This window comes from Gordonia ajococcus, assembly GCF_012974285.1.
GTDB classification, from domain to species: Bacteria; Actinomycetota; Actinomycetes; order Mycobacteriales; family Mycobacteriaceae; genus Gordonia; species Gordonia amicalis.
On record NZ_CP052884.1, the window covers coordinates 230,687 to 288,357 of the forward strand.

43 protein-coding genes, 1 tRNA gene and 1 pseudogene (2 of these 45 running past the window's edge) are annotated in these 57,671 nt (G+C 67.7%); 15 read left to right on the forward strand and 30 right to left on the reverse strand.

Annotation, left to right across the window (positions count from 1 at the left end):
* The 7 genes from GAA2_RS00955 to GAA2_RS00985 all read right to left on the reverse strand — a co-directional run.
* Positions 1–597: the 5' end (the start) of an arabinosyltransferase domain-containing protein gene (locus GAA2_RS00955; RefSeq protein WP_006438288.1), read on the reverse strand. 2,769 nt of this gene lie to the left of the window's left edge; only the first 597 of its 3,366 coding nucleotides appear in the window; it begins with the start codon at positions 595–597; the stop codon falls past the left edge of the window.
* Positions 590–3,847: an arabinosyltransferase domain-containing protein gene (locus GAA2_RS00960; protein ID WP_191834963.1), complete on the reverse strand. Its 3,258-nt coding sequence runs from the start codon at positions 3,845–3,847 to the stop codon at positions 590–592. Before GAA2_RS00960 ends, GAA2_RS00955 begins: the two co-directional genes overlap by 8 nt.
* 225 nt (positions 3,848–4,072) lie before the next feature.
* Entirely contained in the window at positions 4,073–5,281 is a 1,209-nt protein-coding gene (locus GAA2_RS00965) for a DICT sensory domain-containing protein (protein ID WP_024498793.1), read from the reverse strand.
* Positions 5,282–5,555: 274 nt separating this feature from the next.
* The gene (locus tag GAA2_RS00970; RefSeq protein WP_024498792.1) at positions 5,556–6,095 is read right to left on the reverse strand and encodes a Dps family protein; all 540 of its coding nucleotides are present in this window, start codon (positions 6,093–6,095) and stop codon (positions 5,556–5,558) included.
* A gap of 166 nt (positions 6,096–6,261) precedes the next feature.
* Positions 6,262–9,540 (reverse strand): arabinosyltransferase domain-containing protein, encoded by a 3,279-nt coding sequence (locus tag GAA2_RS00975; protein WP_006438292.1) that lies wholly within the window; start codon positions 9,538–9,540, stop codon positions 6,262–6,264.
* On the reverse strand, positions 9,533–12,856 hold the full coding sequence (locus tag GAA2_RS00980) for an arabinosyltransferase domain-containing protein (RefSeq protein ID WP_394855163.1): 3,324 nt from the start codon (positions 12,854–12,856) through the stop codon (positions 9,533–9,535). The genes GAA2_RS00975 and GAA2_RS00980 overlap by 8 nt, the downstream gene beginning before the upstream one ends.
* Positions 12,857–12,932: 76 nt before the next feature.
* Positions 12,933–16,310, reverse strand: a complete 3,378-nt coding sequence (locus tag GAA2_RS00985; RefSeq protein WP_006438294.1) for an arabinosyltransferase domain-containing protein — start codon at positions 16,308–16,310, stop codon at positions 12,933–12,935.
* A 68-nt stretch (positions 16,311–16,378) separates the two neighbouring features.
* Between GAA2_RS00985 and aroQ the strand changes: the two genes are divergently transcribed.
* The 3 genes from aroQ to GAA2_RS01000 all read left to right on the forward strand — a co-directional run bounded on the left by aroQ (position 16,379) and on the right by GAA2_RS01000 (position 17,740).
* A complete protein-coding gene (gene aroQ, locus GAA2_RS00990) occupies positions 16,379–16,849 on the forward strand; it encodes a type II 3-dehydroquinate dehydratase (protein ID WP_006438295.1) in 471 nt (156 codons plus the stop codon).
* An 86-nt stretch (positions 16,850–16,935) separates the two neighbouring features.
* A complete protein-coding gene (locus GAA2_RS00995) occupies positions 16,936–17,430 on the forward strand; it encodes a hypothetical protein (RefSeq protein ID WP_006438296.1) in 495 nt (164 codons plus the stop codon).
* Complete coding sequence (locus GAA2_RS01000) at positions 17,423–17,740, forward strand: ArsR/SmtB family transcription factor (protein WP_006438297.1); 318 nt, start codon at positions 17,423–17,425, stop codon at positions 17,738–17,740. The genes GAA2_RS00995 and GAA2_RS01000 overlap by 8 nt, the downstream gene beginning before the upstream one ends.
* A 4-nt stretch (positions 17,741–17,744) precedes the next feature.
* On the opposite strand, the gene GAA2_RS01005 is transcribed toward GAA2_RS01000, so the two are convergent.
* Positions 17,745–19,418 (reverse strand): DUF222 domain-containing protein, encoded by a 1,674-nt coding sequence (locus GAA2_RS01005; protein WP_006438298.1) that lies wholly within the window; start codon positions 19,416–19,418, stop codon positions 17,745–17,747.
* Positions 19,419–19,575: 157 nt separating this feature from the next.
* A complete protein-coding gene (locus GAA2_RS01010) occupies positions 19,576–22,164 on the reverse strand; it encodes an alpha/beta fold hydrolase (protein WP_159406041.1) in 2,589 nt (862 codons plus the stop codon).
* 176 nt (positions 22,165–22,340) lie between these two features.
* Between GAA2_RS01010 and GAA2_RS01015 the strand changes: the two genes are divergently transcribed.
* The gene (locus tag GAA2_RS01015; RefSeq protein WP_159406040.1) at positions 22,341–23,021 is read left to right on the forward strand and encodes a nitroreductase; all 681 of its coding nucleotides are present in this window, start codon (positions 22,341–22,343) and stop codon (positions 23,019–23,021) included.
* Between the two features lie 26 nt (positions 23,022–23,047).
* Here GAA2_RS01015 and GAA2_RS01020 read toward each other — a convergent pair whose 3' ends face one another.
* The 6 genes from GAA2_RS01020 to GAA2_RS01045 form a co-directional block, all read right to left on the reverse strand.
* A complete protein-coding gene (locus tag GAA2_RS01020) occupies positions 23,048–23,812 on the reverse strand; it encodes an MBL fold metallo-hydrolase (RefSeq protein ID WP_159406039.1) in 765 nt (254 codons plus the stop codon).
* Positions 23,813–23,815: 3 nt separating this feature from the next.
* Positions 23,816–25,816: a galactan 5-O-arabinofuranosyltransferase gene (locus GAA2_RS01025; protein WP_236577728.1), complete on the reverse strand. Its 2,001-nt coding sequence runs from the start codon at positions 25,814–25,816 to the stop codon at positions 23,816–23,818.
* A 30-nt stretch (positions 25,817–25,846) separates the two neighbouring features.
* Positions 25,847–26,608 carry a decaprenylphospho-beta-D-erythro-pentofuranosid-2-ulose 2-reductase gene (locus tag GAA2_RS01030; RefSeq protein ID WP_006438303.1) on the reverse strand — a complete coding sequence of 254 codons (762 nt, stop codon included), beginning with the start codon at positions 26,606–26,608 and terminating at the stop codon, positions 25,847–25,849.
* 69 nt (positions 26,609–26,677) lie between these two features.
* Entirely contained in the window at positions 26,678–28,102 is a 1,425-nt protein-coding gene (locus tag GAA2_RS01035; protein WP_006438304.1) for an FAD-binding oxidoreductase, read from the reverse strand.
* Positions 28,103–28,191: 89 nt separating this feature from the next.
* On the reverse strand, positions 28,192–29,811 hold the full coding sequence (locus GAA2_RS01040; protein ID WP_191834965.1) for a phytoene desaturase family protein: 1,620 nt from the start codon (positions 29,809–29,811) through the stop codon (positions 28,192–28,194).
* A gap of 64 nt (positions 29,812–29,875) precedes the next feature.
* Positions 29,876–31,108, reverse strand: a complete 1,233-nt coding sequence (locus tag GAA2_RS01045; RefSeq protein WP_236577727.1) for an alpha/beta hydrolase family protein — start codon at positions 31,106–31,108, stop codon at positions 29,876–29,878.
* Positions 31,109–31,256: 148 nt separating this feature from the next.
* On the opposite strand from GAA2_RS01045, the gene GAA2_RS01050 reads away from it, so the two are divergent.
* Both GAA2_RS01050 and GAA2_RS01055 read left to right on the forward strand, forming a co-directional pair.
* Positions 31,257–32,087 (forward strand): aldo/keto reductase, encoded by an 831-nt coding sequence (locus GAA2_RS01050; RefSeq protein ID WP_159406035.1) that lies wholly within the window; start codon positions 31,257–31,259, stop codon positions 32,085–32,087.
* Between the two features lie 1,107 nt (positions 32,088–33,194).
* On the forward strand, positions 33,195–33,713 hold the full coding sequence (locus GAA2_RS01055) for a GtrA family protein (RefSeq protein WP_006438641.1): 519 nt from the start codon (positions 33,195–33,197) through the stop codon (positions 33,711–33,713).
* A gap of 454 nt (positions 33,714–34,167) precedes the next feature.
* Here GAA2_RS01055 and GAA2_RS01060 read toward each other — a convergent pair whose 3' ends face one another.
* From GAA2_RS01060 to GAA2_RS01080, 5 genes and pseudogenes are all read right to left on the reverse strand, one after another.
* Complete coding sequence (locus GAA2_RS01060; protein WP_191834659.1) at positions 34,168–36,789, reverse strand: dipeptide ABC transporter ATP-binding protein; 2,622 nt, start codon at positions 36,787–36,789, stop codon at positions 34,168–34,170.
* Positions 36,786–37,751, reverse strand: coding sequence for an ABC transporter permease (locus GAA2_RS01065; protein ID WP_159406268.1), 966 nt, complete (start codon positions 37,749–37,751; stop codon positions 36,786–36,788). Before GAA2_RS01065 ends, GAA2_RS01060 begins: the two co-directional genes overlap by 4 nt.
* 1 nt (position 37,752) lies before the next feature.
* Positions 37,753–39,360 (reverse strand): ABC transporter substrate-binding protein, encoded by a 1,608-nt coding sequence (locus GAA2_RS01070; RefSeq protein ID WP_236577754.1) that lies wholly within the window; start codon positions 39,358–39,360, stop codon positions 37,753–37,755.
* Between the two features lie 168 nt (positions 39,361–39,528).
* Positions 39,529–40,406: pseudogene (locus GAA2_RS01075) on the reverse strand (TIGR03619 family F420-dependent LLM class oxidoreductase).
* Positions 40,407–40,492: 86 nt separating this feature from the next.
* Entirely contained in the window at positions 40,493–40,987 is a 495-nt protein-coding gene (locus GAA2_RS01080) for a winged helix-turn-helix transcriptional regulator (protein ID WP_159406267.1), read from the reverse strand.
* A 54-nt stretch (positions 40,988–41,041) separates the two neighbouring features.
* Between GAA2_RS01080 and GAA2_RS01085 the strand changes: the two genes are divergently transcribed.
* Both GAA2_RS01085 and GAA2_RS01090 read left to right on the forward strand, forming a co-directional pair.
* The gene (locus tag GAA2_RS01085) at positions 41,042–41,869 is read left to right on the forward strand and encodes an acyl-CoA thioesterase (protein WP_159406271.1); all 828 of its coding nucleotides are present in this window, start codon (positions 41,042–41,044) and stop codon (positions 41,867–41,869) included.
* Entirely contained in the window at positions 41,866–43,275 is a 1,410-nt protein-coding gene (locus GAA2_RS01090) for a DHA2 family efflux MFS transporter permease subunit (protein ID WP_096274884.1), read from the forward strand. Before GAA2_RS01085 ends, GAA2_RS01090 begins: the two co-directional genes overlap by 4 nt.
* A gap of 62 nt (positions 43,276–43,337) precedes the next feature.
* On the opposite strand, the gene GAA2_RS01095 is transcribed toward GAA2_RS01090, so the two are convergent.
* From GAA2_RS01095 to GAA2_RS01110, 4 genes are read right to left on the reverse strand one after another with little or no spacing between them, the layout of a single operon-like run.
* The gene (locus GAA2_RS01095) at positions 43,338–44,291 is read right to left on the reverse strand and encodes a glycosyltransferase (protein ID WP_006438632.1); all 954 of its coding nucleotides are present in this window, start codon (positions 44,289–44,291) and stop codon (positions 43,338–43,340) included.
* Positions 44,288–45,124, reverse strand: a complete 837-nt coding sequence (locus GAA2_RS01100) for an ABC transporter ATP-binding protein (RefSeq protein ID WP_006438631.1) — start codon at positions 45,122–45,124, stop codon at positions 44,288–44,290. Before GAA2_RS01100 ends, GAA2_RS01095 begins: the two co-directional genes overlap by 4 nt.
* Before the next feature lie 11 nt (positions 45,125–45,135).
* The gene (locus GAA2_RS01105) at positions 45,136–45,999 is read right to left on the reverse strand and encodes an ABC transporter permease (protein WP_191834660.1); all 864 of its coding nucleotides are present in this window, start codon (positions 45,997–45,999) and stop codon (positions 45,136–45,138) included.
* Positions 46,000–46,050: 51 nt separating this feature from the next.
* Entirely contained in the window at positions 46,051–46,608 is a 558-nt protein-coding gene (locus GAA2_RS01110) for a bacterial proteasome activator family protein (protein ID WP_024498773.1), read from the reverse strand.
* Between the two features lie 116 nt (positions 46,609–46,724).
* Here GAA2_RS01110 and GAA2_RS01115 point away from each other — a divergent pair, with 116 nt between their 5' ends.
* Positions 46,725–47,921, forward strand: a complete 1,197-nt coding sequence (locus tag GAA2_RS01115) for a cysteine desulfurase-like protein (protein ID WP_006438628.1) — start codon at positions 46,725–46,727, stop codon at positions 47,919–47,921.
* Between the two features lie 74 nt (positions 47,922–47,995).
* Positions 47,996–48,499, forward strand: a complete 504-nt coding sequence (locus tag GAA2_RS01120) for a MarR family winged helix-turn-helix transcriptional regulator (protein WP_006438627.1) — start codon at positions 47,996–47,998, stop codon at positions 48,497–48,499.
* 1 nt (position 48,500) lies between these two features.
* On the opposite strand, the gene GAA2_RS01125 is transcribed toward GAA2_RS01120, so the two are convergent.
* Positions 48,501–49,469: an NAD(P)H-quinone oxidoreductase gene (locus GAA2_RS01125; protein WP_191834661.1), complete on the reverse strand. Its 969-nt coding sequence runs from the start codon at positions 49,467–49,469 to the stop codon at positions 48,501–48,503.
* 95 nt (positions 49,470–49,564) lie between these two features.
* Between GAA2_RS01125 and GAA2_RS01130 the strand changes: the two genes are divergently transcribed.
* From GAA2_RS01130 to GAA2_RS01140, 3 genes are all read left to right on the forward strand, one after another.
* Positions 49,565–49,652, forward strand: a tRNA-Ser gene (locus tag GAA2_RS01130).
* A 9-nt stretch (positions 49,653–49,661) separates the two neighbouring features.
* Complete coding sequence (locus tag GAA2_RS01135; protein ID WP_191834662.1) at positions 49,662–50,462, forward strand: SGNH/GDSL hydrolase family protein; 801 nt, start codon at positions 49,662–49,664, stop codon at positions 50,460–50,462.
* Positions 50,455–51,342, forward strand: coding sequence for an exodeoxyribonuclease III (locus GAA2_RS01140; protein WP_191834663.1), 888 nt, complete (start codon positions 50,455–50,457; stop codon positions 51,340–51,342). Before GAA2_RS01135 ends, GAA2_RS01140 begins: the two co-directional genes overlap by 8 nt.
* 16 nt (positions 51,343–51,358) lie before the next feature.
* Here GAA2_RS01140 and GAA2_RS01145 read toward each other — a convergent pair whose 3' ends face one another.
* Positions 51,359–52,174, reverse strand: coding sequence for a class I SAM-dependent methyltransferase (locus tag GAA2_RS01145; RefSeq protein ID WP_006438747.1), 816 nt, complete (start codon positions 52,172–52,174; stop codon positions 51,359–51,361).
* A 173-nt stretch (positions 52,175–52,347) separates the two neighbouring features.
* On the opposite strand from GAA2_RS01145, the gene GAA2_RS01150 reads away from it, so the two are divergent.
* Positions 52,348–53,022: a winged helix-turn-helix transcriptional regulator gene (locus GAA2_RS01150; RefSeq protein WP_006438748.1), complete on the forward strand. Its 675-nt coding sequence runs from the start codon at positions 52,348–52,350 to the stop codon at positions 53,020–53,022.
* On the opposite strand, the gene GAA2_RS01155 is transcribed toward GAA2_RS01150, so the two are convergent.
* The 4 genes from GAA2_RS01155 to GAA2_RS01170 form a co-directional block, all read right to left on the reverse strand.
* Positions 52,940–54,058 carry an alpha/beta hydrolase gene (locus tag GAA2_RS01155; protein ID WP_248664685.1) on the reverse strand — a complete coding sequence of 373 codons (1,119 nt, stop codon included), beginning with the start codon at positions 54,056–54,058 and terminating at the stop codon, positions 52,940–52,942. The genes GAA2_RS01150 and GAA2_RS01155 overlap by 83 nt on opposite strands.
* 115 nt (positions 54,059–54,173) lie before the next feature.
* A complete protein-coding gene (locus GAA2_RS01160; RefSeq protein ID WP_006438750.1) occupies positions 54,174–54,974 on the reverse strand; it encodes an ABC transporter permease subunit in 801 nt (266 codons plus the stop codon).
* A complete protein-coding gene (locus GAA2_RS01165; RefSeq protein WP_006438751.1) occupies positions 54,971–55,885 on the reverse strand; it encodes an ABC transporter ATP-binding protein in 915 nt (304 codons plus the stop codon). The genes GAA2_RS01160 and GAA2_RS01165 overlap by 4 nt, the downstream gene beginning before the upstream one ends.
* Before the next feature lie 7 nt (positions 55,886–55,892).
* Positions 55,893–57,017: a magnesium transporter CorA family protein gene (locus GAA2_RS01170; protein WP_024498769.1), complete on the reverse strand. Its 1,125-nt coding sequence runs from the start codon at positions 57,015–57,017 to the stop codon at positions 55,893–55,895.
* 145 nt (positions 57,018–57,162) lie between these two features.
* Here GAA2_RS01170 and GAA2_RS01175 point away from each other — a divergent pair, with 145 nt between their 5' ends.
* Positions 57,163–57,671: the beginning of a hypothetical protein gene (locus GAA2_RS01175; RefSeq protein WP_024498768.1), read on the forward strand. Its footprint extends 739 nt past the window's final position; 509 of the gene's 1,248 nt are visible here — the first part of the coding sequence; the start codon lies at positions 57,163–57,165; its stop codon lies beyond the right edge, outside the window.

Genomic DNA, 57,671 nt, shown 5'->3' on the forward strand with positions numbered 1-57,671 from the left:
GAGCCCCGAGTAGACGCCGATGATCTGGGGCCGTGCGTTCGGGTCCTTGAGGTCGAACTCGTGGATCGCACCCTCGGCCTCGGGCACGCCCTGGATGGAGCCGCGACTGCCGTCGGTGTCGGCGTCGACGACGATGCGGCAGCCGGGGGCGTTCTGAGCCGCGGCACGAGGAGTGTTGAGCAGGACCACATTTCGTTGAACGACCTGCAGGTTGTCGGCGGTGGCCCGGATGAACAGGCCGACCTTTCCGGCTTCCGCACCCCCCTCGGGCACCGTGGACAGCAGGACGCCGCCGTCGCGCGGGAGCGACGCACCCAGCGCACAGGGGACGGAGACCTCCATCGACACCGGCACGAACGACACGCTCGGTGCCGCGACGTTGGCGACCGAACCCTGTTGCGGCCAGGCGAGCTCGGACTTCGTGTAGTCGACGGGCAGGAACGGGCTCAGCAGCGCCAGCAGGATGCCGAGTGCACCCGCCGCCATCGCGACGATGCGGGCCTTCCCGGCGTGACGCTCGGAGAAACTGTCCCGGCGTTCGGTCACAGGTGGGTCGTCGTGTTCCGTCTCGACGGGAACGTCAACGCGGTCAGTCATCTTCGGGCACCACCCTGATCGGGCCGGGTCGTGACCAACCCCAGTTGGTCGACGAACCGGTCATCACGTCCGCGGGCCGCGCCTGCGGCACCAGCGGGTTGAGTCGCTGCAGGTTGCCCCACTCGCGATACCAGTCGTTGTCGAGATATGTCGCCACCGTCGACGGCCGGGTCAGCGCCTCGACCGTCGTCAGCAGGCCGCCGTCCTCGGTGGCCATCCAGGTCTTGGACTGCGAGTTGGCAATCCACGACTCCGGCAGGATTCGCCAGTCGGGGATGTCGAACACACCCTCGTGGGCGGTCATCGGCCGCTGACACGGGAACCAGGCGCCGGCGGCGAAGTCGATGAGAACCGGATCGGTCGATCCGACCACCTGTTGCAGGGTCTCGAGGACCGGTGCACGCGGAGGCGTGATCGCCAGCCACTGGTCGGCGTCGAGGTTGTTGTCCTTGGCGACGATCCGCATCGCGGACGCGTCGGCGGGCACGCGGTCCATCGGGATGCGGAGGTTGCGCCACGGCCGGTTCGAACGTTCCGCGTCGATCGGGACCGCCGGTGCGCCGACCTGGACGAACTCGCCGTCGACCTCGCGACCGAACTCGACCTGGAGTGACTGTCCGAAGATCGGCACGCCGTCGCGATCGTAGGTGAACACGGCACCCGCGGCGGTGATGACGATCAGCGGCGAGGCAGCGCGGTCCGTCAGGCGGTACCACCCGGTGGTCAACGTGGCCTGTCCGTCGCTGGTCTCGTGACTGCCCATGACCGGGGTGGTCGCGGGGTCGAGGCCGTACGGGAGCGCGGCGGTGCTGCCGTTGACCCCGCGCGGGCCGACGCCGCCCGCGGTGCCGGGATTGGAGCCGTAGACGATGAAGGTCTTGGACAGGTCCGCCGAGGTGTTCATCGCGCCGGGCTTCTGGGCACCGGCCTGCGGTGTCAGATCGGGTTTCACGCCGTTCGGGCTGAAGCCGTGCGAGTCGCCCGCCAGCGTCTTGGACGCCGACTGGCCGGACGCCGGGGCGAGCGTCCCCTTGTTGGGGTCGGGTTCGACGAGAACGGCGTCGGCCATCGCACAGGTGTTGCCGCGCAGGGAGTCCAGGTTGGCCGACAGCACGGTGAACGTGTCGGCCCGGCTGACCGCGGCCTTGGCGAAGACCGCGAGTTCACAGGCGACGATGAGGACGGCGATCGCCGCGATCGGTGCCGAGGCGACCCCGATACGCCAGCCCGCGGGTGCGGCTCCCTTCTCGTGCGCCAGACCGGTCTCGTCGACGAAGTCCATGCGCAGGTGCTGCCAGATCGCGAACACCAGCGCGACGACGGCCAGCGCGAGCAGCACTGTGGAGACCTGCATGCCCGCGACGACCGGCGCCTTGTCGAACCAGGCGATGCCGAAGTCGTACGGCCAGGGCCACGCGTTCTTGCCGGCTGTCGCGGCGGCGCACGCCACCAGCAGTCCGGCGATCAGGATCGACAGGTTGCGCAGCGTTCGACGCGCGGCCTGGCCGATCGCGACACAGGCGACGGCGGCCAGTGCCGCGCCCAGACCGGCGAAGATGCCGAACTGGATCGTCCACTTGGTCGGGGTGAACGACAGCAGCAGGATCGTCAGCAGCGACGCACCCAGGACGCGCCACACCGCGCCGGGATCGATGCCATCGATTCGCTTGCGGCGCAACATGATCGCCAGCACGAGGAACATCGACACGGCGAACAGCAGCACCGGGATACGTCGTGCGAGCGCACCGTCGGTGTGGTTGACGGCCAGGAAGTAGTAGCGCAGCAGCTCCTGGTACCAGGCCAGCGTCGGCCCGACCGAATAGCGGATGCGGATCGCCTCGAACACCGTCGCGAGGGTCTGGTCGCGGAACACGACGATGACGACGAGCGCGCCGGCGCCGAGGACTGGTGCGAGTAGCGGCAGCAGGCCGTCCTCACGGCGTCGGCGGACGAGGATGCGCAGCATGGGTCGTGCGCTGGCGATCAACAGTGCCAGCGCGACCAGACCGTGCGGAGCCAGCGCCAGGGTCAGCAGCGCGGTGAGCGCGGCGAGTGCCGCGGGGAGTATGCGGCGCGTGGAGACCGTGACCTCCACCGCCCACCAGGTGAGCAGCGTGCCGAGCACGATGATGCCCTCGCTGCGCAGGCCCGAACACATCGGCAACCAGAACGCCAGGAACACCGCGGCGCCGGTCAGCATCGCCCACTGCGACCGCCGGACGGCGCGACCGAGACGAGGCAGCAGCACCCGGCTGAGGATGAACCACGCGGCGAGGCCGGCGATCAGCGACGGCAGGCGCATCCACAGGCCCGTGGTCGAGATCGTCGACCAGTAGGCGAGGAAGCTGTAGTACCAGTCGAACGGGGCTTCGGGAATGCCGTAGAAGCGGTAGTAGTCGGACAGGTAGCCCGCGTCCGCCGCGTTGCGGCCCATGTTGAGGATGTAGCCGTCATCGGGTGAGCCCGCGCCCAGGAAATGCCACACGACGAGCGTCAGGGTGACGCCGATGTCGGTGGGGGTGGGGCGGAGCGCCGAACGCAGACTCAGCCCGCGCCCGACTCGACGGTGATAGCCGTGGATTCGGTCCAGCCGGCCCACGGCGACCAGCGCGACGATCGCCGCGACGATCCCGACGATCATGACCAGCCACTTGATCACCGAGGGCGACGAGTCGAAGCGGTCGTCGATCTCGATCCGCACGTCGATGCCCGACGCCCGGACCTGCTCGGCGGTGAGGTCGGTGAAGACGCCGGCGATCTGCGGGTTCGACGAGGGTTCGGCCAGTCCGACGTCGCCGCCGCCGGCGGTCGCCGCACCCGGCGGCAGACCGACGAACTGGGCGCCCGTCGTGGTCGCGTCGGAGAAGATGCGCAGCTCGCTGCACGCGGACAGCGCGGAGCGTGGCGCCGATGCGAGGGTCTTGTTGCGGACCGTGACCGTGACGTTCGCGGCGTCGGCCACGACGAAGAGACCGTTCTCACGGGCCTTGGTGGCGTTCGCCGGCATCGTCGAGAGGACGTTGGTGGAGGCGTCGCCGGGGGTGGACGCGAGCACCGGGCACCCGACGGTGATCTGCAGATCACGCGCGGTCTGCGCGACCAGAGGTGCGGCGACCGATGCCGACTCCGGCTTCAGCTCCTGGCCCTGCGGCCATGTGATCGACGCCGTCGACGTGCTGACCGGCAGAAACGGGGTCAGGACACCGGCGACGACCGCGACCAGCCCGGCGACCGCGGCCACGATCGCCACAGTGCGGGAGGAGCGGTCGGAAGGATGCGCTGCAGGGGTATCGGCGCCGACGGCGGGCTCGTCTGTTTCGGACACTCCAGGCGACTTTGGCACAGGCGCATCGTAGTCAGCGATGCTGTGACAAACCCAAATCGTCCCGCTCCCTGAGTGGCCCCGGAGCTTGCGGAGCGGCGGCGTGGTGCTCCCTGAGTAGCCCCGGAGCTTGCGGAGGGGCGTATCGAAGGGTCAGGCGAACCGCGCGAGAATCGAGTGAACGGCCTGGGTGACGGTCATCCGGTCATAGGTCTGGACGAACTCGAAGGTGCGCTCCAGGTCGGGTCCGGCGTCGTGCTGGTCGCGAGCGGAGAGCAGGGCCGCGAAGTGCGGACCGAGAACCGCGACGTTCCATTCGTTGATCAGGTCGTCCTCGGGATCGAGGGGCGCGCGATGCACGTTGCCGTCGCGGACGTCGGGCAGTCCGACCCCGTAGACACCGGCCAGGCCGGTCTTCTCCGACATCTCCCGCCACCGCTTGGCGGTGCGTGGGGTGAAGTGTTCGGCGTACTGGAAGGTGCCCAGGACGATGGCGGCGCCGCCGATCGCAGCCTGGTGTTCCAGCGCCTTGCTCATCTCGATGAGCAGCCGCTTGTTGCCCATCCGCGGTTCGATCGAGCTCGAGGCGATCCGATACGGGGTCGACTTGTCCGGGTCTGGGGTCGTCCACACCGGCATCTCGGGCAGCGGCACGATGGTCCGCGACGCCAGTACGGACGGGTCGGACACCGGCGGGTACAGATCGCCGATACCGAACGCAGCACCCATCGTCTGAGCGGTCACGCGGGACTGCTCGTCGTCGACGCCCTCGGCGATCACCACGGCATGACTGCGCTCGGTGTGCGCGGCCAGCGCGTGCGCGAGTTGGGCGGAATCGGCGGTCGCCTGCTTGGCGAGCAGTTCGGCGCCGGTCACGATGATGTCGGGTTCGACGAGCGAGAGCAGGGTGGCGGCGTGCTCGCTGCGGACCAGGCCGTCGACGCAGATGATCTTGCCGGCGTCCCGCGCCCGGGCGACCCGGGCGAGGGTGCGTTGTGGGCTGCGCTCGACGGCATCCGGCAAGACCACCATCACATGGCGCTCGAGCGTGCGCGTCGTCTCGTCGTCGAGATTGTCGATCAGTTCGAGGTCGAGATTGACCAGCAGCGGGAGGATCTTCGCCAGCGACTGTGCGCGCGGGTCGGCAGCCATCTTGCGTTTGCGTTCGTCCAGGACCGGATGTTCCTCGACGAGTCGCGCGGCCCGCTTGAGGGCGGCGGCGGTGGCGAGTCGGGTCCCGGCGGGGCCACGAAGCTGCAGTTCGACGGCGGCCAACGCTCCGTCCGACAGCCGGCAGACCGGCGCGAACTGCATGTGGAGCTCCAGATCGTTGAACAGCGTGAATGATCGTGTATCAGCCACACGTACCTCCCCGTCAGAGCGAGGACGCCCCGATTGATCCGGTCGGACGCGCTGTCTTCACATCCTGTTCACGGCAAAAGCCTGTGCTCAGAGTAACAAAGCGTCGGTTCCCGGACGTGCGGCGATCACCGCGTCACGTCGAGAGTCGTTCGTGCAACGTGATCGGTTCGAGGGAGGAGAAACCGCGGCCGCGAACTGGGTGGTGTGGGCATTCGCGACCGCGGTTTCGGTGAGGGCCGGGGGACGGCCCTCACCGGGCTAGCGGATTTCTCGGTCAGCGCGCGGCATCGGCGGCTTCCTTCTCGCCACTGGCGCCGGCGTGGGTCAGCTCCCCGGTGTAGCTCTCGAGGTGGGCGCGGACGAACCACTGGAACTTCTCGAGTTCGGCGGTCTGCCCGATCAGGATGTCCTCGGTGATCGGGTCGATCTCGCCGATCTTCTCGATCGCGTCCCGGTGCGAGGTGATGAAACCGTCGTAGACGAGGTCGAGGGCACCGAGGTGTGCCTGCGCGGTGTCCCGTCCGATCGAGTAGTCACTCCACGAGCGGTCGGTCTCGATCGCCTTGGCCGTGCCCCGCGGCGACGATCCGAGCGTCGCGATGCGCTCGGCGACGGTGTCGGCGTAACCGCGCACCAGTTCCACCTGCGGATCGATCATCTCGTGGACGCCGATGAAGTTCGCGCCGACCACGTTCCAGTGGATGTGCTTGAGAGTGAGGTGCAGGTCGTTCAGCGCGCTGAGGCGCTCCTGCAGGATTCCGGCCACCTCGTCTGCCGATTCCGTACTGAGTCCTGGTGCCGTGAATTTACTCATGAACACGACGCTAGGTCCCGATCGCGGCCTGTTCGAGCGTCACCGGGGATGAGTGACGCAACCGAGATTGGAGATCACGGTGCGGTAACGAAGGCGGGTCGCCAGGTTTCGACGGGGCCGTCCTGGGTATCAGCCGCGCGTCCCCGTCGTCCCTGGTCACGACGTGTCAGTACCCGCTGGAACGCATCGGTGCGGGGTCGTACAGACCCGACCGTCGTGCCTCTCCGAGGTCGATCTCGGCCGGTGGCGCCGGGATGATCTCGGTGAACCGCTGCAGGCCGCCCCAGTCGCGTCCCCAGTTGTTGCGCAGGTAGGTCGGCAGCAGGGTCGGACGCAGCATCGCCTCCGTGATGCCGAGCGGACCGCCCGCGGTGCCCGACATCCAGGTCTGGCTGTTCTTCCGGGTGGCCTCCGCGTCGGGCATGATCCGCCACTTGGGCACCTCGAGGACGCCGTTACGCACCTTCATCGGCTGCTGGCACGGGAAGACCAGGCCGGGCAGCCAGTCGATGAACACCGGATCGGTCCGGCCGACGACGTCGTCGAGTGTCGCCAGCTTGCCGACGCGCGGCGGCGTGATGGCCACCCACTCCGACGACGCCGCGGCCGTGTCCTCGACCAGGATGCGCACCACGGTGGACTGCGGCGGCGAATCGGCGAGCGGGAACCGCAGGTTGCGCCACGTCGGGACCTCGCCGATGTCGATGGGGAACATCTGGCCGGTCGGCACCACGCGGCCGTCGGCGCCGAGGCGACCGAACTGGGCGATCACCTTCTGGCCCGCGTGCACGACACCGATGCCGTCGACCGCCTCGACCGATCCGGCGACCGCCATGGTCAGCAGCGGTGCGTCGTCCGAGCGTGCGGGCAGCTGATACCAGTCCGTGGTCAGGGAGGCGGAGCCCGACGGCGCTCCGTAACTGCCGAGAACCGGTGTGGCGGAAGGGTTCAGACCGAACGGCAGGCGCACCGTCGACCCGTTGATGCCGCGTGCGCCCTGGCCGCCCTCGGTCCCGCCCTGCGCCGACGACGAGTTGGCGGACTCGTCCGCACCGGCGCCGGTCTGTGCGGTGTTCTGGGCGCTCGTGGTGGCGGAGTCGTTGTTCTCGGTGGCGTCCACCGACAGCTTGTCGGGGACGCCGTTGGGCGTGAAGCCGGTCGCATCCGGACCCGACAGTGCCTGCGACACACCGGGTGCGGGACGACCGTTCACCGCTGAAGGAGCGAGCAGGCCGGCCGTGGGGTCGGCCTCGACCAGGACGTCGTTGGCCAGGCCGCACGAATTGCCGGTCAGGGCACGAGCATTCGACTTCATCCAGGACCAGGAATCCCGCTGCTCGTAGGCGCCCTTCAGGAACGATGCGACCATGAACAACACCATCAGGCCCGAGATCACCGGCAGCGGTGAGAACTTGAGCTTCGAATACCAGTGGTCACCGCCGCGGGTACGGGTCTGTTCGTCGACGAAGTCGTCGCGGAAGTGGAACCACAGTCCGGCCAGGGCGGTGACGACCGCCGCGAGGAGGATGAACCACGCGACGTTGACCCCGCCGACGGCCGGCGGACGGTCCCACCACGGCACGCCGTAGCTGCCGACGAACCACCAGCCGTTGGTGCCGGCGAAGGAGATCCCGGTGATCGCGAGAACAGTGGCCGCGAAGAAGGTGCGGTTGCGGCGTGACCGCAGCACCGCCGGTGCCATCATCGCGCCCGCTGCGGCGGCGAGACCGGCGGCGATACCCGCATACACACCGAAGTGATGGGTCCACTTGGTCGGGGTGAACGCGATGAAGAACATCGTGCCCAGGGTGACCGCGACCAGACGCCAGATCGGAGCGCGCGCAACCCCGTTCGGATGCTCGCGACGCAGCAGGCGCAGCAGCACGACGAACAGGCACAGGATCATTGTGAGCACGCCGAAACGACGGGCCAGGGTGCCGTCCGCGGTGGGCAGGATCAGGTAGTAGTACCGGATCGGTTCCTGCCACCACTCGAGAGTAGGTCCGACGTCGGAGGCGACCTTGTTGCCGGCGATGAGCGCGCCGATCGGCTGGTCGAAGAAGATCTGGAAGAGGACCGCGGTGCCCGCCGCCAGGATCGGCGCGAGCATCGGCAGCAGGCCGTCGCGGTTTCTCCGGGACACCAGGGTCTTGACGATCGGCCGGATGCCGGCGAGGAGGGCGGCGACCGCCATCAGTCCGCCGGGCGCGAGGGCCAGCGTGAACGCCGCGGTCACCACCGCGATCGCGTATGGCAGCAGACGTCTGGTGGCGATGGCCCGTTCGACGCAGCACCAGGTGAGCAGCGCACCCACGGCTTCGGCGGGTTCGGGACGCAGACCGTTGTTGAACGGCAACCAGATCGCGAGGAACACGAAGGCGGCCGACCACACGGCGGGGGTGCTGTTGCGGACCGCGCGTCCCAGGCGCGGGATCACCTCGCGGCTGATGAGCCACCAGCCGAGGAGTCCGAGCAGGAAGGCCGGCAGGCGCATCCACGGCGTGGCGACGCTGACGTTCGTCATCCACGAGATGACCTGGAAATGCCAGCCGAACGGGTCCTGGGGGACGCCGAAGTACCGGAAGTAGTTGTCCGCGTAGCCGGCCTCGCTGGTGATGCGGCCGACCGTGAAGTTGTAACCGTCGTCGGAGGTGTTGGCACCGGCGAACCACCAGAAGGCGAGAATCGCGACGACTGCGACATCCGGAGGGCGGATCGTCCACCAGCCGGTCGGCAGGAATCGCTTGTGCGCGCGACCGTCCCGGCGGTCCAGGACGCCCAGTGCGATGAGCGAGAGGATCGTCATCACGATGCCGACGACGATCGCCGCGAGCTTGAGGGGCGTCGGCGAGCTGACGTAGCGGGTGTCGATGGTCGCGCGCAGCGACAGTCCGTCCCGGGACGCGTCGGCGGGCAGATCGCTGTAGATGCCGACGATCTGGGGGCGCATCTCGTGGTCGGGGATGGCGAACTCGTGCAGACCGCCGGTGGCGGCGTCGGGCGCGGGCAGGCCCTCGAAACGGCCGTCGACGCCCTCGCCGTCGGCGTGCATCACGATGCGGCAGTTCGGGTTGGCCTGCGCCGCCGCACGATCGGTGTTGAGAAGCACCACGTTGCGGTCGATCATCGTCAGCGTGTCGGCGGTGGCGCGGACGAAGAGACCGCGGGCGGAGTCGTCCTGGCCGCCCGCCGGCGTCGTCGAGAGAAGGACCCCGCCCTGCGCGGGTAACCGGGAGGCCAGCGAACACGGCACGGACATGTCCATGTCGATCGGGACGAAGGCCACCAGCGGCGCCGCCACATCCGACACGGAATCGCCTTGTGGCCATTTGAGTTCGGCGGTGGTCTGGTTGACCGGCAGGATCGGCGTGACGATGGCGAGCAGGAAGCCCAGCAGGCCCGTGACGACGGCGACGATCTTCGCGGTGCGGTTGGATTCACTCATCGGATTGGGGCTCCACCCTGATCGAGCCGGTGCGTGACCAGCCCCATTGCGTCGTCTGTGCGGTGTCGATCTGTGCATTCGGTGCACCGGGCACCAGCGGCGTCAGCTTCTCCAGCGCGCCCCAGTCGCGGGCCCAGTCGTCCTCGAGATAGGTCGACACGGCCCGTGCCGAGGTCGTCGCCTCCGAGATGCCCAGCAGGCCGCCGTCGACCCCGGCCTGCCAGGTCTTGGACTGCGAGTTGGTCAGCGGGTAGTCACCCAGGATCCGCCACTGCGGCACCTGCGCGACGCCGTGCGAGACACCCATCGGCTGCTGGCACGGGAAGTGTGAGGCCACCCCGAAGTCGATCAGGGTCGGCGCCGACGATCCGACGACCTCCTGCAGAGACTGCAGCTGCGGAGCGCGGGGCGGGGTGATCCCGATGAACTGCTGGTCGCCGAGGTTGTTGTCCTGCAACGACAGTCGCATCACGGTCGCCGCGGGCGGGGCCGCCGACATCGGTATACGCATGTTGCGCCACGGACGGTTCAGGATCACCGGTCCGGGATCGATGGGCAGCATGTCCGGGCCGACCTGTTCGAACGAGCCGTCCGGTCCCGGACGGCCGAACTGCACGACCATCTTCTGCCCGAAGTTCCGGACCCCGAAGGTGTCGATGGTCGAGACGGCGCCCGCGGTGCTGAACACGAGCAGCGGCGAGGCGGCACGGTCGGCGGGCAGGTCGTACCAGCCGGTCGTCAGACGCGCCTCCCCGTTGTAGCCGTGGCTGCCGAGCACCGGGGTGGTGGCGGGATCGAGTCCGAAGGGGAGTTTGGCGGTCGAACCGTTGACGGTCTCGGGTCCGCGACCACCGGTGGTGCCCGCACCGAGTCCGCCGGTGATGGCGAACGGGCGTGCCATGCTCGCCGAGACGTTCATCTGGCCCGGTCGCTGACTTCCGGGTTCGGGCTGGAGGTCATCCGGAATGCCGTTGGGGGAGAAGCCCACCGGGTTCTCGCCGCGCAACGCCGCGGTCGCCGACGCACCACCCGCGGGGGTGAGCATCCCGGTGTTCGGATCGAGTTCGACGAGCACCTCGTCGGCGAGGCCACACGGGTTGCCGCGCAGGGTGTTCAGGTTCTCGGCGAGCACCGTCGGCGCGGGATACCGGGTGACGGCCGCCTTCACGAACAACAGCATCTCGACGACGACGAGCAGGCCGGCGATCACCGCGATCGGGGAGGAGGCGAGGAACAGGCGACGTCGGTCTGCCCGGGTTTCGCCGGGACCGGTGTCGCTGTGTGCGAGTCCACGATTGGTGACGTAGTCGAGCCGGAGATGCTGCCACACCGCCAGCGCGGCGGCGAGTACGGCGAGGATCAGGAACAGCGTCGACGCGCCGTATCCGGCGATGACGGGCGCCCGGTCGAACCAGGAGATGCCGTATTCGTAAGCGAACGGCCACGAGTTGTAGCCGGCCATCGCCGCGGCCATCGCGAAGAGCAGACCCGAGACGAAGACGGTCAGGTTGCGAGCCGAACGCGCCGCCGACTGCACGACGGCGATGGTCGCGGCCGCGGAGATCGCGGCGGCGAGACCCGCGAGCACGCCGAACTGGATCGTCCACTTGGTCGGGGTGAACACGAACAGCAGCAGGGTGACGCCGACGGCCCCGACGAGACGCCACACCGGGCCGGGATCGATGCCGCGAATGCGGGTGCGCCGCAACATCACCGCGACCACCACGAACAGGCCGGCGAGCAGCAGGAGGAGCGGTACGCGTCTGGTGAGCGAACCGTCGTCGGTGACGACCGAGATGAAGTAGTACCGCAGGAACTCCTGGTGCCAGGAGATCACCGGACCGACGGTGTAGCGGAGTTTGATCGCCTCCAGCACAGTCGCGAGGGTCTGGTCCCGGAAGTCGACGACCAGGACGACCATCCCCGCGGCGACGATCGGCGCGACGAGCGCCGCGGTCGCCGTCCACCGCGAACCACCGAGTTCGTTGCGGCGGCGGAGCAGGATGTGCAGCAGGGCACGCGCCGCGACGAGCAGGATCGCGATACCGACGACACCGTGCGGCGCGAGCGCGAGGGTGAACCCGGCGAGCCCGGCGGCGAGTGCGGCGGGAAGCAGACGACGGGTGGAGATGGCGTGCTCGGCTGCCCACCAGGTCAACAGGGAGCCGAGGACGATGATGCCCTCACTGCGGAGTCCGCTGCAGAACGGCAACCAGAACGCGGTGAACGTCAGGGCGGCGGCCCACGTCGCCCATGCACTGCGGCGCACTGCCGGACCCAGGCGTGGCAGAAGCACCCGGCTGAGGACGAACCACGACACGAGGCCCGCGACCATCGCCGGGATGTGCATCCAGAGGATCGACGAGGAGATCGACGACCACACCGAGAGGAAGCTGTAGTACCAGTCGAACGGCGCCTCGGGGATGCCGTAGAAGCGGTAGTAGTTCGCCAGGTACCCGAATCCGTCGGCCGTGCGGCCCATGTTGAGGATGTAGCCGTCGTCGGGCGATCCGGCGCCGAGGAACAACCAGATCAGCAGGATGGCGGTGACGACCAGGTCGGTGGCCCGCGGCTTGAGCGAGTGCCACCAGGCACGGGTGCGCGCCCCGATCCGGCGGTGGTACCCGAGGATTCGGTCGAGTTGGGCGAGCGCGATGAGCGCCACGATCACCGAGATCACGGCGAGGACCATCACGACGATCTTCAGCACCGTCGGCGACGACTCGTAGCGGTTGTCGACGCGGATCGAGACCGACATCCCGTCGGCGGCCGCGGCGCGGACCCGCTCGGGGCTCAGGTTGCTGAAGATCCCGGCGACCTGCGGGCGCTTCTCCGGCGGGAGCACCGTCGAGTCGCCGAGACCGACGAACTGGGCGCCCGGCCCGCTCGGTGCGGAGAATATGTGCAGTTCACGGCAACGGTCGAGGTCGGCACGTGGCGCCGTGGCCGCGACACTGTTTCGGAACGTGACGGTGACGGCCTGATCGGTTCCGGTCACCCACAGCGACGAACCCTTCGACGTCGGTGCGCTCACGGGCATGGTCGCCAGGATCACGCCGGTCGGGGCACTCGCCAGCGTCGAACACGGTATCCGGGCGTCGAGAGTCTGCGGGGTCTGCGCGATCAGCGGCGCCATCACCGACGACGTCTCGGCGTTGAGCTCCTGACCCGCCGGCCAGGTGATGTCGGCGTCGGTGGCCTTCACCGGGAGCAAGGGCGTGAGTGCGCACAGCACCACGCCGAGGACACCCGCGACGATCGCGATCAGACGGGCGGTACGTGCGGAAACACGAGACGTCGGGGCTGTCACAGGCACGGTGTTTGATCGTATGCGACCGGCACCCGCTCACCTACCGCGCACCCTGACCTTGGACTGAAGTGTCCGCTCGTCGTCAGTATCTGATCGGCGCGGGACTCCACAGACCGCTGCGGGTCTGCGTACCGGTCTCGATGTCGGCGAGGGTGTCCACGCCGCCGTACGGTTCGTAGCGTTCCAGCGCGCCCCAGTCGCGACCGATGTCGGCCATCAGGTACGTCGGCAGGGCGGTCGCCTGCTGGGAGACCTCGATCCAGCCGAGCGGGCCGCCGCCGAAGCTGTTCTGCCACGCCGACACGGCTGCGGCGAGATCCGACCCCGGCTTGATGCGCCACTTGGGGATCTCGGCGACACCCACGTCGTGGGTGAAGGGCCGCTGGCAGGGGAACCCGAGCCCGGACGTCCAGTCCACGTGCACGGGGTCGGTGCTGCCGACGACGTCCTGCAAGGTGTCCATCTGCGGAACCCGGGGCGGGGTCAGCACGATGAAGCGGTCCTCGTTGAGGTTGTCGTCGGTGGCCACGATGCGGACCGCAGTGGTGTCGGCGGGCAGCTCGTCGGTGTTGTAGCGCAGGTTGCGCCAGGCCGGGCGGGGCCCGGGGTCGATGAGTTCGGTCTCACCGGCGGCGGTCAGGTCGGCGTCGGTGGTGTCCGGCCGGATCGGGTCGGCGGTGTATTCGAGCATCACGTTCGGGTTGTCGTACTCGCCGGCCACCGACATCGTCAGCAGCGGACGGTCACGCCAGTTCTTCGGGAGCGCGTACCAGCCGGAGGTGAGGCGGGCCGGAACCTGGTCGAACTTGGAGTAACTACCCATGACCGGCGTCGTCGCGGGGTCGAGGAAGAACGGTAGTGCCGCGGTGCTGCCGTTGACGCCGGGGTCGGGCAGTTCACCGCCTCCGGTGCCCCCCGGGTTGGAGTTCAGGATCTTCGGGTCCGCCCAGACGTTGCCGGACAGCACGCCCAGCGAGCCCTCGCTGGCGGTCGACGCCAGGTCCGTCGGTACACCGTTCGGGGAGAAGCCCGAGGTGGCGGGCGAGGCGCCGGGGGCGGGGGCCGGACCGCCGAGCGGGTTGGTCAGCGACGAGTCGACGGGACGCAGCATGTCGCGGTTGGGGTCGGACTCCACCCACACCTTGTCGGCCATCCCACATGGCTCACCGGCAACCGCCGCGAGGTTGGACCGCGGCACCGAATACGAGGAGCTCTGGTGGATGCCCGCGAAGATCGCGGTGATGATCTGGAAGAGGACGACGGCCATCGCGAGATAGGCGAGGGGTGCGGCGGCCACCGAGGCGAACAGTCGCCGGTACCAGCGTTGGTCGGACGTGTCGACGGGTGCCTTCGGATCCACGTCGGTGACATGCGGATCCGCGGAATGCGGGTCGGTGCCGGTGAAGGGTTCACGGAAGTGGAACCACAGCGCGACGAGGAGAAGTGCGAGCGACGCGTAGAGCAGGACGCTCCCGAGCATCAGGCCGCCGATCGTCACCTGCTGGATCCCCCAGGGCATTCCCCAGGAGGAGTAGTAGTAATAGGAATTCGGGCCGGTGAACGCCAGACCGCCGATGAACAGGACGAGCGCACAGAACAGGGTGCGATTGCGTCGTGAGTGCATCGACTGCTGACTCGCGGCGATCGCGGCGATGGCCGCCAGCGCGGCGGCGATACCGGCGAAGACACCGAAGTGATGGGTCCACTTGGTCGGTGTGAACATGAGGAACACCAGCGAGGCGAAGGTGATCGCGACGATGCGCCGAGTGGGTCCGATGGCGGTGCCGGGGATCCGGTTCTTGCGGATCAGGACCGCCGCGGACACCACGAGGCCGAGGATCATCGCGAGGACCGCGAAGCGTCGTGCGATCGACCCGTCGGCGGAGAAGGCGAACAGTGCCGAGTATCGCCCGAGCTCGTTGTACCAGTTCATCGACGGCCCGAGCGCGGTCTTCATGCTCGACGCCTCGGAGAACGAGCGCAGGGTCAGGTTCGAGAACACCACGAAGACCACGAAGCTGCCGGTGGCCAGGATCGGGGCGATCAACGCGACGAACGACCATCTCAGCGCGTGACGCGAGGTCGAGTCGCCGGTGATCACCCGGGCGCGCTTGATCAGCGCCATGATCATCGGTCGTGCACCGGCGATCAGCGCCGCGACCGCGAGCACACCGGTGGGACCGGCGGCGATGCTGAACGCGCCCACCAGACACGCCACCGCGGCCGGCAGCAGCCGACCGGTGGCGATGGCGCGTTCCACCGAACACCAGGTCAGCAGGGCGCCGAGGCAGATGATCGGCTCGGGACGCAGTCCGTTGTTGAACGGGAACCAGCAGGCGAGGAAGGCGAAGGCGGCGGTCCACGCGACCATCGGGCGGGTGACCGCGGCACGACCGAGCCGCGGGATCACCTCGTGGCTCACGATGAGCCACACCAGGATTCCACAGGCGAGCGCCGGAAGCCGCATCCACGGACTGGCCACCGAGACATGACTGAGCAACCCGAACACCTGGTAGTACCAGCCGAACGGCGCCTCCGGGGCGCCGTACCAGCGGAAGTAGTTGGCGGTGTAGTCGCTGTCCTGCGCGACCCTCGACATCGTCAGCAGATAGCCGTCGTCGGAGGTGTTGGGGCCGATCATGTGCCAGAGGATCAGCGCGCCGATCACCACATAGTCACGTGTGTTGAGGCGCCACCAGCGGGCCGGGAAGATGCGCCGGTGCCGACGACCGTCGGTCGAGTCGAGGACTGCCAGTGCGGCGAGCGAGAGCAGCGTCGAGCTGACACCGACGATGACGACGAGCAACTTCGAGATGGTCGGGGCGGTGTTGTACCGGGAGTCGACGGTGACATGCGCGTCGAGGCCGGCGACATCGGACGCCGGACCCGACAGGTCGGTGAAGAGACCGGTGACCTGCGGGCGCTGATCGGGCGAGTTCTTGAAGGCCTCTTTGTCCTCGGTGGTTCCCGCGAGCGGATCGCCCGCGTCGTCGGTCATGCCGACGAATTCGGCTGTCACCGCGCCGGAATCGGCGTGGACGACGATCTCGCGGCAGTCCTGCGTGCGGATGTCCTGGAGGCTCGCCGAGACCAGCGGGACGTTGCGGATGACGACCTCGACGCCCTGGCGGTCGGCCGGGACGTCGGCGGCACCGGTCTTGCGGATGAACAGGCCGCGCTCGGCGGACTTCTCCGCCTGCTTCGGTGTGGTCGAGAACAGTACCGAACCACCGGGCGGCAGGTCGTCGACCGCCGTGCACGGGATGGTGACGTCGAGGTCGACGGGGGTGTAGCCGATGAGTGGGGAGGCGACCGAACCGATCTGTCCGTTCTGCGGCCAGTTGATCTCCGCGGTCTTCTGTTCGACCGGCATCAGCGGCGTGGCCAGCGCGAGAAGGAACCCGAGCAGGCCCGTGACTATGGCGACGATCCTCGCTCGTCGAACGGTCTGCGCTGGCACAAAGAGAGATGGTAGCCGCTGAGGTGTCTCGCCCCGGTCGGCGAGGCGGCGGAGACTATGGTGAACCCATGTCCGACTCCACGTCCGATGCCGCCGGCGTCGAACCGTTGCCGATCCTGCTGCTCAACGGGCCGAACCTGAACACACTCGGCACCCGGGAGCCCGCGATCTACGGGTCCGAGACACTCGACGACGTCGTCGACCTCGCCGAACGGACGGCATCGGAACTCGGCTTCGGTCTGCGCGCCGCGCAGACCAACCACGAGGGACAGATGATCGACTGGATTCACGAATCGGTCGGGAAGATCAGTGGCATCGTCATCAACCCCGGCGGGTGGACCCACACGTCCGTGGCCCTCGCCGACGCCCTGGTCGTACCCGGCGTGCCGATCCTCGAGGTGCACATCAGCAACGTGCACCAGCGCGAGGCGTTCCGGCACCACTCCTACGTCTCGCCCATCGCGGCAGGCGTCATCGCGGGCTATGGCATCCGTGGATACGAGTTCGCGATCCGGAGACTCGCCGAGTTGGTCGACTGAACGTCTTATTGCAACCGGAGGGTTGCAAGTCGTGGGTCATGGTGCAACCATTGAGTTGCATCATTCGAAACGGCCCAGGAGGCGTCATGAGTGGGACCGATCCCCGATCCGCAAACGAAACGACAACCACCGCAATCGATGACGAACTCGATCGGATCGAGCGGGAGATCGCCATCGAGGCGACCGCCGAGCGCGTCTGGCAGCTCGTCAGTGAACCCGGCTGGTACATCAACGACAGCGTGATCACCGATCATCGAATCGAACGCGACGGAGATCTGTCGACCGTTCACGATCCGGTTCACGGCGCCTTCGTCTTTCGCACCGTGAAACTCGACGAACCGCGATACGCCGCCTTCCGGTGGCTGGCCGACGCATCCGATCCCGACTCGGAGTCGACGCTCGTCGAGTTCTGGATCACCGACTCCGGGTCCGGAGTGATCCTCAAGGTCGTCGAGTCGGGATTCGCCTCGCTGTCGGGTTCGGATGCGGATCGGCGGGCCAAGTTCGACGGCAACACCGAAGGCTGGAAGATCGAGCTCGAACTGGCACGCACTCACCTGACGAGCGGTTCTCGTGCCTGACGTCGCCCCGGTCGAGGTCTTCGGTGCTCTCGCCGACGAGAGTCGCTGGCACATCCTCGTCAGATTGGGAACCGAACCCGCGTCGGCGTCGACGCTCGCGACCGAGTTGCCGATCAGCCGTCAGGCGATAGCCAAACACCTCAAGGTCCTGACCGATGCGGGCCTGGTCACGGCGTCACGGGCCGGTCGTGAAATCCGTTACGAGGCGGTCGGTTCGGAGCTCTCGCGCCTCGCCCGGCACCTGGACACCATCGCGCGAGGATGGGATCGTCGTCTGGCAGGCATCAAGAAGGCTGCCGAGGGAGACTGACCCGTCAGAACGGCGGCGGGTCTGCCTGGTCGGTGAGGCGTTGCTTCTTGTTGCGGGCACGTTCGGCCCGCCGGCGTGCGTGTTTGTTGGCAAGCCGGTTGGTGGGCGGCGGGGCGTCGTCCCCGGTGATGACCCTGGGTGTGGGTGGTGCCTGGGGTGGCTGTTCGTAGCGGATGCGTCGCAGGTTGGGGAAGAAGTCCTCGAGGGTTTCGGCGTCACCGGGAATTACCACGCCGTCCGGGGTGCGGTATTCGGTGACCAGGTGGCCGTCGTCGTCGCGGTACTGGACATCGATCCAGTCGCCGAAGGTTTTGTGCAGATGCCCGAACCGGCATTTGGCGTTGAGGTTTTCACTGGAGGTGTCCCCGCCTTGGGTGGGGTTGGTGTGGTCGTACTCGGTGACGTGGTCGAGGTCGCTGTCGAATGACGAACCCGCGCAGCCGGGTTCGGTGCAATAGCCGTCGCGCACGCGCACGAAGTCGGCGCACGCGGTGGTGGGCCGGTACGGATCGGCGGATTGCGCACCGGGATAGACAACGACTACACCCGACGAAGCCGCCTCCGGCGAATCGGCCGAGTTCGACTCCGTCGACTCACCAGTCGCACCGGCGTCGGGTCGCGAACGCTCGGCCTGACGCGACTGTGCGTCGCCCTCGTCTTCACCGGCCGACGAGTCCGACTCTGCGGCAACACGTATGGGTGCCGTGCGGACAGGGGTGATGGGTTTGATGATCGCGTCGGGCCGGGCGGCGAGGTCGCGAATGTGTTCATCGGAGATGACGCCGTGACCGTCGACCCAGGCGATACCGGGCGCACCGTCGAGGGTGGCGGGGTCGGTGACGGCGTGGATCACGATCTCGGTACTCACCGACCGGACAACCTCAGCCGGGTCGGGGATGTCGGCGTCGCAGTCCTCCCGCTGGCACTGACACTCGAAAGCGGTGCCGGTCAACAGCGCGAACATGGCATCAGAGTTCCGCTGGTTCCGCGTGCGACCATCATGGGCGCAGACGGTGTCGGCCAACGCTTTCACCGCTTTCTCGGCGATGCGCACGTTTTCGGCGGCCATGACGCCGGTGATCTCGCCGGTGCCGTCGGCGAAGTTCTCCGTCCACATGCCGCGTTTGTCCAAGGCTTCGCGGCGGCGTTCCCGGACCGCGTCGGGGTCGTGACGGAAGACCAGGCGATCAACCATGTCGCGCAGTCGCACTGTGGTCCACGCGCCCGTGCGGCTGCGCAGGATGCGTTCGATCTCGGTGTCGAGGTCGGCCATGATCGTGTCGTCGGAGATCAGGTCGGTGCGGGAGACGACGGTCTGGATCAACTGGCGTGAGAGGATGCCGTCGCGCAGGGTGGTCAACACCTTCGGCAGCCGCTCGCGCAGCGCGAGTGCTTCGCCGACCCACCGATCAGCCTGGTAGCGCGTGATGGCGTCTTCGCGGCACACCCGGGTCACCATCTCGGTGTAACGGTCGATGAAAAACCCACCAGTGCCGTTGACGACGAGCTGGTCGTAGACGATGGCGATCGACTGGTAGCGACACCAGGCCAGGTAGGCCTCGCCGTGGCGGACCGACCGTATCCGTTCCATATGGGTTGCGGTGTCGGACGATTCGGGGTGGGCAGGATCGACCCCGGCGAAGAACTCGCCCGGTAGATCGGTCCACCTGTTCGACACGCTGCCCCCACAACGTCTACAGCCCAACCTGGATGGCTGAATCTGTTACCAACCAAGGTAGAACACCCCACCGACAAGAACAGATGTCCATCCACAGACGGCGTGACCACGGGGTTGTGCAGCAATCGGTTACGCCTGACTGACGTCGCGTGCGACCTCAGTCCGACGTGCGCTCCAGGACCTGATCGATCGCCCGAGCGGTCGCGGTGGCGTGCGGTGCGCGGATCACCGAGATGTGGTCGCCGTCGACGTCGACGAACTCGACCCGGCCCGAGGTGAAATGGCCCCACAATGCCGGATCGTCGGTGTTGGTACGGGCCCGGATGACCGTGATCGGACCGGAGTAGGGGCTCGGTCGGTGCCGTCGGATCATCTCGGTGCCGAGCCGGAAGAAGACCACCCACTGGACGGACGTGGACAACGGCACGAGTCCGGCGGTGAGCACCAGCACCTTGAGGGCGATCTCCTGCAGCGCACGCTGCAGAGGTGAGCCACCGGGCCTGCTGTCCTCATCGCCACCGGTCCGGTCGGGGAGGGTCTCCTTCGCGGCGGTGAGGGAGCGCAGTGAGCTGCGGACCCGCTGGATCAGGTTCGGGCGTTCGCCGGAGAGTCGCTGCGCCAGAACGGGATCGATCACGGAGTCGAGCACCGCCACGGTGTGGCAGGTCTCGCCCGCTTTGGTGAGGCGTGCAGCCACCTCGACCGCGATGAATCCGCCCAGCGAGTATCCGCCGACCTGGTACGGGCCGCGCGGCTGGACCGAGCGGATGTCGGTGATCGCGCGGCGTGCGGCAGCACGGACGGAATGGTCTGCGCGACCCCGCTTCTCGACGCCCCTGGACTGGATGGCGTAGACGGGACGGTCGCCGGAGAGTGCCCGGACGATGGGCGTCAGGCTCGTCGCGAGACTACCGGCGCCGGCCATGAGGAAGATCGGGTCGCCGGTGCCCTTCCGCAACGGGATCAGAGTGGCGCCCGAGGCGTTCTTCGACCGATCCTTCGCCGCGGCCTCGATCCGGGCGGCGAACCGAGCGATCGTCGGCGCCTCGGCGAGCATCGCGGTGTTCACGTCCAACTGGAGATGGTGTCCCACCTCGGCGAGCATCTTCGCGGCGGCGAGCGAGTCGCCCCCGAGTTCGACGAAATCCTCGTTGCGTCCGATGTTCTCGAGTCCCAGGATGTCGCACCAGACTTGGTGTAACGCAAACTCGGTCAGCCCACGAGGGGGTTCCGGAGCCGGCCGCGGAGGCGGCGGCGGTAGCTCCGCGCGGACTACCTTGCCGCGCTCATTGCGAGGTAGTTCGGACAGCACGATGATGTCCCGTGGGATCATCCACGGCGTCAACGACTTCCCGAGCTCGAGTCGGATCTCGGCCGGCGATGGCGACCATTTCGCCGGATCGACCGCGACGTGTGCGGTCAGGCGCCCCTCGTTCCGGTTCGCGGTGACCACCGCATCGACCGTCCAGGGCAGGGCGAGGAGTGCGGCCTCCACTTCCAGCGGCTCGACGAGGTAGCCGCGGACCTTGATGGCGTCGTCATCCCGTCCGAGCAGCGAGAGCTCGCCGTTCTCGCCGAGGCGGCCCAGGTCTCCGGTGCGGTAGCGCGTCCGACCATCGGGCAGCGAGGTGAATCGCCGGGCCGTCAGTTCCGGATTCGCGTGGTAGCCGCAAGCGATGTGTGCGGACTCGACGACGACCTCTCCGGTGACGCCCGCGGGCACGTCTGCGTCGTGCTCATCGACGATGCGGATGCGTTTGTCCGACGCGGGACTGCCGACCGGTATCGCGCCGGCCTCGACGTCCCGCTCGGGCGGGAAGAGGTTGAACGCGAGGTTTCCGACCTCCGACGCCCCTGCCCAGCAACAGAACTCGCCGCGTGGGAGGATCGTCCGGCGTGCGCGCAGGACGTCGTCCCCGTGAGCGGGTTCCCCGCAGGTGGACAACAGGCGTAGTGATCCGATGGCATCGTCGGCGGAGAGTTCGCCCAGCCATGAGCGCAGAAGTGACGGCGTGCAGTGTGCGGTTGTCGCGCCCGTCGCGGACAGCCAGTCCCGCAACCCGGTGGTGGTGCGGCGGCGGACATCCCAGAGCAGCATGGTCGCGCCGTTCAGCAGGCTCATCGCGAGCGCGTCCAACCCGCCGCCGAAGCTCAGCGGGAGCAGGACCGCAGCCCGATCGTCGGGGCCCAGACGCAAGAACCGACGTCCGTCACGCGCATGGTTCACCGGCATCCGCTGGGGCAGCACCACACCCTTGGGGGCGCCGGTGGAGCCGGAGGTGAACAGCAGCACCGCCGGGTCGTCGGGTCCCGGCTCGACGACCGTCCGCCCGCGGGCCTCGTCCCTGGTGGGAGCCGGTGCGGTCGACGGGGTCGACGGTTTGGCCCCGGACAGTCGCAGGATGTTCGCGCGTCGATCTTCGGGCAGGAACGGATCGAGCAGGACGAGACGTCGTCCCGAGCACCAGACCGCCAGCATCGAGATCACCGAGTCGATGTCGGACTCGATCTCGACGGGGACGGCCTCGCCGGGCTCGGTGCTCGCGACGATCCGGTCGGCGAGCAGCTCCACGCGGGACGCGGCCTCGGCGAAGGTGATCGACGCCTCGGGCGTGTGGACTGCGACGGCGTCGCCACGGCTCGCGGCGACGGCTCGCCATCGGGCGGCGACGGTGCTCGGCTCGGCGGGTTCCGATGACCCGGGTGTGGGAAACGGACTGGAATCCAGGTGCTTGTCGCCGTTCATGTCCTCGAACTTTCCCCCGTGCCCGCCACTTTGTGAGGTAAAGCTACCCTTTGTTTCGGCAGGCGACACGGTCACCCCGGGAGAACGTGGCAGGGCTAACAGTCGCGAGGCCATGGCTCAGTAGGGTGGAGACGGCCGCCCGTCGGATGGGGCCGGGGCTCGACGAGAGGTTGACGATGAAGTTCGACGAAGTGATTCTGGGACGTCGCAGCATTCGCGGTTTCACACCGGATCCCGTGCCCCGAGAACTGATCGAGGAAGTTCTCGCGCTGGCCATGCGGGCCCCGTCCTCGATGAACACCCAGCCCTGGAACTTCCATGTGATCACGGGCGAACCGCTGGATCGCATCCGTGCGGGAAACACCGAACGCAACCTGGCTGGTGTGCCGCACTCTCGCGAGTTCCGGACCGGGGCGGAACGGTTCACCGGCGTACATCGCGATCGTCAGGTCGGCGTGGCGAAGCAACTGTTCGCCGCGATGGGCATCACCCGCGACGACACGGAGATGCGGCAGGACTGGGTCCTGCGAGGATTCCGTCAGTTCGATGCGCCGGTCTGCGTGATCGTGACCTACGACCGGATCCTGGACGGCAGCGACGACACGCCCTTCGATTGCGGAGCGGTTTCCACCGCGTTGGTCAATGCCGCCTGGTCCCGCGGTCTGGGTGCAGTGATCAACAGTCAGGGCATCATGCAGTCGCCCGTCGTGCGAGAGCACGCCGGAATCCCGGACGATCAGGTCATCATGAAAAGCATCGCGCTGGGCTGGCCGGATGAGACCTTCCCCGCCAACGCAGTGGTCTCCGAGCGCAAGTCGGTCGAGGAAGCCGCACGGTTCGTGGGTTTCGGGGAATAGCTCAGAGCGCGAGCGCCGGCGGCTATTCAGAGCGCGAGCGCTCGGAGGGCCGCGTCGGCGACCCTGCCGCGATACAGCGGGCCGTGACCGGCGAGTAGCAGGTCGGCCTCGAGACCGGTGAACCGCTCGACACTGCGACGAGCGGTGGGCTCGTCGTGCTGGAACGGCGACGGAATGCACTGTGGGCCGGCGATCGCCGACACCTCATGACCGCTGACCAGTGCGTCGCCGGAGACCAGCGCCCGCCCGTCGTCGACCAGGTAGGCGCTGTGGCCGTCGGTGTGTCCGGGACTCGCCACCGGCACCGGCGAACCCGGCAGATCGAGCGGCTCCGGGAACGGTGCTGCCGCCGACAATCCCGACCGGCTCAACACCCCGAGGGGCAGGGTCTTCGCCAGCCACGTCCACAGGCCTGGACGGACTGCGAGCGGTGCGAGGTCCAGCGGCGTGGCCTGCTGGAGGTGATGGCGCAGTGCGTGATCGACCTCGACGGGATCCATGAACACGTCGAAGCCGTACCGCGACTGCAACTTCGCCAGCCCGCCGAGGTGGTCGACGTGCGCATGTGTCAGCAGTGCGCCGCGGATGTCCTCCGGACGCCGCCCGATCCGTTCGATCGACTCGACGACCTGACCGGCCTGCCCGGGGTAACCGCCGTCGATGAGGGTGAGCTCACCGTCCTGTTCCAGCAGTACCCAGTTCACGACGTCGGTGTGGACGAAATGCGTTGTCGACGAGTCGCCGTCGATCCGCGTGATCTCCATCGGCCGGGTGCGCAAGGGTCGACGCATCGGTCACCTCCGGACGACGAGGACGAACGGACCGATCTCGGTGACCTCGAACCTCGGGTCGTCGAAGACCGTGGGGTCGAAGGTGACGGTGTAGCGCTTCACGTTCGGATCGTTCGGGTAGACGTCCTCGGCGAGACGCAGCGTGTATCCGTCGGCGCTGTACCGGAAAAGGAAGACGTCGGGGGCCTTCCACGGCGACTCGTCGAGGTGCCGGACCAGCTGATCGGCGTCCTCCGACTTCGCCCACCGCGCGATGGCCGCGGCGCGCTTGTCGAACTCGGCCAGCGGATTCGCGTAGTGCGAGGTCAGTCCCTGGAAGCCCCAGTACGGGTAGATCGAGAGGAATCCGTAATCGGCGGTGAGGACGACGTTCTCGGTCTGTGGTCGGCCGGTCTGCGCGGCGATGCGCTTGTCGATCTCGGCGAAATACGATTCGGCGCCGGCCGGACGTGCATCCGCACGTTCTCCGTATCCGTCGGTGTCGGTGTACGCGGTGGTGATCTCCGTGCCGAGATGGCCCGGAATGCTCTGCGCCGCTGCGATCGCGGCGAGTACGGCCACCGCACCCACGACCACGCGTACGTCACCGAACCTGCGCACGGCCCAGTGGGCGATGTCGACGACACCGAAGACGCCCGCAGCGGCCAGCGCGCACACCAGGATCGGTTCGAGCCGGAAGGACAGCAGCGTGGTGCCCATCGCGGTCAACAGCATCGACAACAGGCAGAAGAGGTACACCGTGACGACGGTTGCGCCCATCGCCACCGCGACGGTGCGGGTTCGGAAGCGCAGCAGGATCCACAGGAGGCCGATCAGCGTGATCGCGCCGACGAGATTGACACCGAACATCGGCAGCGGGAACACCGAACCGCGCTCGGGAAGGTAGTGCTCGGCGGTCCCGCCGCTGGCCGGGGCGCTGGACAGGCGCTTCAGCAGATACGGCGCCCACACCAGTAGCGCGATGAGCCCGGCGATCACCCCGACCGACACAAGACGACCGATGACGGCGACCACGATCTCGCGCCGGTGTGCCTTGACCGTCGCGGCCGGCGTCGACTTGTTGGTCGCCGCCAGCCAGCCCTGTACGAGGAAGTAGCAGGCCAGCACAACCGCGGTCAGCGCGAACAACCCGGTGTAGAGGGTGTAGGTCGCAGCCGACACCCCGAGGAACACACCCGCGGCGACCACCGCGGGCCAACTCGTCGCGCCCCGCAACGGCCCGGCCGGTCCGTCGGCCGCACGCGTGCGGCCCCGCAGTGCGTAGGTGAGGACGATCATCATCGGCACACCGACGATCACGAGGATCGCGGCGTACGGTTCCGGCGAGGCGTACAGCAGCGCCATGGTTGTCACCGCGAGTCCCAGTGCCACACCACGATCCGCGCCGAACATCCGGTTGAACAGGACGACGCCGAGTGCGGCCGCCACCGCCATCGAGACGATGGCCCAGGGCTTGTAGGCCTCCCACCCGGGCTGGCCGAGTAGATTCGCGAACCGACCGCCCCACCAGAACCAGCCGGCCGGGTAGTACGGCGGCAGATCCGGGTAGGTCATGTCCGCAAGCCGAGGACTCGACGTCATCCGCGTCAGGTACTCGGTGCGGAACTCCTGGTCGACCGACAGGCCGAACAGGTAGAGACGCGTTGCCCCCAAGGGCATTCCGATGGTGACCGTCACGAACGCCGACATGGCCGCCGCCGACAGGACCGGGATCAATACCCGGCCCTTGCCGTAGCGGTACAGCAGCGCGACGACCACCAGCACCGCGATCGCGAGGACCTGACCGGCGGTCGTGAGCGACCGGGTCACGTTCGACGAGTTGAAGGCCGGCCAGTTGACGGTGTCGATCGCCTCGAGACCGACGAGCGACACCACCGCACCGACCACCACCGCCGTCAGCAGAAGCAGCGCCGCGTGGCCGTAGCGTTCCCCTGCTCCCTGAGGTGCGAGCGGAGCGAGCCTCGAAGGGTCGCCAGGTTTTTCAGCGGTCACAGAGGGCGTCATCACGTCGCAATCAGTCGGCGCGGGCAGTACTCAGATGGGCAGCTTGCGAAAGATCGGGCGCGGGATGTGGCGCAGGACCATCATGATGTAGCGGAAAGGTCCCGGGACCCAGACGATTTCCTTGCCCTTGGTGGCCGCCGCCACCGCGAGGCGTCCCACATCCTCCTTCTCGACGGTCAGCGGTGCTTCCTTCACATGCGCCGACAGTCGAGTGCGGACCTGTCCCGGACGGATCACGAGGACACGAGGGCCGAAGGGGCGCAACGCCTCACCGAGTCCGAGGTAGAAGCCGTCGAGGCCGGCCTTGGTGGAGCCGTAGACGAAGTTGCTGCGACGGACGCGCTCACCGGCGACGGAGCTCATCGCGATGATCTGGCCGTGGCCCTGGGCGCGCATCTTCTCGCCGAGCAGAACGCCGACGGAAACTGCTGCGGTGTAGTTGATCTCGGCCTCGGCGACCGCGAGTCCGTGATCCTGCCAGGCCTGCTCGTCGTCGCCCTGGATGCCGAACGCGACGATCGCCACGTCGACGTCGCCGTCGGCGAAGGCCTTCTCGATGACGTCGCGGTGGGTGTCGGTGGCGCGGGCGTCGAAGTCGATCACGGTGACCTCGGTGGCGCCGGCGTTCTTGGCCTTCTCCACCGCGGCCGCGGCGGTCGGATCACCCGGCAGGGTGGCGAGGATGACCCGCGCCGGGCCCTTGCTCAGGTACTCGGCGGTGATGGCGAGCCCGATCTCCGAGCTCCCGCCCAGGACCAGGATGGACTGTGGGACGCCGACGGCGTTCATCATCTTCGGCTTCTCGCTTTCGGTGGTCTGCGGCCGTGCCGCAGGGATGGGGAGGTCGGAACCGGTTGAGGGTCAGGCGAGTTCGAGGCGGCGGCCCATGTCGGACATGAACACCCGGTTGGGGTCGATACGACGACGCGTGGCGATCCACTCGTCGATGCGCGGGTACATCGCGTGGAAGTTCGCCGCCGACGTTCGCGAGTCCTTCGCGGTGTAGAGGCGTCCGCCCATCGCCATCACACGACGGTCCAGGTCGTTGAGGAACTCGGCGAGTCCGGCCTTGACCGGGAAGTCCAGGCAGACGTTCCAGCCCTTGAACGGGAAGCTGAGCGGGGCCTTGTTGCCGTCGCCGAACAGCTTGATCACGTTGAGGAAGCTGACGTGTCCCGACGCCTGGATGTGCTCGATGAGGTTGGTGAACTCGGCCTCGTTGCCCGTGGGCACGATGAACTGGTACTGGCAGAAACCACCGCCGCGGCCGTAGGCGTTGTTCCAGTCACCGAATACGTCGAGCATGTGGTAGAACTGCGCCAGATTCTTGACCTTGCCCTCGCTGGGCGGGCCGATCCGGTAGTACGCCTCGCCGACCGCGGAGAAGCTGAGCTTGTTGGCCAGCCCGCGCGGGAAGACGTCCGGGAACCGGACGAGCGGCTTGTTGTTGAACGACAACGGGTTGTCGCGGTACTTCTCCGGGAGTTCGTCGACGCGTGCGAGGTTGCCGCGCGAGAAGGTGCCGCGCCCGAGCTTCGGCGGTGCGCTGATGGTGTCGAACCAGCCCGACGCGTACTCGTAGCCGTCTTCGAAACCGTCCTGAAGGTGCAGGTCGAGCGTCTCCTGCAGCGATCCGGTGCGCGCGGTGTCGGCGATGAAGTAGGCACTCTCGGTGCGCTTCATCTGGATCTTCGCGCGCAGCACGATGCCGGTCAGGCCGATGCCGCCGACCGTCGCCCAGAACAGTTCGCCCGTCGGGTCGTCGCCGGAGCCGTCCGGGGTGAGCGTCAGGATGCGACCGTCGGCCACGAGCAGCTGCATCTCGACGACGTGGTTGCCGAAGCTGCCCTGGCTGTGGTGGTTCTTGCCGTGGATGTCGTGCGCGATCGCACCGCCCACGGTGACCTGGCGGGTGCCCGGGAGCACCGGCACCCAGAGGCCGTACGGAAGTGCGGCCTGCATGAGGGTGTCCAGGGACACGCCGGCGTCCAGGTCGACCGTCGCGGTTTCCGCGTCGATGGCATAGATCCTGGTCAGCGGGGTCATGTCGATCGTGAGACCGCCGCTGTTCTGGCCCGACTCGTTGTAGGAACGGCCGAGCCCACGGGCGATGACACCGCGCTTGAGGTAGTCCGGCTTGTCCGCGTTGTCGTCGGCGACGCGGGCCACCGCCTCGGCGATGACCTCGGGGTACGGCGTGGACAGGACGTGGCCCTCGATCGGGGTGGTGCGAGACCAGCCCACCAGCTTGCGGGTCGTGATCGGCAGCAACTCTTCAGTAGACATCGCTGAAGAGAGTACTCGGCCGCCGTGGGTCGACGATGAGAGACGACGTGCGAGGAGCGTCGCACCTCGGGTGTGGCTGTGGCGGCCGGCTATGGCACGGCGGCGAGTGCTTCGACTCCCAGCACCGCGGCCGCGGCGTTGCGGCCCGGGATGCCGCTCACCCCGCCGCCTCGTCGTGCGCCGGCGCCGCACAGCAGCAGTCGCGGGTGCCGGGTCTCGACGCCCCACGTGCCGACCTCCGACGCCGTCTCCGCCCACGGCCACCGCAACGACTGATGGAAGATGTTGCCGCCGGGCAGCCCGAGCATCTCCTCGAGGTCCTGGGGAGTCTTGGTCTCGATGCACGGGCGGCCGTCGAGGTCGTGGGCGATGACGTTCTGGATCGGTTCGGCGAGGAGTGCGTTGAGCGAGGCGAAGGTCGCGCCCACCGCGTGCTCGACGGCGCCCGGCTCGTCGAACACGTCGGGTGGCATGTGCAGGCCGAACAGCGTGAGCGTGTGTTTGCCGTCGAGTTCGGGTCCGAGGATGGACCGGTCGGAGAGGGTGTGGCAGTAGATCTCACACGGCGGCAGTTCCGGGACCTCGCCGCGCGCGGCCTGTCGCCAGGCCTCGTGGAGCTGGCTCGCGGTCTCGTTGATGTGAAAGGTGCCGGCGAACGCCGCCTCCGGTGACACCGATTCGTCGCGCAGCCGGGGGAGACGGTCGAGGAGGAGGTTGATCTTCAGCTGCGAGCCCCGGGGCTGCGCCTCACAGACGACCGGCTCGTCGAGCAGCGTGTTGAGGACCCGCGGAGCGCACGCCGCGTGGAGCGTCGAGCCGCGCACGGTGCGCGGGCCGTGGGCCGGGTCGGTGAGTTCGACCGTGCCGTCCGCGGGATCGACACCGGTCACAGTGATGCCGGTGCAGATCTCGGCACCCGCCGACGCGGCGGCCTGGTAGAGCGCACCCGACACCGCGCCCATGCCGCCGACCGGAACGTCCCAGTCGCCCGTCCCGCCACCGATCACGTGGTAGAGGAAGCAGATGTTCTGCCGCAGCGACGGGTCGTCGAGGTCGGCGAAGGTGCCGATCAGGCCGTCGGTGGCGGCGATGCCGCGCAGCAGGTCGTCGTCGAAGTACTGGCCGAGCAGGGTGCCGAGCGGCAGGGTGGTGAGCGCCTCCCACAGTTCGGCGTCGGAGGTGTCGGTGCCGACGGCGAGTTCGTGCATGTCGGCGGCGGTGCGCAGCGGCTCGGTCAGGGTCGGGAAGACGCGCTGCGCGATGGTCCCGACACGGCGGTAGAAGGACTGCCACGCCACGAAACCGGCGTTGGAGAATCCTACGGCGTCGGCTCCGACGCGGTCGGCGCGCAATACGCGGCGGAAGGATTCCGCGGTCGCCTCGTCGTCCTGTGTGTCGATGAGGATGCCGCGCGTCGGGTCGGAGGGCAACGGTGTGTACGAGGAGTAGCGGCGGCGGATCAGGGAGATGTCGAGGTCGAGGTCGACGATGATCTCGCGTGGCATCAGCGAGACCAGATAGGAGAACCGCGACAGCCGTGCCGCCAGGCCGGGGAACGGCATCGCCGATACGGTCGCCCCGCCGACGTGGTCGGAGCGCTCCAGGACGAGGACCCGGCGTCCGGCGCGCGCCAGGTACGCGGCGGCGGTCAGGCCGTTGTGTCCCGCGCCGATGATGACGTCGTCATAAGAAGCAACTGCGGTGCCCATCGATCCAGTGCCCATCGGTTAAAGGGTCTCAGATCGACGGACACCGCAGCGGGAGAATTTCGAGTCAGCTCAGGATGCGGGCCACGAACGGCGTCGAGTCCTTCATCGAGGCCAGGACCGCACTGGAGTGGTCGTCCTCGGGGTAGACGAACAGCTCGACCGGCTGGTTGTTGGCCTTCATCTGCGCGTACAGCGACAGCGCCGACGGTGCCGGAACGTCGACGTCACGCAGGCCCTGTCCGAGGAAGATCGGACGGTCGTAGCCCTTGTACGGCGTCGCCATGTACTCGTGCAGCGCCGGGCTCAGGCCGGGGATCGACAGGAGCGGTGCGCGGAACCAGGTCCGTACGTCGTCACCGGCGAGTGCCTTCTTGAGGATCGGGTAGCAGGTGGTGCGGCCCTCGGCCAGGCGTGCGATGCCCTTCGGCGTCATCACCTTGGTGATGTTCATGTCGGGACGGGTGTCGTCGAAACCGGCCAGGATGTACGCGGTGTAGGCGTTCAGGCCACCGGGCAGGTTGACCGGCGGAACGACCGGTCCCAAGTTCTGGTACAGGTATTCGAGGTTGGCCGGGATGCCGGTGGCGACGACGCCGCGGTAATCCAGACCCGATCCACGGCTGAACTCGGTGGCGTAACGAGCGCCGTTCAGCGCGGCGGCCGCACCCTGCGACTGTCCGATGATGGCCCAGCGCTTGGCCAGCGGCAGATCCATCTGATGCGACGCGACGACGATGTCGACGATCGCGTGCGCCGCGGTCACGCCGTTCAGGTAGGCCATCAGACCCGGAGTACCCAGCCCGACATAGTCGGCGGCGACCACCGCATATCCCTGGTTCAACCAGTGGCCGAGGTACTTCTGGTCCCGCTCGCTGCGCGGGAAGGCCGACGGAGTGCAGTCGTCGTTCATGCCGACGGTGCCGTGCGCCCAGGAGATGATCGGCCAACCGCCGGCGGGAGCCTTGCCCTTGGGCAGGAACACCGCGCCGGTGCCCGTTGCCATCTTGCCGTGCTGGTTCAGCGACGAGTACTGGATTCGGTAGGCCTTGCCGGCCGCCGGCAGGTTGAGTGACTCGGCCAGGGGGACCTGCGTGATGAGGGTGCCCGCCTTGGCCGGGATGGGACCGGCGTACTCGGTGGCATCCAGACCCGACCAGTTCGGCGTGCCCACGGAGACCTCGTCATCCGCATGCGCCGGGGCGGTCGATCCCAGCAGGACCATGCCGAGACCGGCGAGGACGGAGACGAGTGTTCGCATGGTGCGTGACACAGGGGATCTGGACGTGAGGGCAGACATGTTCAGAACAGTAAGGGGAGTCGCGCGTGGCGCACAGTGCGGGTCGGCGAGGATTCGTGCCGTTCGGGAGCGCTGATTCGTGCCACTCAGGGTTGCCACTTGGTCTCGGCGAGGCGTTCGAGGGGTGTGTCCGACCTATCCTGGTCAGGTGGACATCCCCTCGGTCGAGCTCAGCAACGGTTCCTCGATCCCCATGGTGGGACTCGGGACCTACAACATGCTCGGCCGGCCGTGCGTCGGTGCGGTCAGCACGGCGATCAAGGCGGGCTACCGGCTTCTCGACACCGCTCCTCGGTACAGCAACGAACTCAGTGTCGGGATGGGAGTGCACGGTTCGGGTGTCCGGCGTGACGAGGTGATCGTCCAGACCAAGCTCAGCGGTGGCGACCACGGATTCGACGAGGCGATCACCGCCGCCAAGGAGAGCGCGCGCCGACTCGGCGTCGGCTACCTCGACGTGTATCTCATCCACTGGCCGTGCCCGAGTCTCGGACGCATGGTCGACTCGTGGAAAGCGCTGCTCACGCTCGCCGACGAGGGTTACGTCCGCACGCCCGGCGTCTCGAACTTCAAACCGCATCAGCTGCAGACGCTCTTCGACGCGACCGGCCGGTGGCCGGTGCTCAACCAGATCCAGTGCTCGCCGGCGCTACCCCGGACCGAACTCCGGGAATTCATGGCCGACAAGGGGATTCATGCGCAAGCGTGGCATCCGACCGGCCGCAAGGAAGGTGTCCTCGGCGATCCGGTGGTCCTGCGTGCCGCCCGCAAGTACGGCAAGTCGCCCACTCAGATCGCCTTGCGGTGGGCCGTCCAGCACGGAATCAGCGTCGTGCCCAAGTCCTCGCACGCCGGCCGTCAGCTCGAGAACGCCGACCTCTTCGACTTCGCCCTCGACGACGCGGACCTGGCCGAGCTCGCCACGCTGGACCGCGGTGAACGTGCCGCTCGGGACTCGGACGTCGACGAGGAGTTCTGATCCCTGCTCGTGCCGCCCCATGCTGGTTGAGCCGACTCCGAGCGCAGCGAGGCGTCGCGTCGAAACCCGCCCGCCACCACAACCGCACCGCCCGGCTCAACCAGCATGGCGCGAGGTTTCGACGCGGTGGCTCGCTCCGCTCGCTACCGGCTCAACCAGCAAACCCGACCGCCGCTCGACATAGGAGCCGCGGCACGAAACTTCCACGACAAGCAACCCCATGCCGGTTGAGCCGACTCCGAGCGCAGCGAGGCGTCGCGTCGAAACCCGCCCGCCACCACAACCGCACCGCCCGGCTCAGCCAGCGTGGCGCGAGGTTTCGACGCGGTGGCTCGCTTCGCTCGCTACCGGCTCAACCAGCAGCTCCGACCGTCGCTCGACATGGGAGCCGCGGCACGAAACTTCCACGACAAGCAACCCCATGCCGGTTGAGCCGACTCCGAGCGCAGCGAGGCGTCGCGTCGAAACCCGCCCGCCACCACAACCGCACCGCCCGGCTCAGCCAGCGTGGCGCGAGGTTTCGACGCGGTGGCTCGCTTCGCTCGCTACCGGCTCAACCAGCAAACCCGACCGCCGCTCGACATGGGAGCCGCGGCACGAAACTTCCACGACAAGCAACCCCATGCTGGTTGAGCCGACTCCGAGCGCAGCGAGGCGTCGCGTCGAAACCCGCCCGCCACCACAACCGCACCGCCCGGCTCAGCCAGCGTGGCGCGAGGTTTCGACGCGGTGGCTCGCTTCGCTCGCTACCGGCTCAACCAGCAAACCCGACCGCCGCTCGACATGGGAGCCGCGGCACGAAACTTCCACGACAAGCAACCCCATGCCGGTTGAGCCGACTCCGAGCGCAGCGAGGCGTCGCGTCGAAACCCGCCCGCCACCACAACCGCACCGCCCGGCTCAACCAGCATGGCGCGAGGTTTCGACGCGGTGGCTCGCTCCGCTCGCTACCGGCTCAACCAGCAAACCCGACCGCCGCTCGACATAGGAGCCATGAGTAGGTGAGGAGCTTGCGACGAGCCGTACCCCTGCTCGTTGAGTAGGTGAGGAGCTTGCGACGAGCCGTATCGAAACGCCACCCCTCACCTCGTCCGCTAGGGTGTCAGCGTGTCTCGACCCGACCCCGGCAACGACGAACCCGCAGGTGACGTCCCTCACGATCACCACGAGGACTTCAAGACGCGTCATGCTCCGATGCCGATCGAGCTGCCCCTCGACGACGAAGAGGCGTCGACCGATGTCGACCTGAAGACGCAGCTGATCCGCTTCGTGGTCACCGGCGCGGGTTCGGCGGTTCTGGATTTCGCGCTCACACTGTTCCTGCAGTACGTCGTCGGTACTCCCGAGGCCGTCGCCAAGGCAGGCGGCTTCATCCTCGGAACCACCGTCGCTTACCTGATCAACCGGCGCTGGACCTTCCGCGCGGAGCCGAGCGCCGCCCGCTTCGTCGCGGTCGTGATCCTCTACCTGGTCACCTTCGTGGTCAACGTCGGTCTCTACAGCTGGTTGTCGTCGTTGTGGGAGGAGACCGCCCTCTACTCGGCGATCGCCTTCGTCATCGCGCAGGGCACGGCGACGGTCATCAACTTCGTGGTCCAACGGGTGGTCATCTTCAAGATCCGCTGATGCTGCCGGCCCTCGCAGGACGGGTGGCGAGTCCGGATTGATGTCGCATGCGAGCTCGCTCCGGCCGCACGACCTCGGCCAACGTCGGACAGACTGATTGATGTCGCACGCGACGTGATTCTGGACGGCGTCGAGGAGACGGGCGATCGAAAATCTCGTCCACCTCAGGGGCTTCCGAGGGCAATATGCCCTCGGATGGTGCTCACGGGGACGAGATTTTCTGCGGCGGAGCTAACTAGGGCCCTTGAGGTTGTCTTCGTGGTCCAGCGGACGGGCATCCTAGAGATCCGCTGATGCGGCTGCCGGCCGAGGGCGGGCGTAGATGTGTCGCACCGGTCAGCGAGTCCGGATCGAAGTCGCACGCGACCTCGCTCCGGCCGCACGACCTCGGCCGAAGTCGTACACACGGATCGATGTCGCACGCGACGTCGTTCCGGCGAGCGAACGCCGCACGTCACGCCCGCTGCGGGACCTCGGGCGGGATCGCGGCGAGAAGACTTCGCGTGTAATCGGTTTCGGGATCGTGCAGGATGCGCGACGCCGGGCCGGTCTCGACGACCCTGCCGTTCTGCATCACCGCAACGGTGTCGCTGATCTGCTCGACGACCGCGAGGTCGTGTGCGATGAAGAGGAACGTGAGGCCCTTCTCCTGTTGCAGCCCGGAGAGAAGGTCGAGGACACCGGCCTGCACGGAGACGTCGAGCGACGCGGTCGACTCGTCGAGGATGAGGATCTCCGGCTCGGAGGCCAGGGCTCGCGCGATGCAGACGCGTTGGCGCTGTCCGCCGGACATCTCGTGCGGGTAGCGACCGAGGAACGACGAGTCGAGGCTGACGTCGGCCAGCAACTGCTCTGCACGGCCGCGCATCTCGTCCCGTCCGGAGACCAATCCGTGCGCGCGGAGAGGTTCGGTGATCGACGAGGCCACTGTCATCCGCGGGTCCAGCGAAGCGGTCGGGTCCTGGAAGACCATCGCGACCCGGCGTCGGAGAAGCGCTTCGTCGGTGCCGCGGACGTCCACCGCCTCGATCTCGCGGCCGTCGACCGAGACCGTCACGCTGCCGGTCACCGTCGTCCCCTGACCGGACTCGATCAGGCCGGTGACGACCCCGGCGACCGTGGACTTTCCCGAACCCGACTCGCCGACGATGCCGAGAGTCCGACCGCGAGCCACCTGCAGGTCCACGCCGTCGATCGCATGCACCACGCTGCGGCCGGTCGGCCCGCGCACCACGTACTCGACGCCGAGTCCGTGAGCCTGCAGCACAGGTTTCTCGTCGGTCTGTTTCGTCAGAGCCGGACCGGTGTCGCGATTCTCGACCTTGCTCAACAACGGTCGCGAATCGAGGAGCTTCTTGCTGTAGGGGTCCTGCGGGTCGTCGAAGAGCGCTGCCACATCGCGGCTTTCGACGATCCGGCCTTCGCGCATGACCATGACCCGGTCGGCGATGCGGCCGATCACGCCGAGGTCGTGGCTGATCCACACGACGGCCATGCCCCGTTTGCGTTGCAGGTCGGCGACGAGATCGATGATCTGCGCCTGCGTGGTCACGTCGAGGGCGGTGGTGGCCTCGTCGGCGATGAGCAGTTCGGGGTCGCAGGCGAGTGCGATCGCGATCATCACCCGCTGGCGCTGGCCACCCGACAGTTGGTGCGGATATGCGCCCAAACGGCTTTCGGGGTCGGGGAGGTTCACATCGCGCAACAGCTGCAGCGCACGCTCGCGCGCCTCGGCGCGGTTGAGTCCGAGGTGCCGGCGTGGTCCCTCGACGAGTTGCTGCTCGATGGTGAGCAGCGGATTGAGACTCGACGACGGGTCCTGGAAGACGAAACCGACGCGCGTCCCGTGGAGGGCGCGAAGCGTCGACGGGGTGGCGCCGACGATCTCGGTACGGCCGAGAAGTGCCGACCCGCGCACGTAGGCACTGGGAGCGTCGAACAGGCCCGTCGCTGACAGCACACTCAATGACTTGCCCGAACCGCTGTCGCCGACGATGCCGAGCGTCTCGCCGCGCGCGACCGTGAAACTGATGCCGTGCACGATCTCTCGCGGTCCGACCCCGACGACGAGGTTCTCCACGTCCAGCACCGAATCGTCGGAGACGGCGCGTGCGGGCCTCGGTGTCACCGTCGCGACGGCGACAGACCTGCGGTCGTACCCCCGGTTGCGCAGCAGCGTGCGCTGTCGCGGATCGAGCACATCGCGCACCCCGTCGCCGACCAGGTTGAACGCGAACACGGTGAACAGGATCGCGAGTCCGGGGAACACGCCCATCCACCACGCGGTCGTGATGAACCCCTGCGCATCGAAGAGCATCCGGCCCCACGACGGGTCGGGCGGTTGCACACCGAGTCCCAGGAAGGACAGCGCCGCCTCCGACAGGATGGCGAACGCCAGGGAGATGGACGTCTGGACGATCACCGGACCCGAGATGTTCGGCAGCACATGGCTGAACAGGATGCGGGACGTGCGGACGCCCATCGTCCGCGCCGACTGTACGTACTGGGTCTGCCGCACCCGCAACGTGTCCGCACGTGCGACGCGGGCGAAGATCGGGATGTAGACGATGCCGATCGCGATCATCGCCGACGTGACGCCGGGCCCCAGGACCGCGACGATCGCGAGTGCCAGGAGGAGCACCGGGAAAGAGAAGACGACGTCGACGATGCGCATGAGGGCGGTGTCGAGCACACCGCCCGCGAAACCCGCGACCATTCCGAGGATCACGCCGACGGTGAGGGAGATGGCGACCGCGATCACGGCCACCCGCAAGCTCACCGACGCCGCGAGCACGACCCGGGAGAAGACGTCGCGACCGAGGTCGTCGGTCCCGAACAGGTGCGACCAGGTCGGTGCCTGCAGGGCGTTGGGCACGTCGATCTCGTTGGCGCCGTAGGGCGCGATCAGCGGGCCGAAGACGGCAGCGACGACGACGATCGCGATGATGACCAGCCCGGCGACGGACGCTCGGTTGCGGAGCAGCAACCGCCAGGCCGAATCCGTTGCGGTGCCCGGCTCCGCCGGGTCGACGGTGCTGGCGGAGGGGTCGAGAGGTTCGGGTGCGGTGAGGGTCATGACAACCGGATCCTCGGATCGATGACGGCGTAGAGGATGTCCACGACGAGATTCACGAACAGGAAGATCACCGCGATCAGCAGGATCGCGCCCTGCAGCACCGGATAGTCGCGAGCCGCGACCGAGTCGTAGACCAGCAGTCCCAGACCAGGCCAGGCGAAGACCACCTCGACGACGATGACACCACCGAGGAGTCCCGCCAACTGGATGCCGGAGATGGTGAGGACGGGCACCAGGGCGTTGCGTCCCATGTGGTCCAGCATGATCTTCTTCCTGCTCAGCCCCTTTGATTCCGCGGTGGTGACGAACGGCGTGTTCACGACCTCGAGCACCGAGGACCGGACGTAGCGCGTCATGATCGCGCCGGTGACGACCCCGACCGTGACGGCGGGCAGGACGAGATGCTCGAACCAGCCGAGCGGACCGTCGGCGAAGGGCTGGTAGCCCGCCGACGGCAGCCATCCCAGTGCGGTCGAGAAGAGACCGATCAGCAGGATGCCCATCCAGAAGTCGGGGACCGAGATGCCGAACTGGCTGATGACACGAATGACGTTGTCGGCCAGGCGGCCTTCGCGGAGAGCAGCCCACGAACCCAGTGGGATCGCGATGAGCAGCGCCACGACGATGGCGGCGAGTGCGAGGGTGATGGTCGCCGGTAACCGGTCGAACAGCATCGTCGTGACAGGTTCGCTGTTGCGGAAGCTGACACCGAGATCGCCGGTGAAGGCATTGCCGACGTAGGCGACGAGCTGGTTGGGCAGCGGCTGGTCCAGGCCGGACGCACTGCGCAGCGCCGCATACGATTCCGGTGTGTAGCGAGTGCCGAGCGCGATGCGGACCGGGTCGCCGGGCACGATCTGGATCAGGAAGAACACCGCGACGATCACCCCGAGCAGAACGGCGACCGTGTACGCGAGCCGGATGAGGATGAAGCGCAGCAGCGGGGAACGGATCGCGGTCACGTCAGCTCCTCTCCAGCCGGGCGGACCGGAACCGGACGGCTTTGTCGGACCGGACCGTGTACCCCTGGAGGTTCTTCGAAAACGCTTGCGTGGCAGAGGGGTTGTACAGGTACAGGTAACTCACGTCATCGGCTATCCGGCGGGCGGCGTCCGCGTAGACAGCCTTGCGGGCTGGGACGTCGAGCTCGGTACGTCCCCGGTCGAGCAGTGCGTCCACCTGAGGGTTCGAATACTTCTGCGCGTTCGACGTGCCCTTCGAATGATGCTGTGCGTAGTAGAAGTCGTCGGGATCGATGTTGCCGAGCCAGCCGAGCAGCAGGGCGTCGAAGTCGCCGGAGGCCTGGCGGTCGAGCCAGGCACCGAAGTCGAGTTGCTCGATCTTGACGGTGACGCCGATGTCCTCGAGGTTCGACGCGATGACCTGCGCGGCGGTCACGGTCTCGGGATACTCGGTGGTGACCATGAGCCGCATGTCCATCGACCCGATACCCGCCTGGCGCAACAGGTCTTTCGCCTTGTCGACGGCCTGAGCACGGTCGAGGCCCGCGGTGTAGCGGTCGTAGGGCGCGAACCACGGACTGGTCGACGGGATCGCGAGTTCGTTGGGTGTCGCGGTGCCGTACCCGACGACCTGCGCGATCGACCGGCGGTCGATGGCGTAGGCGACGGCCTGACGGACGCGGGTGTCCGCGAAGGGCTTGGCGTCGAAGTTCATCGTGATGTACCAGTAGTCGTTCGCCACCACGGTGCCCACCTCGAGCGTGTCGTCCCGCGACAAGATACTCAGCTGTTGTGCGGGAATCGCGTCCGTCCAGTCGATCTCGCCGGAGCGGAGTGCCGACACCGCCGTCGTCCCCAGGGAGATGAAGGTGTAGTTCACGCCGTCGATCGCGGGCGGACCGCCCCAGTAATCGGGGTTCGACTTCAGCACGATCGACGCGCCGGGGGAGCGGGAGACGAACGAGAACGGGCCGGTGCCCACGGGTTTTGTCGCAATCTCGCCGGATTGGACGTTGCGCCGGTTGACGATCGCCAGTCCTTTGAAGCCGCCGATGTTGGTCAGCAGGTTCGGGGTGGGTTCGCGGACCGTGAATCGTACGCGCCGGTCGTCGAGGGCGGTGATCGACTCGACGGCCTCGAGTTTCCAGGCGTTGGACAGTTCTTCGTCGAGGATGCGACGGAACGAGAACTCGACATCGGCGGCCGTCAGGGGATCGCCGTTGTGGAACGTGACCCCCGGTCGCAACAGGAACGTCCACTGTCGGGCGTCGGGGCTGACGTCCCAGCTCTGCGCGAGAGCCGGCTGCATCTGCAGGTTCTCGTCGGGTTCGACGAGGGTGTCGAAGACGTTCTCGAGGACCTCGAAGGTGAAGTACGAGCTGGATTTCTGCGGATCGAGCTGGTCGGGTTCGCCGGCGATGGCCACCCGCAGCGTGTTGGGCGAGACCGACGACCCGCCGCATGCGGCCAGTGCCGACGCGCCGAGGAGCGCGGTACCGGTGACCCCCGCGGCCTTGAAGAAGGTACGCCTGCTCAGGCGAGATGGACGATTCACCCGACCGACCCCCTGCGTCGACCACGAGGCCGACCCACCGGGTGAATCGGTCATCGCTGTCCTCCCACCCGGTGATCGTGAGTGTTCACTCGCTCGGTCACACCTGGGGTCTGCATTGTCCGTGTTCTGCAGTGTGCCTCAGCGGGAGGACCCGTGCAACCGCGCCGGTCCGGGGTTGACGAACTCAGGGTTCGCGGCGAATACGGTTGACGACCAATCGAATCAGCCGTTGACCTTCGCGATCACGTTGTCCGCGTACCAGTTCAGGTGATCGATCTTGGTCTGGAGTGGCTCGGTGTCCTGACCCATCACATAGGGCAGGCGGAAACCGACGATCACATCGGTGATTCCCTTGTCCTCCAGCCGTTTACAGCCATCAACGGTGTATGCGTCCATCGAGATCACGTGGATCTCGAACGGATCGTTGGTTTTGCCCTCGGCCTTGCGGATCTCGTTGATGCGGTCCAGGAGGCATCGAGTTCCTCCGGCGGGCCGCCGCCGTGCATCCAGCCGTCGCCGCGGATCACTGCGCGACGGAGCGCGGCATCGGCGTGACCGCCCACCAGCAGCGGGATCGGCTCGGTGGGGGCGGGCGTCATCTTGATCTTCGGGATGTCGTAGAACTCGCCGTGGAACTCGAAGTACTCGCCCGTGGTGAGTCCGCGGATGATGTCCATGCATTCGTCCATGCGCTTGCCGCGGCGACGGAAGTCGACGCCCATGAAGTCGTAGTCCTCGGGCCACGGACTCGTGCCGACGCCGAGCGCGAGGCGATTGCCGGTGAGGTACGCGACCGAACTCGCCTGCTTGGCGACCAGGGCCGGCGGCCGGACGGGGAGTTTGAGCACGAACGGGGTGAACCGGATGGTCGAGGTGACCGCGCCCAGTGCTGCGGCCTGGATGAAGGTCTCGATGAACGCCTTACCGTCGAGGAACTCGCGGTTGCCGTCGGGTGTGTATGGATACTTGGCGTCCGATTCCTCGGGGTAGGCGAGGGAGTCGGGAATGGTGAAGCCGGCGTAGCCCGCTTTCTCCGCGGCCTGCGCGAGCGGCGCGTAGTACGACGGATCGGTCATGGCCTCGGCGAAGGTGAACCGCATCTTGCTCCTCGGGACGTGCAGACGGAACTCTCCCCACAGTAGAACACGTTCTAATTCGGTGGCGAAGGTTTGCACTCCCGCGCAGTTCAGGAGGGTTGGACGCCGCGCTCCCGGAGTCCGTTGAGCGGATTGTTCTCCCGTGCACCCGGACCGGGGTGGACGCGGAGGTCGGCCAGTTCGACCCGCTCCCCGCAGGCCGAGCAATGCGGCTCGACGGTCATCGTGCTGCCGCAGCTGTGGGTGGACTCCACGGGTGGGCCGCCGTCGGTGGCCCACTTGTCGCCCCACTGCCGCAGTGCGGTGATCACCGTCCAGAGGTCGCGCCCCTTGTCGGTGAGCCGGTAGTCGTAGCGGACCGGATTGTCCTGATAGGGCTCTTTGGTCATCACCCCGTGGTCGACGAGGGTGTCCAATCGCTGGGTCAGGACGTTGCGTGCGATTCCGAGCCGCGTGGAGAACTCGTCGAATCGAGTCACGCCGAAGAGTGCGTCTCGAACGATCAGCAGCGTCCACCATTCGCCGACGATCTCCAGGCTCTGGGCGACCGAGCAGTTCATGTCGGTGAAAGAGGCGCGACGCATGACTCCGACGATAGTGGGTTGCGTGAAGCAACTCAACCTGCTTGCATGAGTTGCATGAAACAACTCAGCAGGCAGCGCGATGCTGTCGACGAATTGGCCGAAGAATTCGGGGCACTACGAGTCGGCCGCGGGAAGTGGGCGGCGACGATCGACCGGAGCTGGTGGGGATGGTCGGGCCCGTTCGGCGGTGCGATCGTCGCGCTGGCGGTGCGCGTCGCGGTAGATGCGGTCCCGGGGGCGTCGGTCCGGGCGGTGGACCTGCGGTTCGTCGGCAAACCGGCCGGCGGTGAGATTCTCCTGACGTCATCGGTGCGCGAGGTCGGACGTCACACGCGGATCGTCGACGTTGCCGTGACCCAGGGAGCCGCCGAGATCGGGGTCGCATCGGTGACGGCGGGACGGGTCGGCGAGGCCGATGACGGCGACATCGTCGACGTCGCGGAGCCGGTGCCGGGTCCGGAGGGGCTCGCGCAGTTCAGCATCCCGCCGGAGATCGTCCCCATGGGCGGTCACCTCGACCTTCGTCCGGTCGACGGTCCGCTGCCGCTCACCGGCGCGGACGAGGCGTGGATGCGCGCATGGATCGTCACGCGTACCCCCATGGCGCTCGACGCCGCGTACCTCGGTCTGCTGGCCGATTGTCTGCCGCCTGCGGTCTTCCCCACGTTGGCCGCGCCGCTCGCCATCCCGACCGTCGCATTCTCCATGCACATCACGGCGCCGCTTGACGACCCCGAACCCGCACCGGTCCTGGTGCACACCCGCAACATCTCGACCTCGGGCGGCTGGTCCGTCGACGACACCACCCTCCGTGACCGCGGCGGCCGGCTCCTCGCCTCCGCCCGCCAGAGTCGCCGCGTCGTCGGGTGGTCCGCCCGATGACCACCACACCGACCCAAATCGGCTCGCCCGCTGCGTCATCGACTCTCGCCCGGCCCGGGCTCACACTCCTCATCTTGTCCGGCGCCGCGTTCATGGCCAGCCTGGACGTGTTCATCGTCAACGTCGCCTTCGACGACATCAGTTCGGACTTCGACGGCTCGACCCTTTCCCAGATGTCCTGGATCCCCAACGCCTACGCGATTCTCTACGCGGCGCTGCTGGTTCCGGCGGGGCGGATCGTCGACCGTTACGGGCGTAAGGGCGGCTTTCTGTTCGGTCTCGCACTCTTCACGGTCGCGAGTGCGGCGTGCGCTGCGGCTCAGGGAGTTTGGTGGCTGATCGCGTTCCGTGCGCTGCAGGCCGTCGGTGCGGCGATCCTGACGCCGGTCAGTCTCGGGCTGGTGGTGTCGACGCTGCCGCCGGAGCGTCGTGCCCGTGGGGTGAAGATCTGGGCGGCGACCGGCGCGCTCGCCGCCGCGTTCGGCCCCGCGGTCGGTGGTGTCCTGGTCGAGGCGTCGTGGCGGTGGGTGTTCCTGGTGAACATCCCGGTGGGCATCGCGGCACTGGTCGCGGGTGCGATCATCCTCGTGCGCTCCCGAAACGACGCTGTGACAGCGTTTCCCGACGCGCTGGGGGCTGCGCTGCTGGTGGTCTCGGTGGGGGCGTTGACCCTGGGCCTGGTTCAGGGCAGCGATTGGGGATGGTCGGACCCCCGGATCACCGGCGCGTGGATCGTGGCGCTGATGGCGTTCGCCGGGTTCGTGTTGAGTTCACGACGCCACGCCGAACCGGTCATCGATCCGGCACTGCTCCGGATTCGCACGTTCTCCTCCGCCAACATCGCCATGCTGCTCTTCTCGATCCCGTTCGCCGGCGCTCTGCTCGCCAACATCCTGTGGTTGCAACAGGTCTGGGGATTCTCGGCGATCGCCACCGGGCTGGCCGTGTCCACCGGACCGCTTATGGTCCCGATCTTCGCCGCCGTCGCCGACCGCCTCAGCTCACGGGTCCCGGTGGGTGTCATCGTGGCCGCCGGGTGCGTCCTGTTCGCCGTCGGGATCGCGATGGTCGCGCTGTCGGTCGACGCCACCCCGGATTTCGCGACCGAGATGCTACCGGGCTGGCTCATCGGCGGCGTCGGCGTGGGATTCGCGCTGCCGTCGATCCTGTCTTCCGCGACCGCCGATCTGCCTGCACATCAGGCGGCCACCGGTAGTGCGGTCGTCAACATGAGCCGCCAGGTCGGAATGTCGTTGGGAGTCAGCCTGTTCGTCGCGATCGTCGGTACCGCGGTGATCTACGACGACGTGCGCGACGCCTTCGTGTCGGCGTGGTGGGCGCTGGCCGCGATCGGGGTGGTCGGCGGCGTGGTCGCGCTCGGCATGACCCCGCGTGCCGGGCGTTAGAAGAGTTGCGGCAGTTGGTCTCGGTATACGGGACCAACTGCCTCAACAATTCTGGGGGCGCCTCAGGGGCGCGTGAATCGCTCCCGCCGGCCCAGCCCCCGGAGTCGCACCCACTCGGCGAACCCCTTCGGATCACGTTGCTGCACAAGGAAGAACCAGCCGAAGCGGGCGTATTCCTGGGGGAGCAGCCTGCGCATGCCGGGCTGGCTCATCAGGTAGCCGCGGTTGCGGTAGGTGAAGTAACGCTTGACGTCGTTGTCCGGGTACTGGGTGTGCATGCGGCCGCCCAGGATCGGCCGGAACTCGGCGGACCCGTCCGGATGCAGGTAGCCGGCGCGCAGGCAGGTCCCGAACTTCACACCGGAACGCACCAGGCGCCGGTGCACCTCGACCTCGTCGCCGCGGAAGAAGAGCCGGAGGTCGGGGACGCCGACCTGCTCGAGGCACTCCGCCGAGAACAGAGCGCCATTGAACAGCGAGGCGATGCCGGGCAACAGATCGTCCTCTTGCGCTTCACCGTCGGCAACATTCGACCCGCTCGCTCCGCTCCCGGCGTCGGAAAAGAGCTCAGAACGCTTGCGGCGCCACACGAGTCCGCGGCGCAGCGGGAAGGCGAGGGTGTCGGGATCGTCGAGGTTGGCGACGACCGGTGACACCTCGTCGAGGTCGTGACGCTTCGCGCAGTCGAGCAGCGTCGAGAGCACCGCCGGCCCGTCGGGCCGCCCGTCGTCGTCGGCGCACCAGACCCAGTCGGCGCCGAGAGCGAGTGCGTGGAGCATACCCAGCGCGAAGCCGCCAGCGCCGCCGAGGTTGCGCTGCGAACCGAGATAGGTGGTGGGAACCGGCTGAGCCGCAACGAGTTCGGCGACCTCGGGTTCGTCGGCGTTGTCGACGACGATGAGGTGATCGACGGGCCGGTCCTGTCCGGACACCACGGCCAGGGATTCGGCGAGCAGTTCGACGCGGCGGTGGGTCACCACCACCGCGATCACCGTCTCCGGCCGGACCTGGGTCACTGAGCCGTGCCCTCGGCGTCGGCCTTGACCTGCGCGATCACCTCGCGGACGTGAGCCGCGGCCCCCGGGCCCTCGTAGGCGCCGACGACCTCTTCGATGCCGCCTTCCATGCGGACCTCGCCCTTGTCGATCCACAGCGCCCGATCGCAGAGCTGCGCGAGGAACTCGTTGGAGTGGCTGGCGAAGACCAGGATTCCGGAGCGTTCGACGAGCGACTGCAGACGACCGCGGGCCTTGCGCATGAAGTCGGCGTCGACTGCGCCGATGCCCTCGTCGAGGATGAGGATCTCCGGATCGATCGACGTCACGACACCCAGTGCGATGCGTACGCGCATACCCGTGGAGTAGGTCCGCAGCGGCATCTGCAGATAGTCGCCGAGCTCGGTGAACTCTGCGATGTCGTCGATCTTCTTCAGCATCTCCTTGCGGGTCATGCCGAGGAACATGCCGCGGATGATGATGTTCTCGTAGCCGGAGATCTCCGGGTCCATGCCGACGCCGAGATCGAAGACCGGAGCCACGCGGCCATGCACCCGGCACGCCCCACGGGTGGGTTCGTAGATGCCCGACAGCAGACGCAGCAGCGTCGACTTGCCGGCACCGTTGTGACCGACCAGCCCGATGCGGTCGCCGTGCTTGAGGTGCAGATTGATGTTCTTGAGCGCCTCGACGACCACCACGTTCGACGCGTTGGAGCCGATCACGCCGCCCGCCGCACCGAGCACCGACTTCTTCAGCGAACGCGTCTTGGCGTCGAAGATCGGGAAGTCGACGCACGCGTCCCACGTGTCGACGCGGACCCGGTTGTCCCCGAGGTTGTTGTTTCTGGCCATCAGTCTCGTCCCTACACCCAGTACGCCACGCGGGCGCGGTAGTTGCGCATCACCAGCATGCCCAGAATCCAGCCGACCGCGGTGCAGCCCAGCACAACGGCCCAGTGGTAGAACTCCACCGGCTCGCCGAGCAGCGGTCCGCGCGCGATCTCCAGGTAGTGGAACATCGGGTTCAGCTCGACGAGCTTCAACCGCGACGACGTCTCGCCCGTCGCGCTCCCCAGGCTGGACGTGGTCCAGATGATCGGCGTCATGAAGAACACCAGCTGGACCACCGTGGTGAGGAGCTGGCCGATGTCGCGGAACCGCGTCGACAGGATGCCGAAGACGATGGACACCCAGATCGCGTTGAGCACGTAGAGGCCGATGGCGGGGATCACCAGCAGCACGGTCCAGTCGAGGGGCGGCGGGAAGATCAGGAAGATCACGACGATGATCACCACGTTGTGCGCGAAGATGATCAACGCCCGCCACACGACGCGGTAGACGTGCACGCTGACCGGCGCCGGCAGCTGCTTGATCAGCCCCTCGTTCTTCGAGAAGACCTCCGCACCGTCGAGGATCGAGCTCTGGATGAAGTTCCAGAAGATGAACCCGAGCGCGACGTACGGCAGGAACACCTTGATGTCCATGCCGAACAGTTCGCCGTAGAGCAGTCCCATCGCGATCGCGGTGACGCCGGTCGCGATGACGATCCAGAGTGGTCCGAGCACCGAGCGGCGATACCGCTGCTTGATGTCCTGCCAACCCAGATGTAGCCACAGTTCGCGGCTGGCGAGACCGTCACGGAGGTCTTTGGCACCGCGCGCGAACGTGCGCGACTCAGAACTCTCGGGACGCGCGGGTATCGCGTCGTCGTCTAGTACCGCTGACACGAGGAGTCAGCGTACCCGCGATAGGAGTCGACCGGTTCAGAGGTACTGGCCTCAGAGGTATTGTCCGGGGCTGTTGCTGTGCGCTCCGCCGGGTGCGGGCATGCCCGGTGGCAGTGCGCCCTGTCGCATCTGCTCGAGCTGGGCGCGCGCGGCCATCTGCTGGGCGAACAGCGCCGTCTGGATGCCGTGGAACAGTCCTTCGAGCCAGCCGACGAGCTGGGCCTGCGCGATCCGGAGCTCGGCGTCCGACGGCGTCCCCTCGTCGGAGAACGGGAGCGCGAGCCGCTCGAGCTCTTCGCGCAGCTCGGGGGCGAGACCGTCCTCGAGTTCGCGGATGGACGACTGGTGGATCTCACGCAGCCGGTTCCGCGACGCGTCGTCGAGCGGAGCGGCACGCACCTCCTCGAGCAGCTGCTTGATCATCGTGCCGATGCGCATGACCTTGGCGGGCTGCTCGACCATGTCGGCGAGGCTCGACGACTCCGACGTCTCGTCGTCGGGTTTCGACTCGTCCACGCCTGCGCCCACGACGATCACGTCGTCGGAGCCGCCGGCGCCAAAGGGGCGGCCGGGCATCGAACCGGGTCCTGGGGTGCCATCCGTTGCCATGGTCTCCATTGTGCCCATTCGCCCCGACCGGGACCTCTCGGGCACGCCGATCGTTCGAGTCCCTGCACTTGACGGACGCGATGATCGGCCCGACGACGGGCGTCTATCCTCGTGCCATGCCTTTCGACGTCGCCTATGTGCGTGGATTGATTCCATCGCTGGGCGACGGCTGGATTCACCTCGACCCCCAGGCGGGGATGCAGGTCCCGGATTCGGTCGCCACCGCGGTGACCACCAGCTTCCGGCATCTGGCCGCGGCTCCCGGCGGGGTGTACCCGTCGGCCCGTGCCACCGCGGAGGTCACCGACAGCGCCCGCCGTGCGATCGCCGACCTCGTCGGTGGCGACGCCGCGGGAGTGGTCATCGGACCGTCGCGCTACTCCCTGCTGGCCTGCCTGGCCGAGGCCCTCTCACCGCACGCGTTCCTGCGCGGCGACGTGGTGGTGACCCGGCAGGACGACGAGCCGAACATCGTCCCGTGGGTACGGGCCGCCGAACGGTATGCCGGCCGCATCCGGTGGGCCGAGGTGGACGTGGAGACCGGCGCCCTGCCCGCGTGGCAGTTCGGCGACCTCATCACGCCCGAGACCGAGGTCGTCGCGGTGACCCTGGCCTCGTCGACGACCGGGGCGATCACGGACATCGGCGAGATCACGCCGCTGGTCCGCGGTGCGGGCGCGCTCTTCGTCGTCGACGCCACCAACGCCGCTCCCTACCTGTCCTTGGACATCCATGAGCTGGGCGCCGACGTGCTCGTGGTGTCCGCCGAGCGCTGGGGCGGTCCGCGGATGTCGGCGATGGTGTTCCGCGAACCCCACGTCATCGACCGCCTGCGACTGATGTCGATGGATCCCGGTGCCAAGGGCCCGGCCCGGCTCGAACCCGAACCGCATCAGGGGTCGATGCTGGCCGGTCTGGTGGCCTCGGTCGAACACATCGCCGGGCTGGACGAGGACGGTATCGGGAAACGCCGCCGGCGCCTGGTCACCTCGCTCGACGGCGTCTACGAGTACCTGCAACGGTTGACCTATTACCTGGTCACGACGTTGACCCAGCTCAACCACGTCAACGTGGTCGGCACGGAGGAGAACCGGGTGCCGCTGGTGAGCTTCACGGTCGACGGCGTCAGTGCCGACAAGGTGGTCCGCCGGCTCGCCGACAACGGCGTGTGCGCGCTCGCCGACGTCCCCAACCGAGCGCTGGTGCGGATGGGTGCCCCGGAGTTCGGGGGTGCTGTCACGGTGGGCCTCGCACCTTATTCGACGCCGTACGAGGTCGACCACCTGGTGCGGACGCTTGGTTCGCTCGCCTGAGCAGAGGACAGTCCGCTACGCACGGTATTCACTATTGCGCGTAGCAAATTAATGCCAGTGTAGGTTGTCCTGTTGTGTCGGGAAAGAAGGAAGATCGAGCCCCGGGTCCTCCGCGGTCACTCACCTCAGCCGAGGCCGAGAGCTGGCTCAACCTCGTCGACGGGGGGTGGGCGCTGTTCGCGCGCGTCAACGACGAGTTCGTGAAGCGTGGGCTGTCGCTGTCGGACCTCCGCATCCTGGAGGCGATCGAGTTGTCGCCGAAGCTGGGGGTCAGTGAGGTCGCAGACGCCGTGCACATGCGCGTGAGCACGGTGTCGCGCATGATCGCGCGGCTCAGTGAGGTCGGCGACGTCGAACGTCTCGAATCCAAGACCGACGGCCGGCATCGACTCGTCCAGCTGACCGACCGGGGCCGCCAGACCCTCGCCGCCCACGTCCACCTCCGCGACCGGGTCATCCGGAAGTTCGTCGTCGACGCGATGAGTCCCGAAGAGTTCGCCGCGCTGGGGACGGCCTTCCGCAAGATCAGGGCGGCGGTCGACGCCCCCGACGAGGAGTCCGCGCCGGGGGCGATCTGACCTATCCGACCGTCAGCAGCACCTTCCCGATGGCGTCACCGCTGTTGAGGTGGTCGTGTGCGGCAGCCGCGTCGGCGAGCGGGAAGGTGCGGTCGACGACCGGCTTGACCTTCCCGTCCTCGATCAACGGCCACGTGCGGGCCACCGTCGCCGCCACCACGTGGGCCTTGCCACCCTGACCGTGAACCGGGCGGGCGCGCAGCGTGGTGCCCATCACCGACAGGCGTTTGGCGAGCAGCAGGCCGATGGGGAGTTCGGCCTTCGTGCCGCCCTGCATCCCGATGATCACGAGACGACCGTCGGTGCTCAGTGCCTTGAGGTTCGACGACAGGTACTTGGCGCCGATGATGTCGAGGATGACGTCGGCGCCGCCGTTGTCCTTCAGGATTTGCGCGAAATCGTCACGCGTGTAGTCGATCAGGATCTCGGCGCCGTATTCGCGGCACCGGTCCAGCTTGGCCTGGGTGCGGGCGGTGACCGCGACCCGGGCGCCCATCGCATGCGCGACCTGCGTCGCGTGGGTGCCGATGCCGCTCGACCCGCCATGGACGAGGAGCAGTTCGCCCGTGCTCAGGTGCGCGGTGTCGAAGACATTCGACGACACGGTGCACGCGACCTCGGGCAGCGCGGCCGCCGACACGAGGTCGACGCCCCGCGGAACCTGCATGACCTGCTCGGCGGGAACCGCGACCTTCTCCGCGTAGCCGCCACCGGCCAGGAGTGCGCACACCTCGTCGCCCACCGCCCAGCCGGCCACCTGGTCACCCAGTGCGGAGATCCGGCCGGACACCTCGAGGCCGAGCGTCTCCGACGCACCGGGCGGCGGCGGGTAGTTGCCGGCCCGCTGGAGGATGTCGGCACGGTTGACACCGGCCGCCACCACGTCGATCACCACCTCACCGACAGCCGGTGACGGATCGGGTACGTCCTGCACGGACAGGTTCTCGGATTCGACGACGATGGCTTTCACCCTGTCGATGGTTCCACAGCGACGTGATCGTCCGCGGGAATCGGGTCGGGCCTGTCATGTTGCGCGGGAGAGCCTCACGTACTCTTTCCTCTCAGGGAAGCGTGGCAGAGCGGCCGAATGCACTCGCCTTGAAAGCGAGCGTGGGTAAAACCACCGGGGGTTCAAATCCCTCCGCTTCCGCCAAGAGGGCCGATGGGGCGGCGGATTATCATCTTCGCCGTGCAGTACTCGCGTTTCGTGGCCATCGGTGACAGTCAGACAGAGGGTCTGGGAGACCCTCACCCGGAGTGGGAGTTCCGCGGCTGGGCCGACCGCCTCGCCGAGCGGATGGCGGCGTTCAACCCGGATCTGCAGTACGCCAACCTGGCCATCCGCGGGAAACGCACGCGGCAGGTTCTCGAAGATCAACTCGAGCCGGCGCTGGCCCTGCGACCGGACCTCATCGCCGCACCGCTCGGCATGAACGACGTGATCGGCCGCTCCGACCTCACCCAGGTGCACGAAGACCTCGACACGATCTATCGCCGGCTCGCGGGCTCGGGCGCCACGGTCATCGTGTCGACCTTCCCGAACATCGTCCGCACCATCCCGTTCGCCGCCCGCAAGGAAGCCCGGCTGCTGGAGCTCAACGAGATGAATCGCGGGTTCGCCGCGACCTACGGCTTTCTCCTCGTCGACCTCCATGCTGCACCGGTGCTGACCGATCCGCGGTCGTGGTCGTCGGACCGCCTGCACGCCTCGCCGTTCGGACATGAGCGGTTCGCCGACGCTGCCGCGCACGCCCTCGGTCTGCCCGACAGCACCGCAGACTGGGGCAGCCCACTGCCACCCGCTCGGGCACCGCACCGGGTGGCCGCCCTGGCCGGTGACACCCGGTGGGCGGTGGAGTTCTTCACGCCATGGCTGATCCGCAAGTTCCGCGGGGTCTCCCTCGGCGACGGCCGTGAACCCAAACGGCCGTCACTGACCCCGATGAACGTTCGCGATGTCTGAGGGCGGGAGAGTGTGCGACACCGGCCTGACCGTTGCGTCGTTCAACGTCAACGGGATTCGGGCGGCACGGCGCCGCGGGTTCGACGACTGGCTGATCCGGCGGAACCCGGACGTGGCCGGCCTACAGGAACTGCGGTGCGGTGCCGACGACGTCGGGGAGTTCGCCGGTTACACCGCAGCGATCGACGTCGGCACGATCCCGGGACGAAACGGGGTGGCGATCCTGACGCGCACGGCACCTGCCGCGGTGCGCACCTGGCTGACCCATCCGCCGAAGGCACGCGGGCTGAACGCTTTCGCACACGAGGGGCGGTACGTCGAGGTCGATCTGGCCGACCGGCCGCTGACCGTCGCCAACATCTACCTACCCAAGGGAGGTCTGCCCGCGGAGTTGCAGCGGCCCGGCTCGATGCGGGAGAAGCCCGACGGTGGCGCCAAACATGCACGCAAGCAACGGTTCCTGGCGGGGTTCGCCCGCGAACTGCAGCGCAACCGGCTCGCGGCACAACGCGCCGGGCGGGATTTCCTGCTACTCGGTGACCTCAACGTCGCCCATCTCGAACACGACGTCACCAACTGGCGCGCCGCTCGCAAGATGGAGGGCTTCCTGCCCGAGGAGCGGGAGTGGTTCGGTGAGATCACCGGTCCGCGCCGCCTCGTCGACGTGGTGCGTGCGCTGCACGGCGACCGACCGGGGCCGCTGACCTGGTGGAGCTGGGCGGGGGAGTCCTTCGTCAAGGACGTCGGCTGGCGGATCGACCACCACCTCGCGACACCCGGACTCGCGCGTCGGGCGCAGCGGGTCGAGGTCGACAAGGAACCCGCGCCCGAACTGCGGCTGTCGGATCACGCGCCGCTCGTCGTCGAATACGCCGAGTGACTCTGCGAGGGCGGGGTCAGACGACGGTGAGCACCGCCTGCAGGTACTCCCACTCCATGTGGCCGTCGGTGAAGTAGCGGTCGGCGAGCTCGGCGATGGCGGTGTCGAGTTCGGCGACGCGGGTCGGGTCGTCGGCGATGTTCCGGTAGGTCACGATCGTCGGGCCGTAGTAAGCCTTGAAGAAGTCCCGGAACGCGGCGCCGTCGGAGAACTCGTCGATCTTCACCGTCGTGGTGGTGAACCGGTGATCGGTCACTCGGTCGCCGAAGAGGGAGCGCACGTGGTCGGTGCTGCCCCACAGCGGGCCGGGCTGCGCTCCGGGCGGCGGCGGTGGTGCGTACGGCTTCATCACGCCGAACAGCTCACCGATGAAACCCGTTGGCGTCCAGTTGATCAGACCGATCCGTCCGCCGGGTCGTACAACGCGGACGAGTTCGTCGGCGCACTTCTGGTGATTCGGCGCGAACATGACGCCGACGCAGGACGTCGCGATGTCGAAGTCGTCGTCGTCGAACGGGAGGTCCTCGGCATCGGCGGTGCGCCAGGTGATGCCCAGATCGCCGTGTCGCGATTCGCCGGTCTCCAGCAGCTCGGGCGTGAGGTCGGTCGCGACGACGTGTCCACCGGCCCGGGCCGCGGGCACCGCGACGTTGCCGGCCCCGGCCGCGACGTCGAGGACCTTCTCGCCGGACTTGATGTGCAGCGCGTCGACGAGTCGCCTGCCGAGCGGGGTGATCAGGTCGGCGACGGCGGGATAGTCGCCCGCCGCCCACAGTTTGCGATGGCGCGCCTTGATCTCGGCGTCGAACGGCGTGGGCTGGGTCGTGGTCATGATGTGTCCTCGTCGTGGTCGTGTCGATGTTCGTATCCGGACACCACGAGCTTCCGCCGTCGGGGCGACTTCCCTCTAGGCCAACATCTGTACCGACTCCGGTTCACATTCTGTACTGGTCATCGTGGTGCGGCGGGTGTGTACTTGGATTCATCGACGCAAGGGAGGATGCGATGACGTCGTATGGACAGTTCTGCCCGGTCGCCAAGGCCATGGAGCTCCTCGACGAGCGCTGGACGATCCTGATCGTTCGCGAAATGCTGCTGGGCAGTCGTCATTTCAACGAACTACGACGCGGCGTCCCGAAGATGTCGCCGGCGCTGCTCACCAAGCGGCTGCGCAATCTGGAGCGGGCCGGAGTCATCCGCCGGTCCGAGGTCGGTGGTCGTTCGGTGTACTCACTAACGGACATGGGTGAGGAACTGACCACGGTGGTGGAGGCGTTGAGTGCGTGGGGGATTCGCTGGGTCGGCGATCTCGGAGACGCCGATCTCGATCCGCACCTGCTGATGTGGGACATGCGCCGGACCGTCCCGGTCGATCAATGGCCGCGCCGTCGAACCGTGGTGCAGTTCATGTTTCGCGATGTGATCGGCAAGGCGCGCACCTGGTATCTGGTGGTCTCGGGGGACGACGCGCAGGTGTGTGACTTCGATCCCGGTTACGAGGTCGACGCCACCGTCGCGACCGATTTGAGAACCCTCACCGAGATCTGGCGCGGCGACATCGACTGGCGGTACGCGCTGAGCACCGATCGTGCCGAGATCACCGCCCCGGCGGAGGTCGCCCGAGAGGTGCCGGCGTGGATCGGACAGAGTGTGTCGGCTGCGATCCCGCGGCCGGCGTGACCTCGATACGGTCCTCGGCTGGCGCCTCGGACCTACTCGGCCGGCGGGATGTCAGCGCAATCCGACCGAGCGCATCAGGATCGGCCAGGACACGTGCAGCTCGTCCTTCCAGTACCCCCATTTGTGGGTTCCGCTGGGCCGCAGGTTGGTGGTGTAGGGGATGCCGAGCCGGGACAGGCGGTTGCTCATCTGCCCGGTGCAGGACCAGCTGCCGAACTCGCCGAATGATGCCCTGGACGGTCTCGCCGATCGGGTCGGCGACCAGGTTGTTGTACCGGCCGGGGACCCCGTTGCCCGACGACATGTAGATGGTCTTGCCGCGGAGCTTCTCCGCGTTCACATAGGGATCGTGCGCGCTCCACTCCGGATCGCCGAACGGGCCCCACATGTTGGTCGCATCGCCGCCGCCGCGGCTCACGTCCCACCGGGTGAGCAGCTGGTTCTGCGGGCTCGAGATGTTGGCGCAGTCGCTGTAACCCGCCACTCCGCTGTACAGCGCGGGCCGTCGGGTCGCGAGGGTCAGTGCCGCGACCCCGCCCATCGATGCCCCGGCGATGGCGTTGCGCCCGTTGCCGTCGAACTCATCGTCTATCAGCGGGGGCAGTTCCTCGGTCAGGAACGTCTCGTACATGTACTTCTTGCCGACACCGGGATCGACTGTGCGCCAATCGGTGTAATAACTGTGCGGATCGCCGACCGGCGTCACGACCGTCAGCTTCTCGCCGGCGGCCAGCTTCTGCAGATCCGTCATCGCGTACCAGCCCGACTCCTCGTCGTGGGCTTCGGCGCCCTCGAGCATGTACAGCGTGGGCCGTTTGGTGTCACCCGCCGGATGTTGCACGTCGACGGTGATCTCGCGGCCCATCGACGGCGACCAGACCTCGAGTCGCTCGCGGCCGTCGAACGCCGTCGTCGACACGATGCGCGCGGTGTCGTCGTCGGCGAGCGCCGACGGAACACCCGGGATGAGCGCAAGCGCGACGAGGGACGCTCCGACCGCACCCGCGGCCCCGGTCAGTGTTCGGCGTCGTTGCATGCGGCATCCCCTCGTCGGCGATCGGTCGACCTGTCGAGTATGGGGCAGATGTGACTGGAGGGACAGGTGTTGTGATCTGATCGCAACGAGCGAGGCAGGCGAAGAGGTTGGCCGCCTAGGCGACGTCGCGTCGCAGGGTCGTGAGCCGGCCGACGACGGCGAACGCCGCGATGTAGACCAGCATCACCACGGCCCCCGCCCACTGGGGGAGGAGATCCGAGGCGCCCTCGCCCATGCTGGCGAAGAAGGTCGTACCCACCAGGGCATCGGCAGCCGAACCGGGAAGGAACTTCGAGACCGACGTGGTGACGTCGAAGGAGCCCAGGGCGATCCGGGCGATCGGCTCGACGAGCTGGGTGAATGCCAGCAGGATGACGATCGCGGCCACCTGATTGGAGACCACCGCGCCGAAGGCGACGCCCATCGCCGTCCACAACACCATCACCAGCATCGACAGGGCGATGACCTCGATGGTCGAACCGTCGCCGAGGAAGGCGCCGTCGCCGAGGATGGCGAGGATCGGGGCGACGGTCGCCACGACCGCGAGCGTGCCGAGGATGCCGTACAGTGCACCGATCGGAATGCCCGCGATCAGCTTGGCCGACAATAGGATTCCGCGCCGTGGCTCGACCAGGAGGCTGGCGGTGATGGTCTTGTGGCGGAACTCGCCGGTCACCGCCAGGCTGCCGATGACCAGGGCGAACACGTAGCCGATCGGAGAGGTCAACGCGTAGATCGACCGCGCGAGATCACCGCCCGACAGCAGCACCGGACGGTTCATGGCGTCCTCCGCGGTCATCGAAAAGGCAAGGACCGCACCGATGAACGCCAGATAGCCGACCATGGCGATGAGCAGCACCCACCACATCCGGGTGGAGACGAACTTGCGGTACTCCGCGACCAGTGCCGCCTTCATCGCACAGCTCCCATCGACGGTGTGGGCGAACCGGTCAGGTGCAGGAACACGGTCTCGAGATCGGCACCGGCGTCGGTGAGTTCATGCAGTTCGATACCGGCGCCGAATGCGGCGGAGCCGACGGTCGCCGTGTCGACACCGTGCACGCGGAAGCCGCCGGGGGCGTCCTCGATCCGCCAGTCGCGCTCGCGTGCCAGGGCCACGAACGACGCGGGGCCCGGGGTGCGGACCCTGACCGCGTGGACGGCGAGGTCCTCGAACTCGGTGAGGGTCGACGCCCGGACGAGTCGACCGTTGCTGATGACCACCACATCGTCGACGGTGCTGCGCACCTCTGCCAGAACGTGACTCGAGAGGAGCACCGTCCGACCTTCGTGAGCCAGCGATCGGAAGAGTCCGCGTAGCCAGACGATGCCCTGGGGATCGAGGCCGTTCGCCGGTTCGTCGAGGATGATGACCCGGGGATCACCGAGCAATGCCGTTGCCAGGCCGAGGCGCTGACGCATACCCATCGAATAGCCGCCGACCCGGCGGTCCGCGGCCTCGGTGAGCCCGACGAAGTCCAGCACCTCCCGGCACCGCGCCGTCGACACCCCTACCTGTGGGGCCAGAGCCTTCAGATGCCACAGTCCCGTGCGGCCCGGGTGGAAGCTCGAGGCCTCCAGCGCCGCCCCGACTTCCTGTGCGGGCCGGCGGATCTGCCGATACGGGCGGTCGCCGATGAGGGCGCGTCCGGCCGTCGGTTCGACGAGACCCAGCAGCATCCGCAGGGTGGTCGTCTTGCCCGAACCGTTCGGGCCGAGGAAACCGGTCACGCGTCCCGCCGCGACCGTGAAGGACAGGTCGTCGACCGCGGCGACCGCACCGAAGCGCTTGGTCAGTCCGTCGATCGTGATGGCAGGAGAGTTCACCGTCGTGTCACAACCAATCGCGGCGTCGGAAGGAGATGTAGAGACTCAGCACGACAACAACTATCAAACAGATGCTCATGATGAAACCGAATGTGTTGAGATATCCCGGGAATGGCACATTCTGTCCGTAGAAGCCGGTGATGGCGGTCGGTACCGCGATGATCGCGGCCCATGCCGTGAGCTTCTTCATCACCGTGTTCAACCGCGCGTCGGCGAGCGTCAGGTTCGTCTCGAAGACGGTCGTGATCATGTCCCGCAACGACTCGGTCCACTCCGACGCGCGCAGGGCATGGTCGTACAGATCCGAGAAGTGCGGATCGAGTTCGGGCGGGGCGTTGTTCTCGAAGCGACGCCGCTGGATGCCGGCGATCACCTCGCGCATCGGTAGGACCACCCGCCGCAACACGACGAGGTCCTTGCGGAGATCGTAGGTGCGGCGCTGGAGTTCCCGCCCCGGGACGCGCTCGTCGAAGAGCAGCGCCTCGAGGTCCTCGATCTCGTCGTCGAGCCGCTGGACCGCGTCGAAATGTCCGTCGACGACGACGTCGAGCAGGCCGTGGACGAGTGCGCCCATGCCGTGTTGCATCGCGCTGCTCTCCGTCCAGCGCCGGACCACCTCGTCCATGTCGAACCCCGGCGTCGGGCGCACGGTGATCAGGGCGTTCCGCTTGACGAAGATCGAGATGCGGTGCAGGTCGAACATTCGCGCGTGACCGTTCATCGACGCGCGGAAGTCGGTCCCCGACACCCTCTCCGACACCTCGTCGGACGGCTCTGCATCGGCGTCGGACGAGGCGTCGCCGTCGTGCAGCGCGATCGCGTAGACCATCACGAACGTGTGGCCCGAGTACACCACCGTCTTGACCCGTTCGGCCGCCGCGACGGTGTCCTCGACCGCGAAGGGATCCAGATCGATCTCTGCGGCGACCCGCGACAGCGTCTCGTGGGAGGGGCATTCCAGGTCGGCCCAGATGAGGGTGTCGGGATCGCCGGAGTCGAGGCAGTCGGAGATCACGTCGAGGTCGAAGCCGTCGGGGTCGAATGCACCGACGGCCTCGCCGTTGCGCCAGATCTGGCCGCGTACCCGCTCGCTCGCAGAGTGTCCGGTACCGGCCGCGACGGAATCGGTCATGCGCACATCGTGTCATCCCGGACCACCGGTTGGCCTCCGGGGGAGATCATGGTCACCCAGGCGTGTCGGAGACCGCGGGTAGCATCGAAGCCGGTGTCTGCAGATACGGGGCGCGGACCGATTCTTCCAGTAAGGCGGCAGTGGCATGGTCGACAAGGGCCCGGAAGGGCAGGGCTCGAGAGGGCACCGGCGGATGCCCGCGCGCACGAGCGATCAGATCCGCGAGTGGTGCGACCGGTCGTCGGTGCCGGGTGAGCGGCGCGAGCTGTCCGACACCGCCGCACTGCTGGTGGCGGCGGGCTACCTGACACCCGGGGGCCGCGCGATCGTGGTGCGGAGGATCTCCACCGGCCGGCCGATGCCGACGGTCCCCGCCGGGTTCGGCGACCTGCGCCGCCTGCAGCGGGCGATCTTCCAGCTCGAACACCAGTTGTCCAGCCCGGTCGTGCCGAGCGTCGTCGGCGCGGTGCTGAGGAACCGGTTGAACGGGCTGCAACGGCGCCGCGACGACGCGCGCAAGTACATCGTGACCGCCAAGGGCGTCCTCGCCTCCGGGACGCGGGCGATCCGCCGCGAGCGCCGCGAGAACATCTATCTCGAGATCGAGGAACGCGAGCGGCTCTTCGCCGGGCTGTTGTGCACGCCGACACCCAA

What these genes read in the sequence shown, in the direction of transcription:
- GAA2_RS00970 (WP_024498792.1), bottom strand. Translation starts at nt 6,095, where the DNA reads ATGAGTAAATTCACGGCACCAGGACTCAGTACGGAATCGGCAGACGAG.
- GAA2_RS00975 (WP_006438292.1), bottom strand. Translation starts at nt 9,540, where the DNA reads ATGAGTGAATCCAACCGCACCGCGAAGATCGTCGCCGTCGTCACGGGC.
- aroQ (WP_006438295.1), top strand. Translation starts at nt 16,379, where the DNA reads ATGTCCGACTCCACGTCCGATGCCGCCGGCGTCGAACCGTTGCCGATC.
- GAA2_RS00995 (WP_006438296.1), top strand. Translation starts at nt 16,936, where the DNA reads ATGAGTGGGACCGATCCCCGATCCGCAAACGAAACGACAACCACCGCA.
- GAA2_RS01010 (WP_159406041.1), bottom strand. Translation starts at nt 22,164, where the DNA reads ATGAACGGCGACAAGCACCTGGATTCCAGTCCGTTTCCCACACCCGGG.
- GAA2_RS01015 (WP_159406040.1), top strand. Translation starts at nt 22,341, where the DNA reads ATGAAGTTCGACGAAGTGATTCTGGGACGTCGCAGCATTCGCGGTTTC.
- GAA2_RS01020 (WP_159406039.1), bottom strand. Translation starts at nt 23,812, where the DNA reads ATGCGTCGACCCTTGCGCACCCGGCCGATGGAGATCACGCGGATCGAC.
- GAA2_RS01025 (WP_236577728.1), bottom strand. Translation starts at nt 25,816, where the DNA reads ATGACGCCCTCTGTGACCGCTGAAAAACCTGGCGACCCTTCGAGGCTC.
- GAA2_RS01030 (WP_006438303.1), bottom strand. Translation starts at nt 26,608, where the DNA reads ATGATGAACGCCGTCGGCGTCCCACAGTCCATCCTGGTCCTGGGCGGG.
- GAA2_RS01035 (WP_006438304.1), bottom strand. Translation starts at nt 28,102, where the DNA reads ATGTCTACTGAAGAGTTGCTGCCGATCACGACCCGCAAGCTGGTGGGC.
- GAA2_RS01040 (WP_191834965.1), bottom strand. Translation starts at nt 29,811, where the DNA reads ATGGGCACCGCAGTTGCTTCTTATGACGACGTCATCATCGGCGCGGGA.
- GAA2_RS01045 (WP_236577727.1), bottom strand. Translation starts at nt 31,108, where the DNA reads ATGTCTGCCCTCACGTCCAGATCCCCTGTGTCACGCACCATGCGAACA.
- GAA2_RS01060 (WP_191834659.1), bottom strand. Translation starts at nt 36,789, where the DNA reads ATGACCCTCACCGCACCCGAACCTCTCGACCCCTCCGCCAGCACCGTC.
- GAA2_RS01070 (WP_236577754.1), bottom strand. Translation starts at nt 39,360, where the DNA reads ATGACCGATTCACCCGGTGGGTCGGCCTCGTGGTCGACGCAGGGGGTC.
- GAA2_RS01080 (WP_159406267.1), bottom strand. Translation starts at nt 40,987, where the DNA reads ATGCGTCGCGCCTCTTTCACCGACATGAACTGCTCGGTCGCCCAGAGC.
- GAA2_RS01085 (WP_159406271.1), top strand. Translation starts at nt 41,042, where the DNA reads ATGAAACAACTCAGCAGGCAGCGCGATGCTGTCGACGAATTGGCCGAA.
- GAA2_RS01090 (WP_096274884.1), top strand. Translation starts at nt 41,866, where the DNA reads ATGACCACCACACCGACCCAAATCGGCTCGCCCGCTGCGTCATCGACT.
- GAA2_RS01100 (WP_006438631.1), bottom strand. Translation starts at nt 45,124, where the DNA reads ATGGCCAGAAACAACAACCTCGGGGACAACCGGGTCCGCGTCGACACG.
- GAA2_RS01110 (WP_024498773.1), bottom strand. Translation starts at nt 46,608, where the DNA reads ATGGCAACGGATGGCACCCCAGGACCCGGTTCGATGCCCGGCCGCCCC.
- GAA2_RS01115 (WP_006438628.1), top strand. Translation starts at nt 46,725, where the DNA reads ATGCCTTTCGACGTCGCCTATGTGCGTGGATTGATTCCATCGCTGGGC.
- GAA2_RS01135 (WP_191834662.1), top strand. Translation starts at nt 49,662, where the DNA reads ATGGGGCGGCGGATTATCATCTTCGCCGTGCAGTACTCGCGTTTCGTG.
- GAA2_RS01140 (WP_191834663.1), top strand. Translation starts at nt 50,455, where the DNA reads ATGTCTGAGGGCGGGAGAGTGTGCGACACCGGCCTGACCGTTGCGTCG.
- GAA2_RS01145 (WP_006438747.1), bottom strand. Translation starts at nt 52,174, where the DNA reads ATGACCACGACCCAGCCCACGCCGTTCGACGCCGAGATCAAGGCGCGC.
- GAA2_RS01150 (WP_006438748.1), top strand. Translation starts at nt 52,348, where the DNA reads ATGACGTCGTATGGACAGTTCTGCCCGGTCGCCAAGGCCATGGAGCTC.
- GAA2_RS01155 (WP_248664685.1), bottom strand. Translation starts at nt 54,058, where the DNA reads ATGCAACGACGCCGAACACTGACCGGGGCCGCGGGTGCGGTCGGAGCG.
- GAA2_RS01160 (WP_006438750.1), bottom strand. Translation starts at nt 54,974, where the DNA reads ATGAAGGCGGCACTGGTCGCGGAGTACCGCAAGTTCGTCTCCACCCGG.
- GAA2_RS01170 (WP_024498769.1), bottom strand. Translation starts at nt 57,017, where the DNA reads ATGACCGATTCCGTCGCGGCCGGTACCGGACACTCTGCGAGCGAGCGG.